Genomic DNA, 55,593 nt, shown 5'->3' with positions numbered 1-55,593 from the left:
ACACCGCCGACGAGTCCTTCCATCGCGCCATCACCGACTTCCTGCACGAGTGGCAGTTCTCCAGCGGGAGGCGCCGGCGGGGCTTCACGGTGATCGGCGACCACGCCCAGCCTCGCGCGCACGAGCTGCAGAGTCTGCTCGCGCGCGGCGGCGTGCACGCCGAGCGGATCGACCCGGAGTCGGCGGAGGCGATGGCGCTGCTCGCCGACTCCGGCGTCGACTACGAGGGCGTTCCGCTCGTGCGCACGGCAGACGGGCTCGTGCTGGTCGACCCCGACGATGCCGAACTCGCGCGCTCCTTCGGGCTGGACACGACCCTTCCCGAGCGCATGGTCGACGTGGCGATCGTCGGCGCCGGACCCGCGGGTCTGGCGGCCGCCGTGTATGCGGCATCCGAGGGCCTGGACACGCTCGTGCTCGAGGGAGAGGCGATCGGCGGCCAGGCCGCGTCCAGCTCGCTGATCCGCAACTACCTCGGCTTCTCGCGCGGTGTCTCCGGTGCGGAACTGGCACAGCGCGCCTATCAGCAGGCGTGGCTGTTCGGTGCGCGCTTCGCCCACACCCGCCGGGTGGCCGGCATGAAGCTCGTCGAGGGCGGCTTCGAGCTCGAAGTCCAGGGTGGCGAGGTGGTGCGGGCGCGTGCGGTCGTGCTCGCGTCGGGTGTCAGCTACCGGCGGCTCGCCGCGCCGGGCCTGCGGCGATTCGTCGGGGCATCGGTGTTCTACGGAGCCGCATCCGTCGAGGCGAGGGCCCAGACCGGCCGGGCCGTGCTCGTCGTGGGCGGCGGCAACTCCGCGGGCCAGGCGGCTCTGCACCTCGCCCGATACGCCCGGTCGGTCTCGCTCGTCGTGCGCGGCCCGTCGCTGGCCGACAGCATGTCGCAGTACCTGATCGACCAGCTCGACGCCGCCGGAGTGGGCCTGATGACCGGCACTCGCGTGGTGGACGCCGGAGCCCACGAATCGGATCGGCTCGACCACGTGGTGCTCGAGCACACGGCAACCGGCGAGCAGTTCGAGGTGCCCGCCGAGGCGGTGTTCATCACGATCGGCGCCCGCCCGCACACCGAATGGCTCCCGCCCGAGGTGCTCCGCGACAAGTGGGGGTCGGTGATCACCGGAGCGGATGTACTGAGCGAGGGCGGTCGCCGCGCGTGGCTCGGCGGCGAGGAGGAGCCCAGCCAGTTCGAGTCATCCGTGCCCGGATTCTTCGCGGTGGGCGACGTGCGGCGGGGCTCGGTCAAGCGCGTCGCCTCGGCAGTCGGCGAGGGATCGGTCGCGATCTCGGCCGTGCACACGCACCTCGGGATCTACGCGGGCGGCTGAGCGGCGGTCAGCGGATTCCCCGCGCCGCCCACGCGGTGGCGGTGGTCCCGATCGGGCCAGTGCCCAGCAGCTCGAGGCAGCGCTGCCGCACGAGCTCCTGCCGTTCCGCATCGAGCGCGACGAGCTGCGCGCCGGCCGGGCCCACTCCCAGCGTGTACGGCTCCCACCACTCCTCGAACGTGGCGGACGTGACAGTCACGGAGATCTCGGTCTCTTCGACGTCGCGGCATCCGGCCTTCTCCAGGAGCGATACGAGCTCGCCTCGATGGGCTCCTGCTCGCCCGACCTCGTCGTCCGCGTCGGGCACCACCGACAGCAGCGCGCCGAGGAACGTCGACTGCGGCGCCCGGCGACCCTCGAAATCCCACACGCTGACCGCCACGACCCCTCCGGTGCGCGTGACGCGGCGCAGCTCCCCGACGCCGCGCTGCGGATCGGACATGAAATGCACCACGAGCTGCGCGACCGCGAGGTCGAAGCTCTGATCGCCGAACGGCAGCTCCTCGGCCGATGCCTGAAACACGACGACCTCCGGCAGTCGCACGCGGATCGCGGCGACGAACGGCTCCGACGGATCGACCGCGATGACGGATGCCGCGCCCAGCCGGTCGGCGAGCACCTCGGTCAGGGCGCCGGGACCGCTGCCGACATCCAGCGCCGTGCTTCCGCCACGCACGTCCAGCCAGTCCGCGAAGCCGACGGAGAGCGGCCCGGAGAACCGGCCCATGAAGCGGTCGTAGGCCGTGGCCGCCACGTTGAACGACATGCCCGGATTCTAGTTACGCGACCGCCGCCGCGGCAGAGGACGTGAATCGAGACGACCGCCGACCGATAGCCTCGATCCATGGAGGAGTGGCAGGAACAGGCCGCGGAGACGCTCGATCGGCTGACCGGATCGCCGATGGCGGATGCGATCAACGGCACGATCCGGATCGTCGCCCTCTCCGCTCCGAAGGGCCGGCTCCGGTATCAGTCCTGCGAGATGGAGCTGATCCTGGAGGGGCCGGGGCTCGACCACGAGCCGCTGTCCACCGAAGTGATCCTCGATCGCCGCTACTGGCCGACGGCCGGAATGGTGCTGCGCGCCCGGATCTCGCGGAAGCAGCCGCGCATGATCGACGTCAACTGGGACGCACTCGCCCGCCAGTGACCGCACTGTGACCGCAACCTCGACGTCGGCGCCGCCATGGCGCGCATGGGTGATCTGGGGCGTCGGCGCCGCCGGCTACATCCTCGCGATCACCAACCGCACCTCGCTCGCCGCCGTCGGGGTCGACACGGCCGACCGGTTCCACGTCGACGCCTCGACGCTGTCGATGTTCGCGGTGCTCCAGCTCGGCGTATACGGATTCATGCAGATTCCGGTCGGCGTCTGGCTCGATCGCTACGGCGCGCGGCCGATCATCACGATCGGGATGCTGCTCATGGCGGTCGGGCAGCTCGTGATGGCGTTCTCGCCGAACGTCGGCGTCGCGATCGCCGCGCGCATGCTGCTCGGCGCGGGCGACGCCGCCGTCTTCCCGAGCGTGCTCCGGGTCATCGCCACCTGGTTCCCCGCACAGCGAGCGCCGGTCATGGTGCAGATGACCGGGATCTTCGGGCAGCTGGGGCAGATCATCGCGATCATCCCGCTCGCGGCGCTGCTGCACGCGACGTCGTGGTCGGTCGCCTTCGGCAGCGTCGCCGGGCTCGGACTGCTCTTCACCGTGCTGCTGTTCGCCGTCATCCGCAACCACCCGCCCGATCGCGAGACGGATGTCTCCGTCGACACCGACACGGGCTCTATCCGCGTGGTGACCTCCGCCATCGACACGCGCGTCGGCATCCGCGCCGCCTGGTCGCACCCGGGCACCCGGCTCGCGTTCTGGTCGCACTTCACGACCCCGTTCGCCGGCACCGCGTTCATCATGCTCTGGGGCATCCCGTTCCTGACCGCCGGGGAGGGCCGGACCCAGGCGGAGGCCGCGCTGATCACGACCGTGCTCGTGCTGTCCGGCATCGTCATCGGCCCGTTCATGGGGGCGCTGTCCAGTCGCCTGCCGCACATGCGCTCCCGCGCACTGGTGCTGCCGACCGTGGCGGTGCAGATGATCGCGTGGCTCGTCGTGATCGCCTGGCCGGAGCCGGCGCCGCTCTGGCTGCTGCTCGTGCTCGTGATCGCGCTCGCCACCGGCGGCCCGGCGTCCATGATCGCCTTCGACCATGCGCGCACGCACAACCCGAGCCATCGGCTCAGCACCGCGACGGGCATCACGAACTCGGGCGGCTTCCTCGCCGGACTCATCGCGATCTTCCTCATCGGCCTCGCTCTGGATCTCCAGGGCGCCGGAACCCCCGCGACCTTCACGCTCGAGGCGTTCCGCTTCGCCTTCCTGACCCAGGTGCCGCTCTGGCTCGTGGGCGGGTTCTTCATCGTGCTCGAGCGCAAGCGCACCCGCATCCGTCTCGGACTCGATCAGCCCAAGCGGCGCTGAAGGTCTCGCCCGGTCGCTCCCGCGCGGCCGCTCACTCCATCAGGGGTCGGAGCACCCGAGCGAGCTCGGCCACATCGTCGGGGCTGAGGATGCTGAGCGCCAGCGCCTCGCGACGGATGAGCTCGGTCATCGCGGCATCCACCCGAGTACGCCCATCCTCGGTGAGTCGCACGAGCACGCTGCGCCCGTCGCTCGGGTGAGACAGCCGCTCGACGCAGCCGCGATCCACCAGGTGCGTGATCCGATTCGTCATCGCGGCGCTGCCGATCATTGTCCGCTGGATCAGCTGCGCCGGGCTCAATTCGTGCGGCGGGTCCGCTCGTCGGAGCGCCGCCAGCACGTCGAACTCCCACGAGGCCAGGCCCGCGGTCGCGAATGCGCCGGCCCGGATGCGGCCGAGACGGATCGACACCCTGCGCAGGCGCGACATGACTTCGAGCGGCGTCACATCCACGTCGGGCAGCCGCCGGGCCCACGCCGCGATCAGGGCGTCGACGTCGTCGCGGTCATCCTTGGGCACACCTCGACGCTACCGATGCCCCCGTCGGCCGTCGACCATCGCCGCGATCGAGGTCGGCCGCGCCGCCATACTCGTACCCATGACCGTCATCATCGTCGAGGGCGAGAGCGACCGGGTGGCGGTCGAGACGCTCGGTGCCCGATCGGGGCTGCGCATGCCCGAGGTGCGAGCGGTCGGCGGATCGAAGGGTGCTCGCGGCGCGCGTGAATCGCTCCCCGGCGAACGGCTGGTCGGACTCGTGGACCGCGCCGAGCAGGGGGACTTCGAACGCTTCCTGGGGACCGTGTTCGTCTGCGACCCCGATCTGGAAGGAGAGCTGGTGCGCGCGCTCACGCCCGCGGGCGTGGAGTCCCTGATCGACGGACAGGGCGAGCTGGAGGCGTTCCGGCTCCTTCAGCAGCAGCCCGCCCAGCGCACGCGCAGCGTGGAGCAGCAGCTGTCGCGGTTCTTCGGAGGTCGCAGCGGCAACAAGCTCCGCTACGCCCGCATCATGGCGGAGGCGGTCCCGCTGGAGCGCATGCCTCCTCCGATCGCGGCACTGCTCGCCTCGCTCTAGCGACCGCAGACCACGGCGGCAAGCACGGACGAGAGGGGCTGAGCCCTACGCGCTGCCGACCAGCCGGGCGACCTCGCCCGCGCCCGCCATGAAGCTCGCGAGATCGGTCTCCTCCTCGCGCGGCTGCAGGATCACCGATGTGGCGCCCGCTGCGAAGAAGGGCTCGATCGCGTCGGCCACGCCCGCGGCGTCCCCGACGACCATCAAGGCGGGATCCACTGCGCCGTTCCAGCGCACCAGGTCCTCGGCGAGCTGAGCCCGCGCCGCCTCTCCCCCGAACGCCGCCGATACGAACACGATCAGCTCGTGCGAGTCGTCCCGCCCGGCATCCGCTCGTCCTTCCAGCGCGATCTCGAGCGTGCGTGCGACCCGCTCGGGATTGCTCCCGCCGGGCAGGACTGTGCCGTCGCCCACCTGGCCGGTCAGCAGGACCGTCTTGGGGCCTTCACCCGCCACGACGACCCGCGGTGCGGCAGCGGGTGGCCAGTCCAGCCGCACCTGGTCGAGCGTCACATACCGGCCGGCCGTGGTGACCTCGTCACCGGCGAGCAGCGACCGCAGCGCCGGCACGTACTCGCGCATCAGGGTGAGCGGCGAGGCGACGCGCGCACCGACCTGCGCCATCCACGGAAGCACGCCGTGCCCGACGCCCGGGATCAACCGCCCTGGGAAGAGCCGCTCGAGCGTGGCGATCTCCATCGCGGTGAGGGCGACATTGCGCAGCGGCATCGGCGCCACGCCGATGCCGACCCGCAGTCGTGTCGTCCAGGCGAGCACAGCGGATGCCGCCGCGAACGCCGATTCGCGGAAGCAGTCCTCCCAGAGCCAGAGTTCGGGGACTCCCGATTCCTCGGCTGCCTGCGCGGCGTCGCGCAGTGCCTCAGGCGGGGAGTAGGGCGTGAAGATCGCACCGACGCGTCGCATGGGTCCCAGCCTGGCATGCCCGGCCGACACCCGGTCGGCGCTCGGGTGTCACACGCCGGGGCCGGCCGGTGTCTCCATGTCGTAGGACATGACAGATCGACACATTGGAGCAGACGATGACCGCCCAGACCCGAGTTCCCGCGACCGAACTGACCGGCATGTACGGCACGGCCATCAAGCTGGCCGCCCGGAAGATGGTGGGCCGCGTGCCCGACTCGGTCGGTGTGCTGTGGCACAACAAGACCGTGATGAAGGACGCCATGGGCATCGGGCGGAAGATGGACCGCTGGCACGAGCTCGATCCGACCCTCGCCTCGTATGCCGCGATGGCTTCGGCTGCCGCGGTCGGCTGCAGCTTCTGCCTCGACCTCAACTACTTCACCGCGCACAACCGCGGACTCGACGACGCGAAGGTGCGAGAGGTGCCGCGGTGGCGCGATTCGACGGTCTTCACCCAACTCGAGCGGAGGGTGATGGAGTATGCCGACGCCGCCAGCCAGACGCCGCCCGCCGTGACCGATGAGCTGTCCGACGCACTCCTGGTCGAACTGGGTCCCGCTGCCCTCGTCGAGCTCGCCGCCCGGGTGGCTTTCATGAACATGTCGGCGCGCATGAACATCGCGCTCGGCATCCGCTCGGAAGGCTTCGCCGCGGAGTGCGGACTGCCGCCGCTCGCCGTCCCGACGGTCGTCTCGGGTGCCGCGTAGGCTCGCGGTCATGAGCAGCGTCGTGCGCATCGACGATGATCCGTTCGTCGTCCACCGCGGGCTGCTGTTCACGGTCGCGTACGAGATGCTCGGGTCGGCGGCCGACGCCGAGGACGTGCTGCAGGAGTCGTGGCTCCGCTGGGCGGCGGTCGATCAGGAGCAGGTCCGCGAGCCGCGAGGCTATCTGGTCCGGATCGTGACCCGGCAGGCGCTCAACCACCTGCGCACGGTCACGCGGCGCCGCGAGGAGTACGTGGGCGAGTGGCTGCCCGAGCCGCTGCTGACCAGCCCCGATGTCGCGGACGACGTCGAACTCGCAGACAACGTCTCGATCGCGATGCTGACGGTGCTCGAGACGCTCGGTCCGTCCGAGCGTGCCGTCTTCGTGCTTCGCGAGGTCTTCGACATGCCCTACGACGAGATCGCGGATGCCGTCGGCAAGACGCCTGCCGCCGTTCGGCAGATCGCGCATCGCGCGAAGGACCACGTCGCGGCCCGGCGCCCGAGGGTGCGGGTCGTGCGTGCTGAGCACGAGGAGGTGGTGGATCGCCTGATCACCGCACTGAACACCGGCGATCTGCAAGGACTCATGGACGTCCTCGCGCCCGACGTGGTCTCGGTCGCCGACAGCGGCGGCAAGGTCCGTGGGGCGGCGCGACGGCCGATCGTCGGTGCGCAGCGGCTGGCCCGGTATCTCGTCGGCGGGATCGCGAAGGTCGACGGAGTGCTGCTCGCAAGCGCGACGAGGGTCAACGGGCTCCCGGCCATCCGGATGGAACTGGACGGACAGCTCGTCGGCGTGGTCAGTGTCACGGTCGAGTCGGGACGGGTGACGCGGATCTACTCGATCGCGAACCCCGACAAGCTCGGGCGGCTCGACGATGAGGCGGCGCTGAGCCGCTGACCCCGGCCGAAGCGCGCGTGCACCCCCGGGCTGAACAGCACGGAGTCCGGCGCACGCGCGCTCAGTCCGCGCAGCCCGGCGGCAGCGCACAGCTCGTCCCTCAACGAGATCAGCCGCGCGGGATGCAGCATCCAGGGTTCGTGTTCGTTGGGCAGCCACCGGGTGCGCCCGAACCTGCGCTGGAACAGGCTCCACCGCGCCGTGAGGAACACGGACAGCTCGTCGTCGACCGTCCGCGTCCGGTCGATGGCGACGGCGAGCTGGAATCCCGGACCGCGCTTCGTCGGGGACTGTGAGATGCGCCGCGAGGCGTACTCCCACCCGTCCGGTCGGGGGCGCTGCTGGGTGCGCGCCCACATGTACGGAAGGGAGAACAGCGTGCGGGCCGCCAGGACCGCCGGCAGGCTGGAGGCCTCGAGCGAGCGGAACACGACGCCTCGCCGGCCGCGCGCATCGACTCCGTAGAGCCGCACGTTCACCTCCGTGAACGATCCCCACGCGACAGCCGGCGGCAGCGGGCCGATCCGTGCGGCTTCCAGGCGAAACGCGACCAGACCCACCCACGACGACCCGTCGAAGACGTCCGGCACGACACCTGCCGGCAGCAGGGGTGCCACGTCGGCCTGCGGCACCCGCCAGTGGACGAAGGCGACGTCGCGCCACTCCTGGGCTGCCACGACCGGGCCGCCCAACGGCGGTGCGGTCCTCGAGATCTCCATCCGACGCTCTCGAGCCCACTCGCCGCCGCTAGCCGTCGGCTCCCCCGGACTTCGCCGCATCCACCACTTCGCGGATCGAGTCGATCACGAGCTGCGGGTTGCCGAGGTGGATGTAGTGGTCGCTGTGCGTGTCGGTCACGTGCTTCGCATGGACGAACTTCGAGGTCAGCTTGCCCTGTGCGGCCAGCTGTGCCGCCCACAGGGCATCGGCCACCGACTGGTCGAGGCCTGCCGGCAGCTGACCCGATGCGATCAGCTCGGGTGTCAGTTGCGATGTGTCGGCGGTCAGGATGATGACCGGAACATCGGGCACCGGGTCGGAGTCGCGCAGCTGAGCGACGACGGTGGACAGGTCGAAGGACTCGGCATCCGGCTGAGTCGGCGCGTTGAGCTGCTCGATGAGGACCCGCTGCTCGGGGGTCAATTCCGCGTCGAGATCCTCCGAGAGCCCGTCGATCACCACCAGCCCTGCCACCTGGTCGGGGTGGTCGCTCGCGAACAGCCGGATGATCGGACCGCCGTAGGAGTGGCCCACGAGGACGAACGGCCCGGTCTCGCCCGAGGCGGCGAGCAGCTTCTCGAGGTCGTCCACGGAGGTCTGCGGGCTCGTGGGCTGGGCCACGGCGGTGGACCTGTCGCTCGTGCCCGGCCGGTCGTAGGCGCAGACCCGGGTGAATTCCGCGACCTCGCCGTAGACCGTCGGGGTGTCGGACCCCTCCGCGCCGGGCGTACTCCAGATCTCTGCGCTGTCGCCAACCCCCGACACGAGGATCACCGTCGGCGAGCCGCTGCCGTGGCACTCCAGATAGATCTCGCGCCCGTCGCCGATGTCCACCGCGCCCGCCCTGCCCGCGGGCGTCTCGCTCGCGGTGGCCGACGGCGCCGGCGTTCCCGCCGGTGAGCACGCCGTCAGCACTGCGGTCGCGCCGACGACCGCGGCCACGGCCAGTGCCCACCGCTTCGAACGTCGCGCATCCTCACGCATTCGCATAGCTCAGCATCCCACCGCGCGGGGCACCGCGTCACGGTCGCGCGACTCGGCGTCAGCCGCCGGTCTCAGGCGCGCTGTCATCGGGCTCGGTCTCGAGCGCGTCGCGGTTGAAGAACCACATCTTGGCGAAATAGACGCCGCCGGCGAGGATGAGCCCGACGTCGATCAGCACGGAGACGAGCGCGCCCGGCGGAGTGACGAGCACGAAGAGCGCGAGCGCGACCCACACGAGCGCGGCGACGGCGACCGGCATCTCGAATCGCCCCAGGCTGAACCCGCCCTCTTTTCGTTCCAGGCGCTTGCGCACGACGAGGTACAGCACGACGACGGCGCCGTAGATCAGCGCCGGCAGGATCGTCGATGCGATGATCAGCTGCAGCAGCGCGGCGCCCGGCAGCGCGAGCATCAGCACCACGCCGACGATGAGGATCAGGATCGTCGCCGGGATCGGCGTCCGCGTGCGGGGGCTGACCCGCCGCAGCACCGCGTGCGCGGGGAACCGCGAGTCGCGCGCCATCGCGAACACCTGGCGGGAGCATGCGGCCATGACCACCATGCCGGCACCGAACATCGCGAGCACCATGCCCGCGAGCAGGATCCGCTCCACCACCGGACCGAGCTGGTCGCCGATGATCGTCGCGACCGGCGAGCCGCTCTGGGTGACGGCGGTGACGTCCTTGATCGCGGTCGTCAGCGCGATGAGGAACACGAAGCCGAGCACGGCGGCCGCGATGACGGAGCCGACGATCGCCCGCGGCACGCTGCGGAACGGGTCCTTCGCCTCTTCGGCGAGGTTGGCTGCGGAATCGAAGCCGACGAGGGTGGTCAGCCCCATGATCATGCCCGCCATCAGTCCGCCGCCGACCGCGAAGTAGCTCGGGGAGTCGGCCGTCACACCCCGCGACACCAGGTTGCCCGGATCGCCGCTGCCCGTGAACACCATCACCGCGGCGAGCGCGATCACCAGCACGACGACGATCGCCAGCTCGATGCCGACGGCTCCCGCGGTGACGAGCCCGAGCAGCCGGGTCGAGGCGATCACCAGGAGCGCCTGCGCGATCATGATCGCGACCGTCAGCCACCGCGCGGTGCCCTCGTCGCTCGGGATGCCGAGCAGCGGCATCAGCGCCTGGCTCGCCAGCGCGTTGTCCATCGCGACCACCCCGATCGCCAGGTACCAGAAGCTCAGCCAGCCGAACAGCCACCCGACTTTGGGGTTCGCGAGCCGAGACGCCCATTGGTAGGACGATCCGCTCAGTGCGATCCGCGCCGCGAACTGCGCCACCACCAGTGCCACCAGCGTCTGCCCGACGGCGGCGAGGAGCCACAGCCAGATGCCGACCGGCCCTGCGCTCTGCAGCGTGTCGTCGTATGTCGCGAAGATGCCCACGGCGACCGAGATGAACGCGAATGAGATCGCGAAGACCTGGAAGGAACCGAGCGTCCTCTTGAGGCGTGGCTGTGAGCCGGCTGCCGCACGCGGCGCCACGTCTTCGACTGTCATCACGGGGTCCGATCTTCGAGGGTGGTGTTCGCGCCGAGCCAGTCGATGGTCGCTGTCAGGGCTTCCTGCGCCTCGGGCATGTCGAGGTGGAACTGATACTCGTGGGGCAGCTGCGGCTCGTGCGGAGCCGGCCAGAACAGCTCGGTGACCGGCACGCCCAGTTCGTCGAGCCGCTGAGCCATCGGGATGGACTGCAGCCAGGTCAGTCCGTCGCCGTTGCCGCCGCTGATGTAGGTCGGCGGGAAGTCCTCGGTGACGAACTCGATCGTCGACATCGTCGCGCCGGCGGGCTGCTCGGACCAGTCCTTCGTACCGGTGTAGGCCCAGAGGGCGACTTTGAATCCCCAGGCGGGCAGGCCGGTCAGCTCCGCCATTGCGCGGAGGTCGTACACCCCGCAGTTCAGGATCATGCCGACCACCTGCTCGGCATCCAGCGACGGCTCGATGCCGACGAGGTGCGCGTAGCGGGGGCTGGTGATGAGCGTGGCGAGCTGGCTCGCGAGCTGGGCTCCTGCGGAGTCGCCGGCGAGCACGATCTGCGACGTGTCGACGCTGAACTCCTCGGCGTTCTCCTGGATGAACGCGAGCGCCTCGTTGAGCTGCGTCACGGCGGTGGGGTACGTCGCCTCGGGGCCGACGCTGTAGTTCACGCCGATCGTGGTGTACCCCTCGGCCGCGAGGATGCGGAGGTAGGGGTCGATGTTCGCCGTGGAGCCCGAGATCCACGCGCCGCCGTGAATCCAGACGACCGTCGGCCGACGCTCACCCTCGTCCGCCGGTGTGAACACATCCAGCGTGGTCGCCTCGCCTCCGTCGGCGTACTGCACGGCATCCAGCTCGCGCAGGGGCTTCTCGGGCACGTAGGGCGTCATCTCGGCCGCGGCGGCGGCGCCGCCCTGCTGGAACACCGCACGGATCACCATCGCCGACGGCCACGGTGTGATGGAGGTCACCACCGCCACGATGAGCACGATCCCGATCACGACGCCCAGCGAGATCAACAGGCGTCGTCGCCGTCGCGTCCTGCCCGCGCCCGGCGAATCCCCCGCGTCGGCGCCTGCGCCGCTCTCGTCGTGCATGTGCTCAGTGTGTCAGTCCCCCGAGGTCGGGGTAGCCGGCGAACGGCACGGGTCCGTGGGCCTGCAGGTAGGCGCGGTGCACGCGCTCGCACGCCTCTCGCAGCGTCGTCGCCCAGCCGAGCACCTCGCCGCGCCAGACGGCCTTGTAACGGGTGTCGGTTCCGTGCATGATCCGGCGGATCTCGACACGGCCGTACTCCCGGCCCTGCGGGTCGATCAGGCGCCAGACTCCGGTGGGACCCTCGACGGCCGCGAGTATCGGATGCCAGTCGCCCACTTCGGCCGGTGCCCCCTTCTCCGGCCGAGAGCGCCAACGCTACTCGCGCACCTCCGACATTTCGAGGCGCGACCGTGGATCATCCCGCGCGGATGCATCTAGCGGCCAGGAATGCCGCGCGCCACAATGCACTCATGTGGCTCTACGAGGTGCCGATCGCGATCGCCATGCCGCTGTTCGTCGCGCTGTTCATCGGGATCTCGCTGCTGATCGTGATCGCGCTCCGCAAGTGGGTGCCCCGTACCGGAGACGGGGCGAACGAGTGGGATCGAGTGCTCGGCTACGCGATGGCTTCGTACGGAGTGCTGTACGGCGTCACGCTCGCCCTCATCGCCGCCGCGTCCTACGAGAACTACCGAGGCGTCGAGGAGATCGTGTTGCAGGAGACCTCCGCGATCTCCGTGCTGTATCGCGATGCGGCAGGGTTTCCGGAGCCGACGAGCACCGAGCTGAAGTCGCTGCTCGTGGAGTACACCGACCACGTGATCAGCGTCGACTGGGTCAGCCAGGCGGGCGGTGTGCTCCCCTCGCACACGTCGAAGCAGGCCACCGAGATCGCGGAGGTGCTGTTCTCCTTCGAACCCGCGAACGAGTCCGAGGCGAACCTGCACCTGGCCACGATCACGGCGTTCAACGACTTCATCGGCGACCGTGGAGCCCGGATCGGCGCCACAGCGCAGGAGATCCCGCCCATTCTCTGGCTCGTGCTCTACACCGGAGCGCTGATCAATGCGGTGCTCATCGGCCTCGTCGAAGTCGGCCGACTCCGCATCCACCTCACCATGGCGGGCCTGGTCGCGGCGTTCGTCGGCATCGTGATCTTCGCGATCGCGAGCTTCGATCACATCTACATGGGTGAGGTGGCGATCGACACCACGCTGTTCGAAGAGCTCAGGAACGCGCTGCTCATGAAGAACGGCTGACCCGTCGCGAAGCGCCGTCCCACCAGTCCAGCACGCGCGTGCCGATGAGCGTCAGCCAACGAGAGGGCTCTCCCGCGGGAACGTCGACGTCGAACCACGTGCGTCCCGCCAGTGGAGTCGTCTGCAGCCAGGTGCCGTCCGGCTCACGAGCGGCCCGGACGACCTCCACGGCCTCCGCGAGCCGCGGATCGGGCTCGGTCCCGTCGAACATGGCGACGTCTCGGAAGTGGTCGAGCGCGGCCAGAGCACTGTAGCGGTGGCGATTCGGATACACGAACTGCGCCACGAAGTCTCCGACCGGTTCACCCGTCGTCGCCCGGTTCAGCAGGTGACGCTCGAGCAGGTACTCCTCCCCGCCCTGACGGGCCTCGCGCAGGCTGCGATCGCCGGTGATCCTCTCGTACTCCAGCATGCCGCGGACGGCATTGAGCGTCGAATGGAACGACGAACGGACCGAATCCCCCTCCTCGGCCTCGCAGTTCCAGCCGCCGTCGGCGAGGCGGTGCGCGGGGAACCATGCGACGAGCCCCGACACGTCCGCGCCGAGCCACGCGCCGGTCGCGAGCGTGTACGAGTTGATGCAGACATCCACCTCGCCGTCCCAGTACGGCAGGTCGTTGTAATCCCAGCGGCTGTTCGCGTCCAGCTTCTCGGCGGTCCCCGCGAGGAGCGCCGCGTCGACGCCCCACTCGCGAAGATCCTTCAGCACCCACGTCGTCGCGACCCAGTGCTGCCCCGGCTGGTCCGCCTCCGCGCTGCCGAAGAAACCCGCCGGAAAGAACGACCCGCCGGCCCACTGGCCGTCGGGGTCCTGCTCGGCGAGCAGCCTCGCGCCGTATCCCTCGGTCGCGACGCGCGCACGGGTCGCCTCCCACACCTCGGGCGGGGCATCGGTGAGATCGCGCTCGACCTGCCACCGCACCGCGGGATCGGAATCGAGCAGCCATTCGAGAACGCGGGGGTCGGTCGTCATCCCAGCACGCTAGCGAGGGCCGCCGACGTCCGGTACCTCGGCGAGGTCGGCGCTGTCTCTGGCCATTGGCTCCCCGCCGACGCGGTGGCACACTCGGATCATGGCCGAACAGAAGACGCTGCCGACGCGTGCGAGCGTCGATGAATTCCTGGATGCCGCCACCCCTGCGCGCCGACGCGAGGACGGGGTGCAGCTCGCCGAGATCTTCCATGAGGTCACCGGCGCCGAGCCGGTGCTGTGGGGTCCGTCGATGGTCGGCTACGGCAGCTATCGCTACATCTCGCCGTCCAATCCGCGAACGCGCGGGGACTGGCCCAAGACCGGATTCTCGCCGCGCAAGGCGCAGTTGTCGCTCTACGGGCTGAAGGACCTGCCCGCGGGCGCGAAGCTGCTGCCGTCACTCGGGAAGTACACCGAGGGCGCCGGGTGCGTCTACGTCAAGACGCTCGACGACGTGGACCTGTCCGTGCTGCGCCGGCTCATCGCGATCGCCTGGGCGCGCGGGGACGATCCCGAGCCCTCGAAGTGAGCGTGCGCGGCCGGACGCGCTGACGGGCCGCTCCCTCGAGGGAACGGCCCGTCGTGCTGCCAGCAGCTGCGGTCAGCTGATCTTGCGGCGGTAGATCGACATCGCGACGAAGTACGCCACGACGAGGATGCCGACGCACCAGGCGAGTGCGATCCAGATGTCGTCGCCGACCGGCTGCTGCGCGAACAGGTCGCGGATCGTGTTGACGATCGGGGTCACGGGCTGGTTCTCCGCGAACCAGGCGACCGGGGCGGGCATCGTGTCGGTGGGCACGAACGCCGAGCTGATGAACGGCAGGAAGATCAGCGGGTACGAGAACGCGCTCGCACCGTCGACCGTCTTGGCCGAGAGGCCCGCGATCACCGCGAGCCAGGTCAGGGCCAGCGTGAACAGCAGCAGGATGCCGGCGACCGCGAGCCACGCGAGCACCCCTGCGCCGGAACGGAAGCCCATCAGGAATGCGACCCCGACGACGATCACGAGCGAGATCGTGTTCGCCACCAGCGAGGTCAGGACATGCGCCCAGAGCGCGCTGGAGCGTGCGATCGGCATCGACTGGAACCGCTCGAAGATCCCGCCCTGCAGGTCCATGAACAGCCGGTACGCGGTGTACGCGATGCCCGAGGCGATCGTGATGAGCAGGATGCCGGGAAGCATGTAGTCGATGTACGAGTACGACCCGGTGTCGATCGCGCCGCCGAACACGAACACGAACAGGATCATGATGGCCACCGGAGTGACCGCCGTGGTGATGATCGTGTCGGGGCTGCGCAGGATGTGACGCAGCGAGCGGCTGGTGAGGACGGCGGTGTCGCCGGCGAAGTGCGTGGTCATCGTCGTTCCTTACTTGTCTTGGGCGGCGGCGCGCTCGGTGTCGCCCGCGCCGCTCCCGGTGTCGTCGCCGACCAGTGCGAGGAAGACCTCCTCGAGGCTCGGCTGCTTCTCGACGTACTCGACCTTCGCTGCCGGAAGCAGCTGCTTGAGCTCCGCCAGCGTGCCGTTCACGATGATGCGTCCCTGGTGCAGGATCGCGATGCGGTCGGCCAACTGCTCGGCCTCGTCGAGGTACTGGGTGGTCAGCAGGACGGTGGTGCCTGCGGCGGCGAGCTGCTTGACCGTCTGCCAGACCTCGATGCGCGCCTGAGGGTCAAGGCCCGTGGTCGGCTCGTCGAGGAAGATGACCGGCGGGTTGCCGATGAGGCTCATCGCGATGTCGAGCCGGCGGCGCATCCCGCCCGAGTACGTGCCTGCCCGCCGCCCGCCCGCCTCGGTGAGCGAGAAGCGGGCGAGCAGGTCGTCCGCGATCCCGCCGGGATCCTTCAGATGGTGCAGCTGGGCGATGAGCATCAGGTTCTCGCGGCCGGTGAGGATCTCATCGACCGCCGCGAATTGACCGGTGAGACTGATCGACTCCCGCACCTGCTGCGCCTGCGTCGCGATGTCGAATCCGTGCACACCCGCCGTGCCGGCGTCGGGGCGCAGGAGGGTGGCCAGGATCCTCACGACCGTCGTCTTGCCCGCGCCGTTGGATCCGAGGAGGGCGAAGATGCTGCCCGGCGCCACGTCGAAGTCGACGCCGCGCAGGACGTGCACGTCCTTGAACGACTTCTCCAGGCCGGTGACCCGGATGGCGGCATCCGCGGTGGTCATGATCGCTCGTCCTTCCCCCTGAGGCCCAGAATGGTGTCGGTCAGGCGGGCGCGCTCCTTGTCGACCCAGCGCTTGCCCGCGTAGGCGGCGGCGAAGGCCTCGGCGAACTCGACCGGGTCATCGCCGACGATCTCGTCAACAGGGGTCCGATCGGCCGCCGCGCGCTCCCAGAGGTCGGCGAAGTCGTTCAGCATCGTGAGCATCATGGCGGGGTCGCCATCGGTGATGCCGCCGTTGTACATGAAATAACGCTCGAACGCCTTCGCGGCGGTGAGATAGGGCTCCGGCAGCGCCGCAATGCGGGCCTTGTACTGGCGGTAGGCCTTCTTATCGTCGAGCGATCCGGTGAGGAACTCGATCCACTTCGCAGCCATGGCTACTCTTTCCCTTCGTGATTGTGGAGCTGTTCGATCCGCCCTGCGAGGAAGCTCCACGTCCTCCAGAACTCTTCGAGCTGTTCGCGACCGCGCGCGTTGAGCGAGTAGACCTTGCGCGGCGGGCCCTTCTCGGACGGGACCTTCTCCACGTCGACGAAGCCCCGCTGCTCGATGCGCACGAGCAGCGCGTACACCGTTCCTTCGACGAGATCCGAGAATCCCTGGTCGCGCAGTCGTGCGGTGATCTCGTATCCGTACGCGGAACGCCCGGCCAGCACCGCGAGGACGATGCCCTCGAGCGTGCCCTTGAGCATCTCGGTCATCTGACTGCCCATCACTCACCTCCCATCTACTCTGTGTTGCTGACTACCAGTAGACGGTAACACTAAGTACCGGTAGATAGCAACACTGAATACCGATGGATGTTCCGAGATGCTCCGCGCACGCCGAGACCCCGGCGCGACGGATCGCACCGGGGTCGGGTGGAGCGTGTGGGCGGCCGGCTCAGGGAGGGGCGGTCACCCAGCGGAGGTCAGCTGATCGCGTCGACCGCCGCGTGGATCGCGGCGAGTGTCGCCTCCGGCTTGGAGATCATCGACACGTGGGATGCGTCGACTTCGGTGACGGTCGCGCCGGCGCGCTGCGCCATCCGGCGCTGGACGTCGATCGGGATGACCAGGTCGTCGGTGCCGAGCACCGCCCAGCTGGGGATGCCCTTCCACGCGGGGGCCGCCGAGGGCGTGACGTTCGCGACGAAGGATGCCGGCCGCTGCGTGGCGACGATCGTCCACCGGTCGGCCTCCGGCAGGTCCTGGGCGAAGAAGCGGTGCACGGTGTCGGGCTTGAGGAACGCCTCGGCGGCTCCCTCGGGAGCACCGGGATAGCCTGCGACGTCGAGGACGGTGGTGGGGTCGGCGACCGCGAGCGCGGACGTCGATCCGTCGAGGATTCCGACGACCGTCTCCCCCTCGTCGGGGATGAATGCATCGACGTAGACGAGGGCCTTCACGTCTCCGCCGTGTGCCCCGGCATTCGTGATGACGGCGCCGCCGTACGAGTGGCCGACCAGGACGACGGGTCCGCTCGTGCGCTGGGCGAGGAACGATGCGATGTACGCGGCATCGGAGGTGAGTCCGCGGAGCTCGTTCGGCGGCGCGAGGACTTCGAACCCCTCCGCCTGGAGGGGAACGCTGATGGCGTTCCAACTGGATGCGTCAGCCCACGCGCCGTGGACGAGGACGATGGTCGGCTTACTGGTTTCTGGCATTCGACTTCCCTTTGGTCATGCCGCGGATTCGCGGCTCGCTGTGGTGCGGTCGCGTCCCTGCTGTGCCAGACGCTCAGCGCCACGATAGGGCGCGCCCGGCCCGCGACGCTAGATCGATCGGGTGAACATCTGGCCATCGACCTCGCGGCTCCGTCACACTGGACCTGCCGCGACCGACGGCGCGCTCGGAGGACGCACGCTCATGAAGTATCTGATTCTGATCAACAGCAATCCCGCGGTGGTGGACATGTTCGCCGGGATGACCGAGGACGAGCGCAGGGCGCAGTTCCAGATCTACTGGGATGTCGAGAACGATCTCGAGGAATCGGGTGAGCTCGTCGACTCCACGGCGATCGATGAGGCCACCCAGCGCGCGGTGCGTCGCGGCGACGACGGCGTGGTCGTCACCGATGTGCCCCCACCCACGACGGGCTCGGTGGTCACGGGCTACTACCTCGTCGATGTGGATGACGAGGCGCGGGCCGTCGAGATCGCGGCGCGGTTCCCCGAGGCCGTCGTCGACGGCGGCATCCGCGTCGCACGCGCGCTGACGCAGGAGGACTTCGACGCGATCGGGATGTGACGCTCGCCGCTTCGCGATCTGCCCCGGTCAAAGAAGGTAGGCGTCGACCATGAGCGGTCCGCGGATGTCGCGGAACGCGTCGAGCAGGCGGTCCACACCGCGCTTGCCCACCGACGCCAGTTGCAGGTCGTGGGGCCCGAGTGGTTCGAGCTTGCCGGTGCGGACCCGAACGACCTCCCAGTGCGCCGCCCGGAGTGCGCGGTCTTTGCGCCGATCGGCATCCTCCCGCTTGCCGACGTGCTCGAGCCCGAACCGCCCGGTGCTGTCGTACTCGACCGCGATGCGCAGCTCCGGCAGCAGGATGTCGGGCCACACCTCGACGTGGTCGAAGAACGGCCGGCTCACCTTCACGGCGTTGCAGCCCGGAGTGACGCCGAGCCGGGCGAAGAGATCTGCCCGAAGCTGCGCCTCGACCGCGGATGCCGGTCGCGGAGCGCACTCGCTGACGAACGGCTCCCCCACCGGCAGCGCCGGGGTCTTCTCGCAGAGCGTCCGCGTCGGACGGGCCCGAGGTGGCCGGGTGGTCCCGGACGGGCGGATGCGCGGAGGCTTCGCGAGCTGGGCGCATTCGGGGCACCACGCTGAACGCCGCCGCTCGCGACCCGGGCGGTCGCGCTGCTCGGACGGGGTCGCCACGAACAGATGCCCCGACTCGCACTGCCACACCAGCAGCACGTCGGCTGCGGGCGGGATCTGCGTCAGGGTGATGCCGGCGTTGAGCTCGGGGTGGTACTGCCGGATGAGCATCGGGAACGGCGCCCACGCCTCCCGGTACGTGCCCACGGCGTACGGGACGTCGGCGCCCCGCGAGAACTGCCGGCGCGCCCACCACGCCTCCACCCGCTCTGCCATGGCGGCACGGTACGCCGGACCACCCACATCGCGGCCGGGCCGGGTGGGGCGACGGACGGGCTACCAGGTGGAGACGTACTCCGAGGTCTGCAGCTGCGCCGCCTGTTCGATCAGCGGCAGTCCGCGGCCGACGGCCTGCGCGATGCGCTGCTCGGCCGATGGGCTGCGCAGCTCGTACCCGTCGAAGTCGGCGGTGCTGGCGTAGACGCCGAGCGGGAGGGTGATCGCCTGGAAGAAGCCGAACAGTGGCCGAAGCTGGTGCTCGATGATCAGGGCGTGGCGCTCGCCGCCGCCGGTGGCGCCGAGGAGGACGGGCTGACCGACGAGGGCGTACTGGTCGACGAAGTCGAAGAGGTGCTTGAACAGGCCCGTGAACGAGGCTCGGTAGACGGGGCTCGCGACCACGAGCAGGTCGGCGTTCTCGATGGCGCGAAGAGCGTCCAGGACATCGGGGCCGAGCTCGTCGCGGCGGAGTGCGCCGGCCAGCGACGGGCCGATCTCGGCGATCTCGATCAGGCGCGATTCGATGCGGGCCTGGCGGCCGACCTCGTCGATGATCGCGGAGACCAGCGCCGTGGTCTTGCTCGGTGCGTGCAGCGACCCGGACACGCCGACGACCTTCAGCGGAGCGCGCAGGGTCGGCGGCGCGATCGGGGAATCGAGGTCGGAGGCGATCGTGGTCATGAGGCGACGCTACGTCGATCCGACCGCTTGGGCGCGTGCCGGCGAAACCGGGCGTCATATGGGCGTCACGGCGCGTAACGGTGGCCGCCGCCGGGATTCGGTCGGAGATAGCGTGACAGTCCGACGCGGTACCGCACCGCCGGTGCCGTGAAGGGACACAGTCATGAGCGACTTCTTCGATCGCGAGGGCGACCGCGCCTACACGCGTGTGTACAAGGCCGAGACCCCCGACATCCTGAAGGCGTGGGCCGAGTTCGACGGTGCGGTGTTCGCCTCGGAGGGTCGCGCGATCCCCCTGAAGTTCCGCGAGCTGATCGCGCTCGCGGTCGGGATCACGACGCAGTGCGCGTACTGCATCGACGGGCACACGCAGAAGGCGGTGCGCGCCGGCGCGACCGAGGCAGAGCTCGCCGAGACCGCGTGGGTCGCGACCGCGATCCGCGCGGGCGGCGGCTTCGCGCACGGGCGCCTCGCGTTCAAGTTCGCCGAGGACGCCCTGGCTCCGGCTCACCAGCACTGAGTCGCTCGGGCGCCGCTGTCGACCGCGCCCGGCTGGTCAGAGGCTGCTGCCGGGATTCAGGATTCCGCGCGGGTCGAACAGCTCCTTGAGGCGCAGCTGCAGCGCGTGCACGTCCGGCCCGAGCTCGCGCTGCGCCCACAGCCGCTTCAGCCGGCCGACGCCGTGCTCCGCCGTAATGGTCCCTCCGAGCTCGAGCGCGAGCGCGAAGATACGATCCGCCGCACGCAGCGCCGGTGCCGGCACCGGATCGTCTGGTGCGCCGCGCTCGGTCACGATGATCGGATGGAGGTTGCCGTCGCCGGCGTGACCGAAGACGAAGATGCGGACCTCCTCCTCTCGGGCGATGCCGGCGATCCGCTCGACCGCCTCCGCCAGGCGCCTTCTGGGCACGGCGATGTCCTCGATCAGCGGTCGCCCGATCGCCTCCAGCGCGGGCAGGGCACGTCGTCGCGCGAACAGCAGCGATGCGGATGCCGCTGCATCCGTCGCCGTCTCCAACAGCGAGACGAGCGGCGCAATCGCCGCGGTCACGACGTCGAGCTCCTCCTCGGCGCCGAACCCGTCGGTCTGGATCACCAGGAGCGCATCGCCGCGTTCGCGCAGGCTCGTCCCCTCCAGGTCGTCGATCGCCGCGAGGGTCGGCCCGTCGATGATCTCGAGCACGGCCGGTCGCGCGCCGGAGCGTGTGATCGCGGTCACCGCGCGGGCGGCCGCTCCGATGCCGGCGAAGTACGCCGCGGCCGTCGCGGTCCGCGCAGGGCGCGGGATCAGCCGCACGGTGGCGCCCACGATCACGCCAAGGGTTCCCTCGGAACCCGTGAACAGCCCGACCAGGTCGTACCCGGTAACGCCCTTGATCGTGTCCCGACCGACGCGGATGAGCGTCCCGTCGGCCAGCACGACATCGAGTGCCAGGACGTGGTCGCGGGTCACGCCGTACTTCGCGCCGCGCAGTCCGCCCGCGTTCGTGGCGATGTTGCCGCCGATCGTCGAGATGCCGACGCTGCCCGGATCGGGCGCGTACATCAGGCGATGAACGGATGCCGCGGCATCCAGGTCCGCGGTGATCACACCGGGCTCGACCCGCGCGAGCTGTTCGTCCTGATCGAGGTGGAGGATGCGGTCGAGTGAGGACAGATCGAGCACGATCGCGCCTTCGACCCCCACCGCACCGGCGGCCAGGCCGGACCCGGCGCCTCGCGCGATCACCGGCGTCGCGGTGCGGTGCGCCCAGGCGAGCAGGCTCTGGATGTCGGCGACGTCGCGCGGCCGGACCACCCCGCCGGGATCCGTCGCCGGCCACCCCGACCTGTCGGTGGATGCCGCGCGCAGCACGTCGGCACCGGTGAGCACCTCTGCGAGCGATGCGTGCGCGCTCATGCGCGCAACCGCTCGCGCGTGAGAGATCCCGACGCGAACTCCGGCGGCAGCGTCACCTCTCCCGGGCGCCCGCCGCGAGCCGCGAGCGCGCCGAGCTCTCGGGCGACGGCGGCGTTGAGCGGCGCATCCACGCCGTGCAGCCGCGCGATCAGTGCGATCTCTCCGCTGAGGAAGTCGACCTCGCTGGAGGCCCCGCGGGCGAAGCTCTGCCACGTCGACAGGTGCCCCGGCTCGTGCCCCGGGACGTCGGCGACCTCGATGCGGGGCGCATCCCATGGCGGGGGTGCGACCGGGAGTCGCGCCCCATCGAACACGCGACGCGCCTCCTCGGCGAGCGCCGCCTCGGCGTGCTCCTGCTGCTCTTCGGTCGCACGGAACACGTCGACGACGTTGCGGAGGTTGGCGATGAGCTTGCGCCGCTTGGCCGCCGCGATGTCGGGCTCGATCAGCGCGGCGAATCCGGCCCGCGCGAATGCGCCGCGGTGCCGCTCCTCCTCGCCGGGCAGCGACGACGGGTAGCCGCCGATCCAGGCCACCCCGACCACCGGCTTCGCGGGAGAGACCACGACCCCCGGTTCGAGGTGGCTCGCCGGGATGCCGATCGACACTCCGATCACCCGGTCGAATCGGCGCAGCGCCGCGTCCTCGCTCGCGAGGCCGTTCTGGAGGGTGAGGATCGGCAGGTCGGCCACGACGCCTGCGCCGTCGCCGAGCCGGACCCATGCGATCTGCGCGATGGCGGACTCAGCATCCTGCGATTTGACGGCCAGCACGACCGTGTCCGACCGAAGCGGATCGGCCTCGGCGATCGACTCGACGACATCCACGGGGATCACCTCATCGCCTTCGGGGCGACGCACGCGCACCCCTCGGCGGCGGATCGCCTCGTACGCGCGCCCACGCGCGACCAGCGTGACCGGGACCTTGGCGATGGTCCACTGTGCGGCCAGGAGTGCCCCGAGGGCTCCTGCGCCGACGACGATGTAGCGACTCATGCGACTGCCTCCCGAAGGGTGCGGCCCGGGACGGCATCCAGCAGCGCCCGGGTGTATTCGTGTTCCGGTGCGCTCAGCACTCGGGCGGCCGTGCCGCGCTCGAGCACCCGGCCGCCTCGGACGACCGCGACCTCGTGCGCGACCTGTGCGACGACGCCGAGGTCGTGGGAGACGAGCACGTAGCCCACCCCCAGATCGGCCTGGAGCCGCGCCAGGAGCCGCAGCACCTGATCCTGCACGGAGACGTCCAGGGCCGAGACCGGCTCGTCGAGGTACAGCAGCTCGGGCTCGACGGCGAGCGCCCGCGCGATCGCGGCGCGCTGCCGCTGCCCGCCCGACAGCTCCGACGGGCGCCGGTCGGCGGCATCCGCCGGCAGTGCGACGAGGTCGAGCAGCTCCGCGACGCGGGCTCGGCGGGTGCGCCGCGACCCGATGCCGAACGAGACGAGCGGCTCGGCGACACTGCGCCCGATCGTGAACCGCGGATCCAGCGAGGCGAACGGGTTCTGCTGCACGAGCTGGAACCGGCGCCGAAGCGGTCGCGCCTCACGCCACCCGAGACGCGTGATGTCGCTGCCGTCGAAGACGACCCGGCCCTCGGTGGGCTTCTCGAGTCCCAGGGCGATGCGCAGCAGGGTCGTCTTGCCGGAGCCGGACTCCCCCACGATCGCGAGCGTGCGACCCGAGTGCGCCTCGAGGCTCACCCTATCCACAGCGCGCAGGGCCGGGGATGCCGCGCCTCGCGGCAGCGGGAAGTCCTTGGTGACCGCCTCCCAGCGGAGGAGCACCGGGGTGGCAGCCTCCGGCTTTCGCGGCGGCACGACCGACACGAGGCCTGGCGCCGCGGTGACCAGGCGCTTCGTGTACGAGTGCTCGGGAGCGGCAAGCACCTCGACCGCCGGTCCGTGCTCGACGACCAGCCCGTCCTGCAGGACCACCACCCGATCCGCGCGATCGGCCGCGACGCCGAGATCGTGCGTGATGATCACGAGGGCGATGCCGCGCTCGCGGACCAGGGCGTCGAGGTGGTCGAGGATGCGACGCTGCACGGTGACATCCAGGGCGCTGGTCGGCTCGTCGGCAACGATCACGTCCGGGTCGCCGGCCAGCGCGATCGCGATGAGCACCCGCTGGCGGAGCCCCCCGGACAGCTCGTGCGGGTACTGCTGCGCGCGGGCGACGGGATCGTCGATGCCGGCCTGCTCGAGCGCCTCGACGACCGCGGCATCCACGTACGGCTTCGGGACGCCGCGCAGCCGCACGGCCTCGGCGACCTGGTGACCGATCCGGTGCGTGGGGTTGAGCGAGACCGTCGGATCCTGCGGGACGAGCCCCACGATCCGCCCGCGGATGCCGCGCGCGATCCGCTCCGAGGCGCCGGCGAGTTCGACACCCGCGACCTTCGCCGATCCGGCGACCACGTGGCCGGTGTGCGGAAGGAGGCCCAGCAGGGCCAGGGCGGCCGTGCTCTTGCCCGACCCGGACTCCCCCACGATCGCCACCCGCTCTCCGCGGGCGACCCGGAGGTCGATTCCGCGCAGTGCGTGCGACACGCGGCCGTCGCGGCGGTAGTCGACAGCGAGTCCGCGGATGTCGATGATGGGGTCCGTCTGACCGGCGCTCATCGCTGGACCTCTTCCAGGCTCTTGGCCAGATGGTTGAGGCTCAGCACGACCAACGCGACGAACAGGCCGGGCAGCAGCGACACCCACGGTGCGGTGATCAGGAAGTTCCGCCCGTTCGAGATCAGGGTCCCCCACTCCGCCGCGGGCGGAGCCGCGCCGAACCCGAGGAAGCTGAGGGCTGCGACCGCGAGGATCGCGGCGCCGAAGTCGAGCACCGCGAGCACCGCGACCGGACCCCACGAGTTCGGCAGCACGTGCGTGAGCAGGATGCGGCCCCACGATGCACCGCCGGATCGGGCGGCCTCGATGTACGGCAGGGTCTTCACGCGCAGCACCTCCGCCCGGGTCGTGCGGGCGAAGCCGGGCACGATCCCGATCCCCACCGCGACGGCCACGGGAATCGTGCCGAATCCGAGGGCCGTCACGATCGCGAGCGCGAGCAGCAGCCCAGGGATCGCGAGGAACACGTCGACGACGCGCATCGTGACCGAGTCGACCCCGCCGCCGACGAAGCCCGCGAGCACGCCGAGCGTGAGGCCGGCGACGAGCGCGATGCCGATCGCCAGCACGGTCGCCGCGATCGTGAGGGTCGAGCCGTGGACGACGCGCGAATACAGATCGCGGCCGAGGTCATCGGTGCCGAACCAGTGCGCGATGCTCGGCGGCTGCAGGCGGGATGCGGGGGCGGTCGCCGTGGGGTCGTAGGTGGCGAACAGCGACGGGGCGACCGCGCACGCGATGGCGAAGGCGACGATCGCAATCGCGACGATCACCCCAGGGCGCCGGAGCAGTCCCGCCGCCGGTCCGCGTTCGCGAGGCCGCGAGGTCGATTCGAGGAGAGGCAGCGCCGCCGCGCTCGCCTCCGGCACGGGTGGGGCAAGGATGGCGGGCTTCTCGAGCACATCGGTCATGCGCGGCTCACTCTCGGCGTTCGGGCGATCCGGGGATCGAGGAGCGGATAGAGCAGGTCGACGATCAGGTTGACGACGACGAACGCGGCGGCCGCGAGCACGACGATCGCCTGCACGACCGGGATGTCCTGGGCGAGCACGGACTCCTGGGCGAGCCGGCCCACGCCGTTGCGCGAGAACACGGTCTCGACCACGATCGACCCGGTGACGGTCGCGCCGACGAGCAGGCCCAGGATCGTCAGCGTCGGCAGCGCCGCGTTGCGGAAGGCATGGCGCACCTGCACGGCGAACCGGCTGAGACCCTTGGCGCGAGCGGTGGCGATGTACCCCTCCCCGAGCGTGTCGTCGAAGCTGCGGGTGAGCACCTGCGCGAGCACGGCCGCGGTCGGGATCGCCATCGTCACGGCGGGCAGCACCACGCTCTGCCAGCCTTCGCTGCCCATCGCCGGGAACCAGCCGAGCGTGAAGGCGAACACCTGGATCAGCAGCAGGCCGATCCAGAAGTTGGGGACGCTCACTCCGACCGCGGGCACGCGGCGGAGCAGATCGGCGAGGCGACCGCGCGGCAGCCAGGTGGCGATGAACGCCGTCGCCACTCCGAGGACCAGGGCGAGTGCGATCGCGATCACACTGAGCGCGAGTGTGCCGGGGAGGCGCTGCGCCAGCAGTTCGGTGACCGGGATGCCCTTGGCGAAGGACACTCCGAAGTCGCCGCGCAGCGCCGCCCCGAGCATGCCGAGGTACTGCTCCCAGAGGGGGCGGTCCAGCCCGAGTCGGGCTGCGGCCACCTCCCTCTCCTGCGGCGTGAGCGAGTCGACCTCGATGTTGTTGGCCGACAGCATCAGGGCGACGGGGTCACCCGGCAGCAGGTAGAGGATCGCGAAGGTCACCGTGTAGGCGGCCCACAGCACCAGGACGGCCTGGCCGATCCTCTGGAGCACATACCTCGTCATGGGTTACTCCGAGCTCTTCCAGATGTCGTAGTACGACAGGAACGACTCGCTCGTGAAGCGGAATCCGTTCACGCCCGGTGCCGTCGCGGCCAGCTGGACGCGCTCGAAGATCGGGAACGAGACTCCGTCGGCGATCAGCAGCTCCTGCAGGTCCGCGTAGATCGCACCTCTCGCCTCGGCATCCGACTCCTTCAGCCCCGCGTCGAAGAGCGCCTGGATCTCCGCGGCAGTCTCGGGGGTCTGGGCGTTCTTGGCGAACGCCTTCGATCCGGCGTACCGCTCGTCGAGGATCCACGCCAGCACACCGGGATCGGCGCGCGTGTAGTAGGTCGCGAGCAGGTCGTACTCACCGTTCGCCGTGATCGCGGCACGATCTGCGGGCTGGTAGACGCTGAGCTTCAGCTCGATGCCGACCTGCTTGAGCTGATCCTGCAGGAGCACGTCACCGGGGGTCTCCGCGGTGATCGGTGCCACCAGCGTCAGCGTCTGCCCGTCGCGGGTGCGGTAGGTCGCGCCGTCCTCGAGCACCCAGCCGGCCTCGTCGAGGATCTCCGCCGCCTTCTCGGGGTCGTAGGCGAGCGCATCCGCCTGGCTGGCGAAGAACGGCGTGGTCGTGTCGAACGGCCCCTCGACGACGGGATAGTCCGCGCCGTAGATCGTGGCGGCGTAGGTCTCGCGGTCGATGGAGACCTGCAGCGCGTCGCGCACGGCCTTCTCCGACAGCGGGTGCCCGTCGCTCACGTTGGGGTAGTACGCCGACGACGGTCCCGGCAGGGAGCGGCTCTCGATCGTGGCTCCGCTGCTCTCCAGCAGGGCGCGATCCTCGGGCGTGAACGGGTTGCGCGGCCACGCGATGTCGCTCGCCCCGCTGGCGAGATCACCCACGCGCACGCTGTCCTCCGCGACGTAGTTGATGTGCACCGCATCCAGGTACGCGTCGCCCTGGTGGGCGTTGAGCGAGCTTGCCCACGCGTACCCCTCGCGCTTGGAGAGGTCGATGCCCTCGGCCGGCGTGTACTGATCGAGGACGAACGGCCCGGAGCCGATGACGTTGCCGAGGCAGCGCTCTTCGGGTGTCGCCGCGTACGACGATGCCGACAGAATCGCCAGGTTCGTCGTCGAGGTCCCCTGCAGGAACGCGGCGTTCGGCGTCGAGAAGTTCACCTGCACGGTGTCGTCGTCGACGGCCTCGCTGGACGCGTAGCCCGAGACGTACACGCCGCCGTAGGCGCCTGGCACGGCGGCGAGCGTGGCCTTCGCGCTCTCCAGCGCGGTGACGACCGAGTCCGCGGTGAACGCGGTCCCGTCGCTGAAGGTGACGTCATCGCGGAGGTTGAAGGTGTACGTCAGCCCGTCGGGACTGACCTCCCAGTCGGTCGCGAGCCACGGCACGATCTCGCCGGTCTCGGGGTCCTGGTCGGTCAGCGAGTCGGCCACGTTGCGGATCACCTGGCGGTGCTCGATCCAGTAGGTCTGGAACGGGTCGACGCACGAGAACGCTGCGTTGTCGGGCCAGAACTCGATGGTCAGCTCGCCGCCGGCGACCGGGTCGCCCTCGGGCGCGGTGGTGGCGGCGCCTCCCGCGGTTCCGGCGCATCCCGCCATCATGAGGACGGATGCCGCGGCCAGCGCGGCAAGCGCAGGGGTTCGGTATCGGTGGATCGTGCTCATGGTGGGTGGTGCCTCTCTGTTGTGTGGTGCGGTTCTGTGGTGCGGACTAGAAGGCGGTCGTTGAGCGAGGGCGCGAAGCGACCCAGACGAAACGCGGCGAGCTGTGCTTCACGTCGATCGAGGCGTTTCGTCTCGCTGCGCTCGCTCAACGACCGGACTCAGCAGGAGCGAGCGTCCGGCGGCGACGAGCGCGGCGTCGTCCTGCGGCGGATGCGGCCGGGCGCAGAGCACGTCGCGGAGGTGCCGCTCGAACGGAAGGCTGCGGGTCAGGCCCGGGTTGCCGATCGCGGCGACCAGGCCCTGCACGACGGCGATCGCGCCGCGCGAGGTGAGCAGCTTGACCAGGCTGAGGGAGGCAGCATCCGCTCTTCCTTCGTCCGCCTGCGCCGCGACGGCGCTCAGGACGAGTTCGGCCTGCACGATCTGGGCCTGCGCCTCGCCGGCGACGGACTGGATGCGCTCCAGCGTCGCGATCGGCCGGCCGAGTGAGGTGGGGATGCGGTCGCGGGTGAACTCCGTGAACGCGGCGAGCGCGGCCTTGGCGACGCCCACGTACAGCGACGGCACCGCGAGGGCGATCGCGCCGGGGATGCTGCCGTTGTTCGGCACCGTCCCCACGGGCGCGCCGTTGAAGTTCTCGAACGGCACGCGCACGTCGTCGTAGATGACGTCGTGCGTGGAGCTCGCCCGCATGCCGAGGTGGTCCCACGTGCGTTCGATCCGGATGCCGGGGTCGTCGCCCGGCACGATCACGTGGCCGACGCGCTGATCGGTCTCGTCGGTCACAACCCACACGAGGTGGTACGCCAGACCTTCGGAGCCGGTCGCGAAGCCTTTGCGCCCCGAGACCGACCAGCCGTCCGCGGTGCGGCGGGCTGTCGTGGCCGGCAGTCCGCCCCGCGCGGGCGCGCCGAGCTCGGGCTCGGCCCGCACCGCGTTCAGCAGCGTCGGGCGCTCGGCCGACTCGCGGAGCACGTCGGCATAGAGGCTCGCGGGCCACGGCTGCGCGAGGGCCTGGAACGCGTGCTGGGCGACGGTCATCGCAGTGATGAGTGCGACCGAGGGGTCGCCCTGCCCGAGCGCCAGGAACACGTCGACGGTCTCCCTCGCCGAGAGCCCGCGCCCACCGTCGCGTTCGGCGACCGATGCGGTGAGCAGACCGGCTTCGTGCACCGCCTGGATGCCCGGCCACGGGAACGACGCGTCCGCGTCGTGCGCCGGCGCGTGCGCCGCGAGCGTCGCCGTCACGTTCTGCAGGGACTCCGCGTCGAGACGGACCTCCCTGAGGTCCGCGGCGGCGACGGCGCTCACGCGCGGACGCCTTCGACGATGGGAGGCTGCGCCACGATCGCGCCGCGCTCTCCCGTGCTCGCGCGGTGCGCGAGCTCCTCGCGCACGAGCGGGAGGACGTGGCGGCCGTAGTCGATCGCGTCGTTGAGGTTGTCGTACCCGCGGATCGAGATGAGCTCGGCACCGAGGTCGACGTAGTCGAGGATCGCCGCGGCAACGGTCTCGTAACTGCCGACGAGCGCCGTTGATGCGCCCTGCGCGTTCGTGACGGCTGCGGGCTTGGTCCAGAGGGCTCGGTCGTGCAGTTCGCCGCGGGCGGCGGCATCCAGCAGTCGCTGCGATCCGACGTTCTGCGGGGCGCCGGTCTGCCCGCGGAACGGCACCAGACCCGCGTTCGCGTAGTTCTCGGCGAGGGTGGCGATCTGGCTGTGCGCCTTCTCCCACGCGAGCTCGTCGGTCGCGGCGACGATCGGCCGGAAGGTCACCCAGATGCGCGGGGTGTCGCTGCGTCCGGCGATGGCCGCGTTCTCGGCGACGCGGGCGATCTGGTCGCGGGTGTCGGCGAGCGGCTCACCCCAGAGGCCGAAGATGTCGCCGAGCGCGCCGCCGACTCGGTATGCGGCATCCGATGAGCCACCGACCGAGATCGGGATCTCGCGGTACGGCTGGAAGCCGGGGCCGAAGTCCTCGAAGCGGTAGTACGTTCCCTCGTGGCTGAACGGCGCGCTCTCGTTCCAGGAGCGACGGACGATCTCGATCCACTCCGCCGACCGGTCGTACCGCTCGTCCTTGTTCAGGAAGTCGCCCTGGCGCGCCTGCTCGGCGTCGCTGCCGCCCGAGATGATGTGCACCACGGCGCGGCCGTTCGAGAACTGGTCCAGCGTGGCGAGCTGCTGTGCGGCGACCGTGGGGAACACGGTGTTGGGGCGCACGGCGACGATCGGCTTGATCGTCTCGGTGACGGCGGCGACCGCGGTGGCGACGACGAACGAGTCGGCTCCCGAGCTGCCGTACGGCACGAGGGTGTAGTCGAACCCGGCGTCCTCGAGGGTGCGGGCGTAGTGGCGCAGATAGTCGGGGTCCAGCCCCCGCCCGGGGAGCGGGTTGAGCTCGTCGCCGGGGCGGATGTTGACGGCGCTGATGAATTCGACGGTCATGACTGCTCCTTCTGGGTGGCGGACGCCAGGGCGCCCGCCGGGTCGGATCCGGTCGCGACCGGACGATCGAGGTGGTTCGACCACTGGCTCCAGGAGCCGGGGTAGAGGGTCGGGCGATAGCCCGCGATGGTGAGGGCGACGAACGCGTGGGATGCCGTGACCCCTGAGCCGCAGTAGACGCCGACCGGCTCGCCGTCGACGACGCCGAGGTCGGCGAACTCGCGGCGCAGCGTCTCGGGATCGAGGAAGCGGCCGTCGGCGCCGACGTTCGCCCCGGTGAAGCGGTTGAGGGCGCCGGGCACGTGGCCGGCGCGCGGGTCGATCGGCTCGACGTCGCCCCGGTAGCGCTCCGCCGCCCGGACGTCGATGAGCACCCCCGTGGTCGCGAGCTCCGCGGCCTCATCGATGTCGGCCTTCGCGAGGTGACCGCCGGCGAGGGTGACCGTCCCGGCGACCGGAGCGACATCGCCCGTCTGCAGCGGGTGTCCGGCATCCGTCCATGCCCTCAGCGAGCCGTCCAGGATGCGCACGTCGGCGATCCCTCCGTCGGCGAGCAGCCACCATGCGCGCGCGGCGGAGAGCGACTTGAGGTCGTCGTAGACCACCACGGTTTCGCCGTCGTTGAGTCCCCAGCGCCGTGCCGCTGCCTGCAGACGCTGCGTCGAGGGAAGCGGATGCCGCCCGTCGGTCGGCGCGCCGTGCTCGGCGAGCTCGGTGTCGAGGTCGACGTATACCGCTCCGGGGATATGGCCGTCGAGGAACTCCGGGCGCCCGTCGGGGCGATCCAGTCGCCAGCGCACGTCGAGGACGCGCACGGCGGGAACGGCAGAGAGGAGGCCGGCGAGTTCGTCGGCGGAGATGAGGATGCGGGACACGATGTTCCTTCTGGAGTCGGCGGACGTCGAGCACCGGGCACGAAGAGTGCCGGTGCGGGCAGATGCTGCGCGGTGCGCCCTCAGCGCATCGACGCGCTGGGGGCGGATGTCGTCCGACAGCCGCGCATTCGACAGGCGCCGGTGCCGGCGATGGCATCGGCCACGCACGACACAGCGGCGCCCAGGTGGGTCGCGGTGAAGGGTGCGGGTCGCATCGGAGTCCGATCTGTCGAGGTGGTCTGGCCAGACTATGGACACCCGAGGAGACTGCTCAGCCGGAATGCGCGCCATGTGACGCCGCGTGTCATCGTGGCGTCAGGTGCGCGTGACGGCACGCGCGGCGGTCTCGGTGCGGCCGGCCGGATCTGCCGTTGACCGGGCATTTATCGAAGGCGCTCGTTCGCGTGCCGCGCGCGACTGGGTCTCGGCGCGATCGCTGGATCGGCCGCTTACATTTCGCCGCGTGTCATTCCGCCGGGGCGGTCGACGCGATCAGTGCCGCTCCGAGACGGAACCGGTCCGCCCGCCCTCAGTCCTCGACCTTCCACAGGATCTGGCGGATCGGCCCGTCTTGGGACTTGGCTTTCACGTAGTCGTACGACTCGCGGACGATCTGCTCGAGGATCGTCGGGTCCACGTCGCTCAGCCGCTTGAGGTACACGCAGTACCCGGTTTCGGTGTGCGTGCCCAGCTTGGCCAGCAGCTCCGCATGGCGGGCGGTGCCGTCCATCAGGTAGATGGTCGTCTTGCCCTTGCGCGGATAGAACCCGATGACGTGACCGTCGCCTTCGCGGCCGCTGTCGTATCTGTAGTGGTAGGTGTCGAAGCCGATCGTGCCGACATTCCACAGTGTGGGCTCGTGCCCGCTCACCCGCCGCATCATCGCGATCAGCATCCGGCTGTCTTCCGCGGTCTGCTCATCGGCGATCGAGGCGACGTACTCGTCGACCGCGCTTGCGTCTGGGGCTGTCATGTCTCGATTCTCGCGCGCACCGCCTACATCGTGGCAAGCTGCGCGTTGGGCAGCTCGGAGCCGTAGTGCTCGCGGATCCCCGCCTTGCGTTCCAGGTCTTCGAGGACGGGCACGGTGAAGTCCAGGCCATAGAGGTCACCGCACGATCCGAGCCCGCCCGGGGAGAACACGTTGACCTCCATGAGCTTGTCGCCCACGATGTCCAGGCCGACCAGGAACATCCCGTCGGCGAGCAGCTTGGGCCGCACGGCTTCGACGAGCTGGAGCATCTCGTCGGTCACCGTGACCGCCTCCGCCGTGCCCCCGGCCGACATGTTGGAGCGCACGTCGGTCTCCCCGGGCCGGCGACGGAACGCGGCGTAGGCGCCGTCGATCTCGAGGGGGCGCCCGTTCATCACGAACATCCGCACATCGCCGTCCTTGGCCGCAGGGAGGTATTCCTGCGCCACCACATAGCCGTCGCGGGCGATCGCCTCCACGATCTGTGTGATGTTCGGCTCCTCCTTCATGTTCACCAGGAACACGCCGGAACCGCCGGACCCCTGGAGCGGCTTGAGCACGGCACGGCCGCCGAGCTCTGCGATGAACTCGCGCATCCGCTCTTCGTCGCGCGAGATCATCGTGCGCGGCCGGACCACCTCGGGGAAGTGCTGGAAGTACGCCTTCGACATCGCCTCCGTCAGCGAGTGGGGATCGTTGACCACGAGCACGCCGGAATCCGCGAGCAGGTTTCCGAAGGCCAGGCCGGCCGTGTTCGCCCACGAACGCTCCGCGGTCTCCGCGGCCGGGTCGGCGCGGAGCATCACGACGTCGAAGTCGTTCAGGGGCACGCGCTTGCGTGTCGCCGCCTGCACGTCCTCGAGGTATCGCTCGAGGGAGCGGTAGGCCTTGCCGGCATCGCCGGCCGCCACGCTCGCAGAGAGCGACTCGTCGGGCTCGTAGCCGAAGTCACCCTGCCCGATCAGGCAGGCCTCGTGCCCCTGCCGCGTGGCGCTCATGGCGAGGCGGGTCGTCGTGAACTGCGGCAGTTCGGTGGCGATGTCGTTGACGACGAAACCGATCTTCATGGTGCCTCCTGCATGTCGGTCGGCGCGTGGCCGGGTCCGTCGGGGTGGGTTACGCGGGTATTCGAGAGGACGCCGTCGTCGCGCAGGCGCCTACGCATTCACGAGCGTCACGAGGTCGCCCGCGTGCGCGGCGCTCTGGAGCCGGTCGGCGGCTTCGGGCTCGGCGAGGTAGCGGGGCATGATCCGGGCCGGCGCGAGCAGTCCGCGTGCGGCGAGGTCTTCCACGAGCGGCAGATCCTGGATCGAGAACTTGCCGAGGAAGAAGAGGTCGAGCACACCGCCCGCGGCCACGTGCTGGAGCAGCTCGAGCACGCCGCGCAGATAGATGGCGTCCTTCGTGAAGCCGCCGGCCCGGTGTACCCGCATGGCGATCCCGTAGGCGCTCCCGGCGGGCAGACCGTGGCCGGTCAGGACGCGATGCGTCTCCACGAAGGTCGCGCCGCTCACGAGGGAGTGCACCGCGACCACGCGCGCCGCGAGCTGCCGCAGCCGCGAGGCGGTCAGGCCGCCGCACGCGATCTCGGCGAGCACCGCCAGGCCCTCCTGCGTCTCGTCGTAATGGGCCAGCCCGGTTCCGAGCATGCGGATCGGTTGGGCGAGCCCGTTCACCTGGGTCACCAGGTGCGTGCCGACTTCGTGCTGCAGCAGCGCGTTCACCCGGGGGCCGGCGACGGCGGCGTTGCTGGAGATGAGGAGCGTGTTGCCGTCGACCAGGATGCCGGACACGTCGTCGCGGATCTCGGCGTGGATGCCGACGTCGGGGTCGATCGATCGGTAGTGCTCGATCTCGGCCTTCGCTGCCGCGAGGAATTCCACCGCGCCGACCGAGTCGTGCTCCAGGCGTCCGCTCGGGAGGCGGTCCAGCATGTCTTCCGCGCGAGTGACCAGCTCGGGCAGCACGGCGCCGTAGTGCGCGATCGAGAGCTGCAGGAAATCGGGGGTGTTCCGCGCGCGCAGCATCTCGACGCGCAGCGTCATCTCGCGCTGCCGGTTTCGCAGCAGGGCGGCGAGCGTGGCGTCGGCGACCTGGTCGAGGGGCAGCGCGGCCACCTGCGCATCGAGCACATCTGGGTCCACGTCGAGTTCCCGGTACTCGAACACCGGGTCGGCATCCGGGTGCGCGAGGAACGCGGCGCGAGCATCGTCGGCATTGACCGGGGTCATCTCGAGCAGGAACCGCACGCTCCCCGCAATGGATGCCATCGCGTGGTCTGCCGCAAGGTCGGCGGGCGAGAAGGCGCCCACCTCGATCGCGCTCGTCTCGGGCCCGATCGCATCGGGCGCATGAGCCGGATCGTCGGTGTCGTGGCTGGGCGCCGTGGCCGTCACGATCCGACCACCTGGCGCAGCGATTCCTCGACTGCGGGCATCGTGCTCGCCAGGGCGCGGGCGAGTTCGTCGACGCGGGCGTGGTCGGCCTCGCCGGTCCACTCATCCATGAAGGTCTTCTTGAACTCGATGGCGAGCACGATCGCGCGGCCGGGGTAGCGGGCGTGCGTCCACGCGGCGAGCTGCTGCCCGCGGAAGCGCACGTTCTCGCGGACATCGAGCGGGCCCGCACTCGTGCCCGCAGCCTCGAGTGCGTCCATGAAGGCATCGACGACGTGCCCGAATCGCGCGCGATCGAGCGATCCGGTGCCGACGTTGACTTCGGGGTTCTCTTCGGTCGGCGCCGGCGCGGCGTCGGCGCCGTCGCGGCGGTGATTGTAGGAGTGGACGTCGAACACCACGAACGGACCGCGTTCCGCCACCGGGTCGAGTTGCCGCGCGAGCTCGTCGTAGAACGCGTCGTACACTTCCAGCGAGCCGGCCACGATCGCCGCATCGAGCTCGGGATCGCGGAGGATGTCCAGGCCCCACGCCTCCTCCGCGTTGCGGTACACGGCGTGGTCTCGCTTGCGATTCATGTCGACCTCGAACCGAGAGCGGTGGACGATGACCCGCGCAGGGATGAGGGCGCCGATCGCGTCGGTGTTCGGGTCTTCCTCGCGCAGCCGATCCGCGTCGGAGATGATGAGCTCGGCCGCCACGTCGGGGCGCACGTCGTGCCCGTTGTGGATCGCGGTGGCGATGATCTGTCTGCCCCAATCGCCGACGAATTCGAAGGGAGCACGTTCCGTCATTGGCATCCGGCCATTGTCGCCGCACCGGAACGGACAGGGACAGGGGGTGACAGCGACGGCGCGAGAGGGTAACGGACCGTTGCGACGGAGTTCCTGATCCCTGCGAAAAGTCGTCGCAGTGCATGTGTTGGCGCGGAGCCAATCTTCGTGCACGTCAGACAGGGGTCTGCCTGCAGCGGGCCGTGCTGCAATACCCGCCTTCCAAGCAACTCGTGCCCGCTGATGACGACGCGTTGCGGAGACTGCGTGTTGCCTGTCGCCGGCTCCACCGTGCGCGTACCATCTGTGCAATCGGTCACCGTTGATCTATCCCAGGGAGCTCGCCATCGCTCTGATCAGGTCTGCCTCACGCGCACGCGACCACTTCTGCGCCGTGCTCATCGTCGCATCCATCGCGGTGGTGGCAAGCGGATGCGCTGCCTCCACCGCCGGCGGGTCCGAAGCCGAGAAGACGAGCAAGCCACCCAGTCCGTCAGCCACCCCAACGCCCTCGGCTTCACCTGGTCCCTTGGATTCACTGAGCTTCGAGGAAGGCGCCGAGCTCGATCCCCTCTCAGCCGTCGGCTTGAACCTGTCGTTCGATTCCGATGCGCCGTGGACGCCGAAGGTCGACGCCGGCGAGGGTGAGACGATCTTCGTCAATGCCGAGGGAACCTGCACGGCGCAGTATTGGCAGGAGGTCTTCGAGGCCACCGCTGACGACGACGAGACTGCCTCCGACGAATTCCTTGCGACGCTTTCGGGTGCGACGGAGGAGGAGATGGAAGAGTTCGCGTCGACGGGGCACTTCGCGCTCACCACCGGAGTCGACGGCGAGCCCGCCGACGGCGACGTCCAGAACCGGATCCTCCTGTGGACCACCGATGAAGATGCCGTCCTCCTCGCCGCCCGCGTGTTCGCGAACCTGGACTACAAGGCCTCGCAGATGAGCAATGCCTACTCAATGGAGCTGCTTTGCTCCACGGGCACCGTGCCGGAGGACGTCGTCGACTCTCTGGACGAGGTCGCCTCGATCATCGTCACCGAACCAGGCGACTGATGCGCGACGGCGACGACCGGAACGTGATCCGCGTCTGGCGCGGAGTCATCCGCACCGTCGACACCGACGAGTGGGTGGACTAGGTCGAGCGGACCGGCGTCGAGGGAGTACCGCTCTACGTGCAGCATCGGGATGGATGGACGGTGACCCGCGACCTGCCCGACGGCCTGACCGAGATCTTGACGATTTCTCGCTCGGACAGCTTCGACAGCATCCGCGGCTTCGCGGGAGACGACATCGAGAAGGCTTTCTACTACCCCGAGGACGACCGATTCTTGGTTGAACGGGACGACAGTGTGCGTCACTACGAGGAGAGAAGTTGAACCGCGAGCGGATGCCGGTGAGCTAGCGCTTGTGCGGCGATGCCCCTGGAGGGACTCGAATCCGAATCGGCGCTTTTTCGATAGCTACATCTAGCGCCAACTTCCGCGGAATTACGCGGGTTTTCGAGAGTTGGACCGCATCGTGGAACATGCAAAAACACCTAGCTGCAGATGGGATGCGGGCAAATTGCGGGCAAGAAAACCGCGGGTTTCCGGGGCTAGATCGGGCATTCTCGAGACCCGTTTTTGCCCGCATCCGTGAACGCCGCATATTCTGAGCACATTGATCAAGGCGTGGAGACTGAGGCGTCAGAAGTGCGCAAATGCCCGATAACGCGGTGCAGCAGCGCGGGCGCCTGTACGGCGCGGACGAATTGTCGAGAGTCGGTGCTCAGGGACCGACCGATGAACCTGATGACCCCGGTCCGGCGACGGGTCCCGTGGCCTGCTCGCGAAGCTGCTGTTCCCGGGCCTGGACATAGACCTCACGCCCGGCCTCCTCATCGACAAGGCCGGCCACGCGCGCGCGATTCATCATTCGCGTCGCCGTGCTGATGCTGACACCGAGCTCCTCGGAGACGAGCTTGAGCGGTCCGGCGTTGACCACAGACCCAAGCCGACACAGCCTGACCTGCCTCACGGCCGCGGGTCATGAGGCAGGTCGCGGTGCTCTGACTGATCTTGCGCGTGTCGGCGACCAGCTGGACAACAGGAGGCTCCAGGCTCACCCGCCGCCGCTGAGGTGCGAAGACGAGCGCACTGTTCCGAGGGTCATGTGGGCATCCCCTCACCGCATACCTGTGCACTGCTACCTAGGTTGGCAGGACCCGGGTTCGGGCAGTGAACGGTAACTCGGAGCCCTGAATCTGACACCGGCGACAAGAACCAGCCCTCCATATTCGTCAACCCAGGCTCATTCCTTCTATTCAGGAGGAGGTTTGAAATTTCCTGTTCAGACTGCGTTTCTGAAGCCAAAGATGCCTCCGCTTTCGCATCCATAGCGCCTCACGGTCCTTCGAATTCCCTATTGCGTCCCTCTGATAGTGCGCTAACATGACATCCACAACGAACTCAGTTGCCCGCGATGGGGACGCCCACCCGAAACAGGTGCCAATCGCGGACACTGCACAAAGGAGTGTTGAGATGAGTACAGCAACCATGCGCTCGAGAAGTCGCCGGATCCTGCTCGGGGTGACCGCAATCGCCACGGCCGCGATCGTGCTTTCGGGCTGTCGCGCAGCAGATGCCGGGGCCTCCGACGCTGATAAGGCGTCAGGTGATGGCCTGGTCATCGGCTGGAGCCAGCGCGGCATCAGCGGCAGTGACTGGTGGAAGACCCTGGTCGAAGGCGGGCAGTCGGAAGCTGATGAGATCGGCGCGACAATCGAGTTGCTCGACGCCAACGGCGATACGGTCCGGCAGAACGCAGACATTCAGACCCTGATCACGAAGGGTGTGGACGTCGTGATCATGAACGCCAACGATCCGATCGGAGTAGGGCCGTCGGTGCAGGCGCTGAAAGACGCCGGCATCCCTCTGATCACGGTGAACTCAAACCTGGACGCCACGCTCGTCCCCGACACGTTCTGCTATGTCGCGGAAGACCAGGAGGCAACGGGTGCACTGGCCGGTGAGGTCGCCGCGAACAAGGCCATCGAGAAGTTCGGCGACACCGGTGAGATCAAGCTCGTCGGTATCGGCGGGTTCCCCGGCGACGTCCTCAGCGACCTGCGTTTCAACGGGTTCATGGAGGGCTACGAGAAGGTGATGTCGGGGTACACCGGAATCACGACGAATGCGCTGGACATGAAGTTCGGCGAGTGGAAGCCCGATAAGGCTCTCGGGCCAATCCGTGACGTGGCCACCGCGAACCCGGACCTGAAGATCGTCTACAGCATGAGCGATGTCATGAACGGCGGCGTCGTGCAGGGACTCGAGCAGGCCGGACTCTGGGGGGACGGCGTCATCCTCGCGAGCTATGACGGCGGAATGGTCTCCGTGAAGGAGATGATGGACGACCCCACGGGTCCCCTGCAGGCGACCGCGTCGAACCAGCCGTGGGACCAGGGCGTCACGGCCGTGAAGATGGCCCTCGCGGCCTACAACGGCGACCAGTCGGCCTGCCCGGACAAGACCCTGTTCATCGACACGACGGTGGTCACGCCCGAGAACGCGGCCGACTACTACGTGGCCGAAGATACCTACGTCCGCGCCCAGGATTGATCGCTGAACCCGGTCGTCGCTGAATGAGCGGCGACCGGGTTCGACCCCCACGCTCTCAAGGATCCCGAGAAAGAAGACGTTCATGTCTGCAGGCTCAGTGACGGGGCCGGCCGCCGCCGGTGGTCGAGCGACCCCCGGCGCGCCGCTCGAACTGGAACTCGACGGCATCACTAAGGGATATCTCGGAGTGCAGGCCCTGAAAGGCGTGAGCTTCGCCGTCCGACGGGGCAGTATCCACGCGCTTGCCGGACAGAACGGTGCCGGCAAGTCGACGTTGGTCAAGATCCTCTCCGGTGCTGAGACCCCCGATGCTGGCACGATCCGCCTCGGCGGCGAGCTCCAGCGCTTCCGCCACCCGCTCGACGCCCAGCAGGCGGGTATTCACACGATCTATCAGGAGCTCTCGCTGGTTCCGAGCCTCTCGGTGGCCGAGAACATCTTCCTTGGCCGCCTGCCCAGAGCGGGGGGAGTCGCCGTGGACTGGAATCGAATGGCCTCCGAGGCGCGAGCCGCTCTTGACCGCGTCGGTTTCGACCTCGACGTCCGCCGGCCCGTCGGCAGCTTCTCCACGGCCGAGCAGCAGGCGGTGGAACTAGCGAAGGCCATTCATAAGGAGGCGCGGCTTCTCTTGCTCGATGAGCCTACTTCGACGCTCCCCCTGCCAGACGTCGACAAACTCTTCACGGTTTTGCGTTCGCTGTCGCAGCAAGGCGTCACGCTGCTCTATATCTCCCACCGCATGGACGAGCTCTACTCGCTCTGCGATGCCGTCACCGTGCTGCGCGACGGGGTCACATCCGCGGATCTAATCACCGCCGAGAGCAAGCCCGCCGATGTCGTCACGGCCATGGTCGGACGCTCCCTCGAGGGGTCGATCGCCGATGCGGCATTGCGGGGCGAGCGATCGCCACGCCTGGGAAGCGGCGCCAAAGAGAAGGTCGTGATCTCCGTCCGAGATCTATCGGAAGACGAACGCGTGAGGGACGTGTCGTTCGACCTCCGGGAGGGCGAGGTCCTCGGCATCGCCGGATTGATCGGCAGCGGGCAGTCAGAACTCGCCGGGCTCATCGCTGGTGCGCGAAAAAGAACTTCCGGCGCCATGAGCGTGCAGGGCAAGTCTGTGGAATTCACCGCCCCGAGGGATGCGATCCGCCGAGGAATTGGACTTCTCCCCCAGGACCGCAAGAGCGCCGGATTCATCCCGGACATGGGAGTCGCCGGCAATATCACTCTAGCCAGCCTGCCCATGTTCAGCCGCCTCAGCGTTATCGATGCGCGGCGCGAACGCAAGGCTGCCAGCGACCTCGTCACACGCCTGGGCATGAAGGTGTCGAGCGTGAACCAGCCCATGAAGACACTCAGCGGCGGCACGCAGCAGAAGGCGATCCTCGCGCGGTGGCTGGTGCGTAACTCTCGCGTGCTCGTGTGCGACGAGCCGACCCGCGGTGTCGATGTCGGCGCCAAGGAAGACATGTACGAGCTGCTGCGCGAGTTCGCCCGCGAAGGCGGGACGGTCGTGATCGCGAGCTCGGAGATCACCGAAGCGATGATGTGCGACCGCGTCCTCGTCATGGCCCGGGGGCGCGTCATCGCCGAGCTCGACCATGACGAGATCGACCCGCACGGACAAACCATCCTCCAGAAGTTCTCGTGATCGACACGTAGACCAACCCACTGCCAGAAGGAAAGAAATGTCACACAACACCGTGCAGACACCGCCCACGAACAGCTCACCGGCTGCTCCGACACAGCCCTCGCGTCTGCAGGGTGCGAAAACGCTGTGGAAGCGGATCCTGCCGAAGAGCTATCTGATCCTGGTGCTCGTCGTCATCATCATCATCGGCTACTACGTCTCCGGCGACTTCCTCACGATCCGCAATGCCGAGAATGTCATCGCCGCCGCCTCCATCGTCGCGGTCCTCGCTATCGGCCAGTTCTTCGTGATCCTCACAGGGGGAATCGACCTCTCGGTCGGGTCAATCCTGGCGATGTCCACGGTCATCGTCGCCCTCACGCTTCAGACAGGCATGTCCGCTGGTCTATCGGTCGCCTTCACGCTGTTTTGCTGCGCGCTGGCCGGGTTGATCAACGGACTTCTGGTCGTGGGGCTGCGCATCCCGCCGTTCATCGCAACCCTCGCGATGCTGAGTGCGGTCAAGGGATTCAGCTACATCATCCAATCGACGAGCCTGATCCAGATCACCGACCAGGCATTCATCGAGACATTCGCCACCGGCACGTTCCTCGGCGTACGAAACCCCGTTGCGATCTTCCTCATCGTCACTATCGTCGCCGCGCTGATCGCCAAGTTCACCACGTTCGGCCGCTCCCTGTACGCGATCGGCGGAAACCCCGAGGCGGCGCGCCTGTCGGGCCTGCCTGTGGCGCGCAATCTCATCATCACGTACACGATGTCCGGATTCCTCGCCGGTCTCGCCGGCCTCATCGCTGCTGCGCAGCTGCGTCAGGGGAGCTCGCTCATCGGCGTCGGCTACGAACTCGACGCGATCGCCGCGGTCGTGGTGGGTGGCGCGTCGCTGATGGGTGGCAAGGGCGATCCAATTAGCTCCGTGATCGGCGTGTTCGTCTTGGCCACGATCATCAACATCATGAACCTGGTCGGCATCTCCTCCGAACCTCAGTTGGTCATCAAGGGCGCGGTGATCGTCATCGCGGTATTCCTCTCCAGCGCAGGAGGGGTGGAGCGCATCTCCGGCTTCTTCTCCAAGAGATTCGGCCGGGCGCGACCGGTCACCACCTGACGCCCACCTCAGCCGGCATCCGTCGGCGCACTCGACGATCGATCATCGACACCGGAAAGGGGGTGTTCGTCTTGCCTCGAGACAGCAATGGAAGCGGCCGGGGGCCGCGGATGGTGGACGTCGCGGTCCTCGCGGGGGTATCCCACCAGACCGTGTCGCGTGTCATCAACGGAACGGGCAACGTCGCTCCCGACATGCGCGCTCGCGTCGAGGCCGCAATCGAGCGCCTCCGGTATCGGCGCAACCCTGCGGCTCGCGCGCTCGCCACGAGCCGCAGCATGAACATCGGGGTCGTCAGCTACGGCCTCGCTCAGTACGGTCCGTCGCTCGCCCTCAAGGGCATCGCCGACGAGGCACGCGCCGCCGGCTACGCGACCAGCCTGGTAAGTCTGGTCGATGTCGACCGCGTCAACATGCGAAAGGCCCTCGACCACCTCGTCGCCGACTCGGTGGACGGCATCATCATCCTCGCGCCGATCGATGCGGCACTGACCGCGATCGACGGATTGGATGCCGGAGGCGCGCCGCTGGTGATCTGGCAGCCCGGGGCCGACGAAGGAGAGCACCGCGTCGTCACCGACGAGATCTCCGGCGCGCGGATTGCGACATCCCACCTGTTGAGCTTGGGGCACGCCACGGTCCACCACGTGAGCGGGCCGGAAGGCTGGCTGGGCACCACCGCGCGACTGCGCGGCTGGTCCAGCGCGCTATCCGAGCACGGGGTCGTCGCACACCCCGCCATCGACGGTGACTGGACCACCCCTTCGGGCTATGAAGCGGGTCTCCGGCTCGCACGAGACGCGCGCGTGACGGCGGTATTCGCCGCGAACGACCAGATGGCGCTCGGCGTCATCAAGGCGATGACGGATGCCGGACGGGCCGTTCCGCAAGAGGTCAGCGTCGTGGGGTTTGACGGGGTTCCGGAATCGGCGTTCTTCCGCCCGAGCCTTACCACCGTGCGCTTCGACTTCGCCGATGTCGGCCGCCGGGCGGTCGATCACGTGCTCGACCTCATGCGCGGGGCCGACCCGGCGGCGCCCCTTCGGGTCGCACCTGAACTCATCGTCCGCGAAAGCAGCACCGCCGTCTCCCCGCCCTCGACAACGTCCCACAACACCAACAGAAAGACACGAACATGACCATCCGCGAACTGGGCCGAACTGGACTCTCCGTATCCGATGTGTGCGTCGGAACCTCCGCGCTCGGCAACTTCCCCGCGCAATACGGCTACGAGGTGGATGAGGAGACAGCAGTCGCCGCGATCCGGCGGGTTTTCGAAGGCCCATTTACGTTCATCGACACGTCGAACGAATACGGCGGCGGTGCCAGCGAGGAGCGAATCGGACGCGCGATCGCCGAGCATGGCGGCATCCCCGAGGGGTTCGTCGTCGCAACGAAGGTCGACCCGCTGCCCGGGTCGACCGATTTCTCAGGCGATCGCGTTCGCCGCTCGGTTGAGGAAAGCCTCACCCGACTGGGTCTCGACACCCTCCAGCTCGTCTATCTCCACGACCCGGAGAAGATCACCTTCGAGGAAGGTGTGGCGCGTGGTGGTCCGCTGGAGGCCCTGATCGAACTTCGCGACCAGGGCGTCATCAAGCACCTCGGGGTGGCCGGCGGACCCATCGACCTCGAGCTGCGGTATCTCGCGACCGACGCGTTCGACGCGGTGATCAGCCACAACCGCTACACCCTCATCGACCAGACCGCCGAGCCGCTCCTCGAGGATGCTCAGCGTCGCGGCGTCGCGTTCGTCAACGCCGCCCCGTTCGGCGGCGGAATGCTGGTGCGCGGAGCCCGCGCCGTCCCGACATACTGCTACGCGCCCGTGTCGGACGCGACGGTGACGCGCGCTCTCGCGATGGAAGCGCTGTGCGAACGACATGGCGTCCCGCTCGCCGCGGCCGCACTTCAGTTCTCCACCCGCGATCCGCGCGTCGCATCGACGATCGTCGGCATGTCCCGGCCCGACCGGGTCGATCAGACGGTCGGGCTTCTCGACCATCTCATTCCGGACGAACTGTGGGCGGACCTGCTCCCCCTCGCCGCAATCGGCCGACATGGTCACCAGACAGCCGCCTGATCGCTTCACGGAAGGAATCGAAATGACAATCAAGCGCAACCCCGAAGATGTCGACGTGGTCATCGTCGGCGCCGGGGCAGGCGGTGCGACGGCCGCCAAGGTGTTGACGGGGGCAGGACTGCGAGTGGTCGGCCTTGAGCGGGGCCCGTGGCTCAAGCCCGCTCATGCGTCGGGAGATGAACTGAAGTTCCTCAATCGCAACTTCATCTGGCAGGACCCGAAGATCAAGCCGCGGACCTTTCGCGCGAGCGACTCCGAAGAAGCGGTGATCACGAACTTCTCCGCCACACCGCAGGTGGTCGGCGGCGGAACGACGCATTGGGGCGGCATGGTCCCCCGGATGGCCGAAAGCGACTTCAAGCTCCGGAGCCTGCACGGCGACGTTCCGGGTGCCAGCATCGTCGACTGGCCCATCACCTACGCCGAGCTCGAGCCGTATTACACCCGCGTGGAGTGGGAGTTCGGCACCTCGGGACTCGCCGGGGCGAACAAGTGGGAAGCATGGCGCAGCCGCGGGTACCCAACCAAGCCCTCCCCCCTCAGCCAGATCGGCCGTACGTTCGCCACCGCGATGGCAAAGATGGGCCACAGCACGTTCCCGATGCCGCAGGGCATGGTGACCGAGCCATACCGCGGCCGCGAGCCGTTCAGCGAGAACGGCTTCTGGCAGCAGTATCCGGATCCCGGGACGGGCAAGTCCTCGACGCTCATCTCCTTCATCCCGGATGCCGTCGCCACGGGTCTCTACGATCTCCGCTCGGACTGCTACGTCAGCGAGATCCTCGTCGGCAAGGACGGCAAGGCGACCGGTGTCCGATATCAGGACGAGGACGGCGACGAGTTCGTGCAGAACGCGAAGGCCGTCATCGTGTGCGGCGGCGGCATCGAGACGCCCCGCCTGATGCTGATGTCCACGTCGGCTCTCTTCCCCGACGGGATCGGCAACAGCAGCGGCATGGTCGGGAAGAACGCAACCTTCCACCAGTACTCGTTCTCGGTGGGACTCTTCGACCGCGAGGTGACCGACCCGCTGTACGGATGGGCCGGTCACTACATGAGCCTGTGCTCATTCGACTTCTACGAGACCGATACGAATCGTGGACACATCCTCGGCTCGCTGATCTTCCCGTCCATGATCGGGCATCCCGTCAACTGGAGCTTCCCGGGGCGTCCGACGTGGGGGCAGTCGGCGAAGGACGCCGATCGTGAGTTCTTCAACCACAGTATGAAGATCGGCATCCTGCTGCATGACCTTCCGGTCGAGTCGAACAGGGTGGATCTCGATCCGAACGTGAAGGACGCCTGGGGTCTGCCGGTCGCCCGGATCACCCACACGCCGCACGCGAACGACTATGCGCACGAGAAGTGGCAGGTCGCCAAGAACGGCGAGATCCTGGAGGCGGCAGGGGCGAAGAAGGTCATCCCCGTCAACATGGAGCGAATCACCGGCAACACTTCGCACGAGCTCGGCACGGTGCGCATGGGCGATGATCCCGCCACATCGGTCGTCGACCGTTGGTGCCGCTCGCACGACGTGCCGAACCTCTACGTCTTCGACGCGAGCTTCTTCCCCACGGCGACGGGCATCAACCCCGCCCTCACCATCATGGCCAACGCCTGGCGCTGCTCGGACCGGATCATCCAGGTGGACCGGCACGGCTGGACCGACGACTGAGCACGGGTCAGCGACACAAAGGAGAGATCAGAATGGGACAGGCTGAGTGGGTCACAGTGCCGATTTCCACGCGCGACGTCGAAGGGCCGATGTTCTTCACGCCTCATGAGTGGGACACGATCGAGGCGGCGAGCGCTCGCATCATCCCGACCGATCACCACCCCGGTGCGCGCGAGGCGCGAGTGGTGCGGTTCATCGATCGGATGCTGGCGGGGACGCAGTTCATCTTCGCCGCGGCGGACGGCCACGGGTTCCTCCGCATGGAGGGTCATGAGGAGCAAGCGTGGGCAGAGAGGATCGAGCAGCGCCGCGCGTTCTACCGCGACGGCGTCGTTCAGATGGATGCGCTGGCTCAAGAACGCGCGGGCGTGGACTTCGTCGAGCTCGACCCTGAGGCGCAGGATGCCGTGCTCGAGCATCTCTCAGGCGTCGAGCGTCCGCGCCCCTTCCTCGTGGCCGAGAAGGACGAGGCAGGGCTGGGTGGCGCGCCGGCGGGCAATCAGCCGGTCAACGAGGACTTTCTGGAGTTCTTCCCCCTGCTCGTCCTGAACACGCGACAGGGGTTCTACGGCGACCCGGTGTACGGCGGCAATGAGAATCGCGTGGGTTGGGGCGTGATCGGATTCGATGGGCCGCCTTCGCTGGCCTCGACAATGGATGGCAGCTACACGACGCGCAAGTACATGGTCGAGGGGGCCGAATGGCCATACGATCAGCACCCCGAAGTGCTCCGGTACCGACGGAGCTGAACCCGCTCGAGCGGCCTGGCCTCGCGGAGGTTATGCCGCTCGAGCGGCATAATGAGGGAATGTCTGCGAGTTCGTTGCCACCGACCCCGCAGAGCGCGGTCCGTGAGCGTACGGCGTCCCGCGGCAAAGGTCCGCGCATGGTCGACGTCGCCAAGCTCGCCGGCGTGTCACAGCAGACCGTCTCTCGCGTCGTGGGCGGGGCGACAAACGTCGCACCGGATATTCGGGAACGCGTGGAGAAGGCGATCGCCCAGCTCCGGTACCGGCGCAATCCCGCCGCTTCTGCGCTGGCCAGCAGCAGGACCATGACGATCGGCGTCGTGAGTTTCGAACTGTCGGTGCTCGGTCCGTCTGTCGCCCTCTACGGCATCTCGGAGGAGGCACGCAAGCACGGTTACTCGACGCGACTGGTAACCCTCGGATCCCTCGATCGGGAGACGATCCGTGCCGCGCTGGATTCGATCGGCCCGGACGCCGTCGATGGGATCGTCGTGCTCGCGCCGCTCTACGAGGCGCTCGCAGTGCTGCGGGGTCTTGACACCGACACCCCGGTCATCACGTTCGAGCAGGGGACGCCCCCGAGCCCCACAAGCATCTCCATCGATGAGGTTCGCGGTGCGCGCATGGCCGTGCGTCATCTGCTCGACCTCGGCCACGAGACGGTATGGCACGTACAGGGCCCGCCGGGATGGATGGCGTCGACGGCACGTGCCCGCGGATGGGCGGAGGAACTCTCGGCCGCGGGCCGCGCGGCTCCTCCCCCGATCGTGACATCGGACTGGTCTGCCGCCGAAGGCTATCGTGTCGGAAAGCAGCTCTCGCTCGATCGGAACGTGACGGCTGTCTTCGCCGCTAACGATCCCTTCGCGCTCGGCCTCACGAAGGCGTTCGACGAGAGGGGCCTCAGGGTACCGGAAGACATCAGCGTCGTCGGTTTCGACGATGTCAAGGAGTCGCCGTTCTTCCGGCCGGCGCTGACAACCGTCACACTCGACTTCGAGGCGATCGGGCACATCGCGGTGACGCGCATTTTGGCGATGATCAAGGGCGAGGCCGAGGGCGACATCCCGCTCATCGAGCCGGCGCTGGTTATTCGCGACACCACCGCACCGCCGCGCCGCTGATCAGGATCCGGCGGCAGAGATTCGTCTCCGGTCAGCGCAGCAATCTGGTCTGCCTGCCGCGACGATAAGTGCGCTTCGGCGACGATCTGACTCGCAACAGCAATAGTGCGTTATCTCCTCGCGTTCACTCTTCATTCTAGCGGCTAAACCGCCCAGAAACCGGCCTTCTCGAGGCAGGGGTCTTGCGCTTTCGCTCATCCTATGGTCGGATGAGTTAGCGCTAACTCAGCGTCTCCTGGCGACGAGGCCCTTCTAGTGTTTCGGTCAGCCTGATTCAAAGAAGAGAGAGAACGAGATGATCGATCCGTACGTCGTCGCGGCGGTATCGCCTCGGACGTTCGCCGTGAAGAACCCCGGCGACGCTGTGGCCAACGTCAAGCGAATCAATGAGTTCATCGACACTGCCGCCATGGTCGGCGCGTGGGAGGGCTCCCCCGTCCGCCTAATCGTCATTCCCGAGATGGCGATCCAGGGCATGATCGCGAACACGCCGGGCAACCGCGCCCGGGAAGCGCATTTCGCCGTCACGATCCCCGGGCCCGAGACAGATGAGCTCGGCAAGAAGGCCAGGCAGCTGAACGCCTTCATCGCCGCCGAGCTGTACATGGTCAAGGACGAGGACTTCCCCGACCGCTACTTCAACGTGGCCTTCATCATCGACCCGCAGGGCGAGGTCATCTACAAGCGCTACAAGGCGACCAGCGATGCGTACGAGGGCGGGATGTTGGGCAACATGAACCCGCACGACATCTTCGACGAGTTCGTCGAGAAGAAGGCCGGCGGCGATGTCATGAACGCGATCTTCCCAGTCGCGCGCACCGAGATCGGCAACATCGGCATCGCCATCTGCCACGAGGGCGTCTACCCCGAGGTTGCACGCGGCCTGGCGATGAACGGAGCGGAGATCATCATCCGCCCCACACTCATCGAACCGGCTGTCCAGAACGGAATGTGGGAGCTGCAGAACCGCGCCCACGCCATGTTCAACTCGGCGTACGTGGTCGCGCCGAACCTCGGCCCCGAGTACCGGGATGACGGGGGCATGCAGGACCTCTTCGGCGGCCAGTCAATGATCGTCGGGCCCCGCGGGCAGATCCTCACGCAGCAGCGCGGCTGGACGAGCGGCGACTCCTTCGTGGTGACCACGCTCGACATCGAGGCGCTCCGCCGCGCCCGTGTCGCCAACGGCCTTTACAACCAGTTCAAGGATCTTCGAACCGAGCAGTATCGCGCGATCTACGACAAGCCGATCTACCCGAAGAACCAGTACGCCGATGCAGCGCCGACCGAAGGATGGCTGGCGCGCGAGCACCAGACCCGAGCGAAGAACATCGAGACGCTGATCGAGCGCGGCGTGCTCGTTCCGCCGACCGGCTACCAGAGCCCGGCGCTGTAGGAGTTCGAGCGTGACGAAGCGTGTGGCGATCCTCGGCATGGGCCGTTGGGGTCTCACATGGAAGGGCGTGCTCGATGCCATTCCGGGTGTCGAGGTGGTCGGTACCGATCACCTCGACACCGGGGACCGAAGGCCCGACTATGCCGACGTCATCGTCGGAACGGATCTCGACGCCGTCATCATCACCCTGCCGGTGGGCCTGCACCTCGCAGCCATAACGGACGCTGTCGAACGCCGGATTCCCGTGCTGTGTGAGAAGCCGCTGGTTTCGAGTCGCGCCGAGCTGCAGGACCTCGTGTCTCTCGCGAGTGGGACCGATGTCGTTGTTCGCGTCGATCAGAACTATCGCGCGCGCGGGTGGGTCGGCGCGACCCGAGCCGCCATACGAGAGCTCGGCGCGGTGAGACATGTGCGTATCGTGTTCGCGCAACCTGAATTCACGGACGGTGGGCGAGGCGAACTCACGCACCCGCTGCTCAACGACATGGCGATTCATCATATGGATCTTCTCCGCCATCTGACCGACTCTGAGGCGGCCGTGCTGGGGGCGTGGGCAGCGAGGCCCGAGCCCACGTCATACTCAGGCCGAACTGACCTTGACGCGGTCTTGCGTCTCTCTCAGGGCGCGCTGGTGTCGTACTCGGGCACCTGGGCCGCTCGCGGTGCCACTACGCCGTGGGACGGCGACTGGGAGATCATCTGCGACGGAGGAACCGTTCATGTGACGAAACTGCAGGTCTTCGTCGAGCGGTCGACTGGAGTTCTCGAGCCTTGCAACGTTGCGCCAGACGAAGGTCTGCACACCGATCTTGCGGCGGTCTGGGCCGAATTCGCGTCCGCGCTCGACGGCGATGCGAACGCCGGTGTATCGGTGGCCGACAACGCACGGAGCCTCTCGCTCGTGCTGGACCTCGAAGATCTCGCGCTGAACAATTGGCCCGGCTCCCCCGGTACCGGCCGCGACGAACAGAAGTAGTCGAGGCCTTGGCGGAGGCGTTCCCGCCGAGGCGGGTGAGAGGGATCAAACCCTCTCACCCGCCTTCGTTCCAGCGAAAACAACCGCATTTGCCGATTGACAGCGAGCAAAGCGAAGTCGAATTGGCCGCCGTCCAGCATGTACGCCGCGCATGCCCCTCGCTGGCGATGAATGTGGGTGCATCCTGGTTGCCAACTGTCCTCGAATGTAGCGAAATGTACCTGGAGGCACTCGAATCCGAATCGGCGCTTTTCGATAGCTGCATCTACCGGCAAAATCCGCGGAATTACGCGGGTTTTCGAGAGTTCGACCGCATCGCGGAACACGTAAAAACACCTAACTTCAGATGGGATGCGGGCAAATTGCGGGCAAAAAATCCGCGCGATTCCGGGGCTACATCGGGCATTCTCGAGGCGCGTTTTTGCCCGCATCCGTAAACGCTGCAAATTCTGAGCAAATTGATCAGCACTGGATGCTGATGCCGCCAGAAGTGCCCAAATGCCCGAAAACGCGATCAGGCAGCTCCGACGCCAGCAAGGCGCGGGCGGACTGGCGAGACTCGGTTGTCAGCGCCCGATCGACGGACCGGATGACGCCGGACCAACGACAGGCCCCGTCGCCTGCTCGCGAAGCTGCTGTTCACGAGCTTGGACGTAGACCTCGCGACCGGTCTCCTCGTCCACAAGGCCGGCGACGCGGGCACGATTCATCATTCGCGTTGCCGTGCTGATACTGACACCCAGCTCCTCGGAGACGAGCTTGAGCGGTCCGTCATTGATCACCGACCCGAGTCGATACAGCCTGACCGCCTCACGAAGGTTCTGCTCCTCGGAGCGCCCTTCCTCCGCACGCAGGCGAGTGATGTACTCGCCGTACAACTCGGGGTCACCGCCGTCACGGTCGATGCGAACGACGCGAGCTGCCGCCCATTGCACGATCGCCTGCACACGGACATCGCGCAGCAGCGTCGTGGTCACCTCATCCCCCAGCCCGTCGCGGTCGACCCGAACTGACTCAGCCACAGCGCGCCGCAATACCGGGTCGTACACGATGCGCGCACGGACCGCGCCTGGAATGTCAGGAAGGCCCGTCACGACCGCTCGCCAGGAGCGTGGAATGTGGACGCCGTCCCCCGCATCGATGATCTCCGCGTCAACCTGGTCGATGGCGAGTTCGGGCATGCTGCGAGTGTGCCAGTTCGTCCGAGGCTGAGCAAGCGATGACATCGGGCATTCATGGGTGTACAGTCCCTGAGCAAGTGATGTCATTAGTTGCCCACCGAAGGAGAATGTCATGAGCACGTCATCCACCTCGCTCGCACTGACCATGAAGGACGCCGCGAAACTGGTCGGCGTCGACTACCGCACGATCAAGCTCGGCATCGAGAACGGCACCATTCCCACGGTGCAACTTGGCCCGCGCCGCATGATCCCTCGCGTCCCGCTGCTGCGCGCATTCGGCGTCGACGTGTGAATGCATCGACGCGCGCGCGTGAACGAGTCCCTCACCTTTTGACGAGCTGACTCAGGTCGCGCGCCTCGCGCTATTTGCTCTTCGGGGTACTTCGCGCTCGTACGGCGCGATTGCTGCCCGACGGATATCGGAGATTCCGGAGTCTGAGGCCTATGTTCGCGATCTCGCGCTCGCCTTCGACATCCCTCCCCCGACTAGTCAAACCCCACTCTGGCGCATAGCGCGAGGTACGAATCGGACAATGCCATAGCGGGGGCGAAGAAGAGCTCGATTGCCCGTGCCTCCGGCGCACGGGGCACCGCTACACCCTCCGGCGAGTTGTCCGACCAGCGTCGCGGGCGCGCCACGCCGCACTGACGAAAGAACCATTGTCCACCGGGGTTGTCTCGATCGTTGACCCTCCACCATGGACTGATCGGCTGGGTGGAAAATCACCCGACCGAACCCGCTCACGGTGCCACGGTTGCCCGCGCATCGCGCTTCGCCGAGCGCCACTTCTGCCAGCGAACGCTGAGTGCAGCCCGCCAGCCGGCACCCCAAGGGAAGAGGCCTGCCTCCCTCTTGGCCCTTTGCCACTCGAGTTTCAGCATGGCCTGGAAGTGCGCGACGAGGGGCCCGGCGAGTTCAGCCGATGGGGTTGTTGCGTACTCTCCAAGTAGATCCAAGGCCGACTGGTCCTTGTACGGATTCAGCCGCAGCACGATCGCGTTCCGAATCTCGTTCCTTGCGGCTTCGTCCTCTTCATTCACAAACTTCGGGATCAGTTCGCGGATCGCTTGCCGCCAGTTCTGGCGCTCCTCGATCACAGCCTTGTGCTTGATGGGGCGAGAGACGCCCCAGACGGTCACTATCGCGCTGGTGAGAGCTGCGATCACCGCCACAGCGCCGACCGTGAGCCAGTAATCGGGCACGCTGGCTCCTCCTTGCTCGTGTGTGGCGCGGACACGCGCGAGCCTACTCGACGTCGACTCAAGCGGACCCACGCCTATCGATCCGCAAGCCGGGCAGCCAGCTATCGGCGAGAGCAACCGTTGTCAGTGACCTTCCGGCACGTCTCCAGACCGATCAGATTTGATCGGTTCGTGGCATGCTGAACATGTGAGTGCGACGGAATGGACCGGGACCGATCAACATCCCAATGCTCGTGATCTCTCGCCGTATCTTGTCCACCTGACTCGATCGAGAGCTGATCTTGAATCTATCTTGACCTCGGGCGTGATTGAAGCCCGCAATCCGTTCGGAATTGCACGAACTCGGGTTATCGCAGGTGGCACCCAAAACGCCGTCTGCCTGACTGAGACGCCAATCCCCGAGCTTAAAAGGATGACAAGCCGAGGTCGTGTCTACGGCATCGTGTTTGCCAAAGAGCGTCTCCGAGTAGACTTCGGCGCTACGCCTGTATGGTACGTAACCGATGACTCCGCGCAGCATCTCGCGATTCGATCGCTCATGGACTCCAGTGCCAACCCGACGGATCCAATCTGGCGTCTGACTCCGCTGATCGACGTCGTCATTGACAGTCCTAGACTTCGATACGACTTTCGCTGGGAGCGAGAGTGGCGTGTGAATGGGGACCTAGTATTCCCGAATGGTGCAGTGGCCGCGCTTCTCATCCCGGACGCATCGGGGGAGCTTGAAGCCGTTCGCGCGACGGTCGGCAACTATCTGTTCGTCACGCCTGATGAGGACTTCTTCTGGGCCGGCAATGCCGATGAGTTGCAGGAGGACGCGTTTAAGCTACTGATAGACGAATTCCTCGAGAAGTTCATCACGGTTGACGAAGCGGGTCTCCCGCTGGACCGAGAAGCGGAGTATGGACTAGCGGCAGTTGTTCCCATCATCGAAGCCACGGATGCGGTGTACGAATTGTTCGAGGAACTCCCCGAGCCGATCCGTGACTCATTGGCGGATCAGATTCAGGACACCAGTCAACTGTGGTGCCGAAGGGACGACGTGGACCACGCCCACGAGTAGGGATGTGCCAAGCGGCTCCAGGAACGTTCGCATGTGGGTCCCTCTCCGGGTGGCATCGTTGGCTCAGCTGCTTGAACGCCCGTTGAGGGTGTCTCTGAGGTGAGGTTTCTTGGAGTGCGAGGTTGCTGATTCAGTTACAGTCAGGCGGGCGGGAATGCTGCTGCAAGGCGGGCGCGCATGCTGTCGACGTCGATGGTCTCATCTGCTGAGTCGGTCAGGCGTTTGAGGAGCAGTTTCGGCCACAGCACGTCGATGTCGTTGACAGTGAACGCCCCGCCTATGAGGGGCCAGTCGGCTTCGACGAAGCAGAGCGCGCCCTTGACTTTGGTGTTGGTGTCGGCGAGTGCGTCGGAGACCCTTTCGACCTGTGACCGGACTCCGTCGACGAGTTTGGTCTTGTCGCGTCCACCGACGCGGAGTGTCTCGACGCGTGGTCGGATCAGCCCGCCCTCGACGTGAAGGGAGGGTCGCTGGCCCTTGTATCTCTTGGCGTCAATCACCCATATCCCGGCGGAGGTCACGGCGATGTGGTCGATGTTCGCGCGCGTGCCGGGGATGCGCCGATCGTGGAGCACGCGAGCGGAGTCGGGCAATTCTTTCAGTCTCTGGGCGAGGATCTCTTCTCCGATCGCGCCCCCTTGCCACGCCCGTGTGCTCTGCGGATCGTCGGAGAGCGCAAGGATGAGTCCGCCGAGCTTGGGGTGGTCGGTGCGGATCCGTTGCTCGCGGGCTTCCTTCCGGCGTTCGTGCTCCCGACGAGCTGACGCGCCAGCAACTCCATCTGCCGCCGCCGTGGGTTCTGCGTCGCAGGTCACGCAGCGGACCGTCTTTGAGCGACGCTCGTATATGGCGTCGGTCCCCGTCGGCAGGGCCGCGCCGCAGAGTCGGCATGTTCCGGCGTACCTCAACCGCATCCGCTTCTCGTCTTGCCCCGGCTCGAGCGTCACGGCACGACGCTAGCAGCGCTTGCGATCGACCTCAGGTAGTGCCTCACGTCAGTGGTGTCGGACGGCGGCTAACCTTCGCTCATGGACTCTGACGCGACGGATGTCTCCGCTCTCGAGGGCGATCCCACGCAGATGCATGCGGACTCACTCGCACGGTACTTCGTGACGATGAGGGATATCGCCGTCGACCTCGATCGTCTTGCCAGAGCTGAGGTCCCGCCCACGTGTCGGCTTGCGGCTGACGAGCGCACGGCCCGTGAAGCGGGTGGCAGTCTGATGCTGACTCAGTACATCCAGGAGCGAGCCGCGACCGCGGCACGATTCTTGTTCGAGCTGCACCGGTCGACACTGGAGGTCGATCCGGGGCAACTGACCCTGGACTTCGTGCTGCTTTATCCCACGATGCGCGCGGCGGTCGAAAACAGCGCTGCCCTGACCTGGCTGCTCAGCCCGGCAGACCGTCCCGAACGGCTCGAACGTCTAATCCGGGTGCTCCGCCGGGACGTCGGTCAATTCGTCGCCAACAACAAGCGCCTCGCCGCGTCACGCAATGACAGCATGCCGATACCCGCCGAGATGTTCGATCAACTCGCGACGGCCATGGAAACCCAAGGACCCCTCGCCACGAACTACCTCGACAGCGCCGCCAGCGCCATAGGACTCGACGTTCGCGCGACACAAGGGCAATTGCAGACCGCCACTCCCATCGCCGGCGTCTACGGCGACAACAGCCTTGTGCACGTCGTCTGGCGCTTCCTCAGCGACCTCACCCACTTCTCCTACTCCATCATGAAGAATCAAGAAATCGCTGAGGCCGAAGGCGGAGGACCAGTCAGGATCGCATCGCTCCAACTATTCACAACGACGACCACCCTCACCGCGCGAGACGCCCTACAAGCACTCCAGCATGCCACACGCCCCGAGTCTCACCCGTAAAGCATGGGGCGGCCCGACGGGATCCCTTAACGCGGGGGTTCCGCCGCCATCAGCTGGGACATGCGGGCGCGCTCGCTCTGCCCAGGTGGGTGAGGCGAAAGCCGCATAACAGAGACGCTACTGGGGCCAAGGAGCACCCGATGGGGCGACGACGTCAGTCGCATACGAAGCTGAGGACGAGGACGGATCGTGCCTACCGGGCATGCTCACATCTCCCCACGCCTCGCGCATCAGACGCGTTCAGGACTCTCATTCTTAACGTAAACGGGCTTCGCGTTGACTTCGTAGTAGTCGAGCCACCGGTTACGCACTGACTCATCCTCTACATCTCGCCCCACGAACACGTATCCGTCACCACTGTGGGTCTCGATCGCGCTCCAGCCGCCGCTGGCGTCAGCGAACCCCTGTGTCAGTTCACTCCACGTGGGGCTGAGGTGTCGCGTGTCCGCTTGGTGCTTTTGCTTGATCAGCTCGCCAGTCAGTGCGCAGTGCACAGCGGGCATCCCCGCGGAGAAGTCCGCGTCTCTGCGACGGAGGCGCCCCTCTTCGAGCGCG

The 55,593-nt window shown here is 68.0% G+C and carries 59 protein-coding genes (2 of these 59 only partly in view); 26 read left to right on the top strand and 33 right to left on the bottom strand.

Annotated features, from left to right (window positions below; all coding sequences use genetic code 11):
• Positions 1 to 1,325, top strand: partial view of an NAD(P)/FAD-dependent oxidoreductase gene (locus BM349_RS18035; protein WP_091709041.1) — the 3' portion only. It extends 385 nt beyond the left edge of the window; only the last 1,325 of its 1,710 coding nucleotides appear in the window; its start codon lies off the left edge, out of view; the stop codon is at positions 1,323 to 1,325.
• 7 nt (positions 1,326 to 1,332) lie between these two features.
• Here BM349_RS18035 and BM349_RS18030 read toward each other — a convergent pair whose 3' ends face one another.
• Positions 1,333 to 2,091, bottom strand: coding sequence for a class I SAM-dependent methyltransferase (locus BM349_RS18030; RefSeq protein WP_091709038.1), 759 nt, complete (start codon positions 2,089 to 2,091; stop codon positions 1,333 to 1,335).
• Between the two features lie 78 nt (positions 2,092 to 2,169).
• Here BM349_RS18030 and BM349_RS18025 point away from each other — a divergent pair, with 78 nt between their 5' ends.
• Both BM349_RS18025 and BM349_RS18020 read left to right on the top strand, forming a co-directional pair.
• A complete protein-coding gene (locus BM349_RS18025) occupies positions 2,170 to 2,475 on the top strand; it encodes a hypothetical protein (RefSeq protein ID WP_091709036.1) in 306 nt (101 codons plus the stop codon).
• Positions 2,476 to 2,482: 7 nt separating this feature from the next.
• Positions 2,483 to 3,799 (top strand): MFS transporter, encoded by a 1,317-nt coding sequence (locus BM349_RS18020; protein WP_254773998.1) that lies wholly within the window; start codon positions 2,483 to 2,485, stop codon positions 3,797 to 3,799.
• 31 nt (positions 3,800 to 3,830) lie between these two features.
• Here the strand turns inward: BM349_RS18020 and BM349_RS18015 are convergent, their stop codons facing one another.
• The gene (locus BM349_RS18015) at positions 3,831 to 4,319 is read right to left on the bottom strand and encodes a MarR family winged helix-turn-helix transcriptional regulator (RefSeq protein ID WP_254773997.1); all 489 of its coding nucleotides are present in this window, start codon (positions 4,317 to 4,319) and stop codon (positions 3,831 to 3,833) included.
• A gap of 79 nt (positions 4,320 to 4,398) precedes the next feature.
• Here BM349_RS18015 and BM349_RS18010 point away from each other — a divergent pair, with 79 nt between their 5' ends.
• The gene (locus BM349_RS18010) at positions 4,399 to 4,875 is read left to right on the top strand and encodes a hypothetical protein (protein WP_091709031.1); all 477 of its coding nucleotides are present in this window, start codon (positions 4,399 to 4,401) and stop codon (positions 4,873 to 4,875) included.
• Positions 4,876 to 4,920: 45 nt separating this feature from the next.
• Here the strand turns inward: BM349_RS18010 and BM349_RS18005 are convergent, their stop codons facing one another.
• Positions 4,921 to 5,799 carry an LLM class flavin-dependent oxidoreductase gene (locus BM349_RS18005; RefSeq protein ID WP_091709029.1) on the bottom strand — a complete coding sequence of 293 codons (879 nt, stop codon included), beginning with the start codon at positions 5,797 to 5,799 and terminating at the stop codon, positions 4,921 to 4,923.
• Positions 5,800 to 5,915: 116 nt separating this feature from the next.
• Between BM349_RS18005 and BM349_RS18000 the strand changes: the two genes are divergently transcribed.
• Positions 5,916 to 6,506 (top strand): carboxymuconolactone decarboxylase family protein, encoded by a 591-nt coding sequence (locus BM349_RS18000; protein ID WP_091709026.1) that lies wholly within the window; start codon positions 5,916 to 5,918, stop codon positions 6,504 to 6,506.
• 10 nt (positions 6,507 to 6,516) lie between these two features.
• Positions 6,517 to 7,410, top strand: coding sequence for an RNA polymerase sigma-70 factor (locus tag BM349_RS17995; RefSeq protein WP_091709024.1), 894 nt, complete (start codon positions 6,517 to 6,519; stop codon positions 7,408 to 7,410).
• On the opposite strand, the gene BM349_RS17990 is transcribed toward BM349_RS17995, so the two are convergent.
• Genes BM349_RS17990 through BM349_RS17970 form a run of 5 tightly spaced genes read right to left on the bottom strand, consistent with a single transcriptional unit; the run spans position 7,347 to position 11,980 of the window.
• Entirely contained in the window at positions 7,347 to 8,129 is a 783-nt protein-coding gene (locus tag BM349_RS17990; RefSeq protein ID WP_254773996.1) for a YqjF family protein, read from the bottom strand. The two genes, BM349_RS17995 and BM349_RS17990, sit on opposite strands and share 64 nt — an antisense overlap.
• Positions 8,130 to 8,157: 28 nt before the next feature.
• Positions 8,158 to 9,120: an alpha/beta fold hydrolase gene (locus tag BM349_RS17985; RefSeq protein WP_091709018.1), complete on the bottom strand. Its 963-nt coding sequence runs from the start codon at positions 9,118 to 9,120 to the stop codon at positions 8,158 to 8,160.
• Positions 9,121 to 9,172: 52 nt separating this feature from the next.
• Positions 9,173 to 10,624: an APC family permease gene (locus tag BM349_RS17980; protein ID WP_091709016.1), complete on the bottom strand. Its 1,452-nt coding sequence runs from the start codon at positions 10,622 to 10,624 to the stop codon at positions 9,173 to 9,175.
• Entirely contained in the window at positions 10,624 to 11,703 is a 1,080-nt protein-coding gene (locus BM349_RS17975; protein ID WP_091709014.1) for an alpha/beta hydrolase, read from the bottom strand. Before BM349_RS17975 ends, BM349_RS17980 begins: the two co-directional genes overlap by 1 nt.
• Positions 11,704 to 11,707: 4 nt before the next feature.
• Positions 11,708 to 11,980 (bottom strand): hypothetical protein, encoded by a 273-nt coding sequence (locus tag BM349_RS17970; protein WP_091709011.1) that lies wholly within the window; start codon positions 11,978 to 11,980, stop codon positions 11,708 to 11,710.
• 134 nt (positions 11,981 to 12,114) lie between these two features.
• Between BM349_RS17970 and BM349_RS17965 the strand changes: the two genes are divergently transcribed.
• Entirely contained in the window at positions 12,115 to 12,903 is a 789-nt protein-coding gene (locus BM349_RS17965; RefSeq protein ID WP_091709009.1) for a bestrophin-like domain, read from the top strand.
• On the opposite strand, the gene BM349_RS17960 is transcribed toward BM349_RS17965, so the two are convergent.
• A complete protein-coding gene (locus tag BM349_RS17960) occupies positions 12,887 to 13,876 on the bottom strand; it encodes a squalene cyclase (RefSeq protein WP_091709007.1) in 990 nt (329 codons plus the stop codon). The two genes, BM349_RS17965 and BM349_RS17960, sit on opposite strands and share 17 nt — an antisense overlap.
• 100 nt (positions 13,877 to 13,976) lie before the next feature.
• Between BM349_RS17960 and BM349_RS17955 the strand changes: the two genes are divergently transcribed.
• The gene (locus tag BM349_RS17955) at positions 13,977 to 14,405 is read left to right on the top strand and encodes a DUF1801 domain-containing protein (protein WP_091709005.1); all 429 of its coding nucleotides are present in this window, start codon (positions 13,977 to 13,979) and stop codon (positions 14,403 to 14,405) included.
• 72 nt (positions 14,406 to 14,477) lie between these two features.
• Here BM349_RS17955 and BM349_RS17950 read toward each other — a convergent pair whose 3' ends face one another.
• The 5 genes from BM349_RS17950 to BM349_RS17930 all read right to left on the bottom strand — a co-directional run bounded on the left by BM349_RS17950 (position 14,478) and on the right by BM349_RS17930 (position 17,699).
• Positions 14,478 to 15,239: an ABC transporter permease gene (locus tag BM349_RS17950; protein WP_091709003.1), complete on the bottom strand. Its 762-nt coding sequence runs from the start codon at positions 15,237 to 15,239 to the stop codon at positions 14,478 to 14,480.
• Between the two features lie 9 nt (positions 15,240 to 15,248).
• On the bottom strand, positions 15,249 to 16,055 hold the full coding sequence (locus tag BM349_RS17945) for an ABC transporter ATP-binding protein (protein WP_091709001.1): 807 nt from the start codon (positions 16,053 to 16,055) through the stop codon (positions 15,249 to 15,251).
• Complete coding sequence (locus BM349_RS17940; RefSeq protein WP_091708999.1) at positions 16,052 to 16,429, bottom strand: DUF1048 domain-containing protein; 378 nt, start codon at positions 16,427 to 16,429, stop codon at positions 16,052 to 16,054. The genes BM349_RS17945 and BM349_RS17940 overlap by 4 nt, the downstream gene beginning before the upstream one ends.
• 2 nt (positions 16,430 to 16,431) lie before the next feature.
• Positions 16,432 to 16,767, bottom strand: coding sequence for a PadR family transcriptional regulator (locus tag BM349_RS17935; RefSeq protein ID WP_091708998.1), 336 nt, complete (start codon positions 16,765 to 16,767; stop codon positions 16,432 to 16,434).
• 197 nt (positions 16,768 to 16,964) lie between these two features.
• On the bottom strand, positions 16,965 to 17,699 hold the full coding sequence (locus BM349_RS17930) for an alpha/beta fold hydrolase (RefSeq protein WP_091708995.1): 735 nt from the start codon (positions 17,697 to 17,699) through the stop codon (positions 16,965 to 16,967).
• A gap of 202 nt (positions 17,700 to 17,901) precedes the next feature.
• Here BM349_RS17930 and BM349_RS17925 point away from each other — a divergent pair, with 202 nt between their 5' ends.
• Positions 17,902 to 18,282, top strand: coding sequence for a YciI family protein (locus BM349_RS17925; protein WP_139230984.1), 381 nt, complete (start codon positions 17,902 to 17,904; stop codon positions 18,280 to 18,282).
• Positions 18,283 to 18,309: 27 nt separating this feature from the next.
• Here BM349_RS17925 and BM349_RS17920 read toward each other — a convergent pair whose 3' ends face one another.
• Together BM349_RS17920 and msuE are read right to left on the bottom strand one after the other, a co-directional pair.
• Positions 18,310 to 19,134, bottom strand: a complete 825-nt coding sequence (locus tag BM349_RS17920) for a zinc-ribbon domain-containing protein (RefSeq protein WP_091708990.1) — start codon at positions 19,132 to 19,134, stop codon at positions 18,310 to 18,312.
• Between the two features lie 60 nt (positions 19,135 to 19,194).
• Entirely contained in the window at positions 19,195 to 19,818 is a 624-nt protein-coding gene (gene msuE, locus BM349_RS17915; RefSeq protein WP_217645697.1) for an FMN reductase, read from the bottom strand.
• A gap of 163 nt (positions 19,819 to 19,981) precedes the next feature.
• Between msuE and BM349_RS17910 the strand changes: the two genes are divergently transcribed.
• Positions 19,982 to 20,338, top strand: a complete 357-nt coding sequence (locus BM349_RS17910; RefSeq protein ID WP_091708988.1) for a carboxymuconolactone decarboxylase family protein — start codon at positions 19,982 to 19,984, stop codon at positions 20,336 to 20,338.
• Between the two features lie 36 nt (positions 20,339 to 20,374).
• Here the strand turns inward: BM349_RS17910 and BM349_RS17905 are convergent, their stop codons facing one another.
• The 13 genes from BM349_RS17905 to BM349_RS17845 all read right to left on the bottom strand — a co-directional run bounded on the left by BM349_RS17905 (position 20,375) and on the right by BM349_RS17845 (position 35,364).
• Positions 20,375 to 21,718, bottom strand: a complete 1,344-nt coding sequence (locus BM349_RS17905) for an FAD-binding oxidoreductase (protein ID WP_091708986.1) — start codon at positions 21,716 to 21,718, stop codon at positions 20,375 to 20,377.
• Positions 21,715 to 22,713, bottom strand: a complete 999-nt coding sequence (locus BM349_RS17900; protein ID WP_091708984.1) for a ketopantoate reductase family protein — start codon at positions 22,711 to 22,713, stop codon at positions 21,715 to 21,717. The genes BM349_RS17905 and BM349_RS17900 overlap by 4 nt, the downstream gene beginning before the upstream one ends.
• Positions 22,710 to 24,338, bottom strand: coding sequence for a dipeptide ABC transporter ATP-binding protein (locus BM349_RS17895; RefSeq protein ID WP_091708981.1), 1,629 nt, complete (start codon positions 24,336 to 24,338; stop codon positions 22,710 to 22,712). The genes BM349_RS17900 and BM349_RS17895 overlap by 4 nt, the downstream gene beginning before the upstream one ends.
• Positions 24,335 to 25,249: an ABC transporter permease gene (locus BM349_RS17890; RefSeq protein ID WP_091708978.1), complete on the bottom strand. Its 915-nt coding sequence runs from the start codon at positions 25,247 to 25,249 to the stop codon at positions 24,335 to 24,337. The genes BM349_RS17895 and BM349_RS17890 overlap by 4 nt, the downstream gene beginning before the upstream one ends.
• Positions 25,246 to 26,202 (bottom strand): ABC transporter permease, encoded by a 957-nt coding sequence (locus tag BM349_RS17885; protein WP_091708975.1) that lies wholly within the window; start codon positions 26,200 to 26,202, stop codon positions 25,246 to 25,248. The genes BM349_RS17890 and BM349_RS17885 overlap by 4 nt, the downstream gene beginning before the upstream one ends.
• A 3-nt stretch (positions 26,203 to 26,205) precedes the next feature.
• A complete protein-coding gene (locus BM349_RS17880; protein ID WP_091708973.1) occupies positions 26,206 to 27,873 on the bottom strand; it encodes an ABC transporter substrate-binding protein in 1,668 nt (555 codons plus the stop codon).
• A gap of 108 nt (positions 27,874 to 27,981) precedes the next feature.
• Positions 27,982 to 29,184, bottom strand: a complete 1,203-nt coding sequence (locus BM349_RS17875) for an acyl-CoA dehydrogenase family protein (RefSeq protein WP_091708970.1) — start codon at positions 29,182 to 29,184, stop codon at positions 27,982 to 27,984.
• Positions 29,181 to 30,320 (bottom strand): LLM class flavin-dependent oxidoreductase, encoded by a 1,140-nt coding sequence (locus BM349_RS17870; RefSeq protein ID WP_091708967.1) that lies wholly within the window; start codon positions 30,318 to 30,320, stop codon positions 29,181 to 29,183. The genes BM349_RS17875 and BM349_RS17870 overlap by 4 nt, the downstream gene beginning before the upstream one ends.
• Positions 30,317 to 31,195, bottom strand: a complete 879-nt coding sequence (locus tag BM349_RS17865) for a sulfurtransferase (RefSeq protein WP_254773994.1) — start codon at positions 31,193 to 31,195, stop codon at positions 30,317 to 30,319. Before BM349_RS17865 ends, BM349_RS17870 begins: the two co-directional genes overlap by 4 nt.
• A gap of 529 nt (positions 31,196 to 31,724) precedes the next feature.
• On the bottom strand, positions 31,725 to 32,168 hold the full coding sequence (locus BM349_RS17860; RefSeq protein WP_139230983.1) for a DUF1801 domain-containing protein: 444 nt from the start codon (positions 32,166 to 32,168) through the stop codon (positions 31,725 to 31,727).
• A 23-nt stretch (positions 32,169 to 32,191) separates the two neighbouring features.
• Positions 32,192 to 33,235, bottom strand: a complete 1,044-nt coding sequence (locus tag BM349_RS17855) for a glutathione synthetase (protein ID WP_091708963.1) — start codon at positions 33,233 to 33,235, stop codon at positions 32,192 to 32,194.
• A gap of 90 nt (positions 33,236 to 33,325) precedes the next feature.
• On the bottom strand, positions 33,326 to 34,564 hold the full coding sequence (locus tag BM349_RS17850) for a peptidase MATCAP family protein (protein ID WP_254773993.1): 1,239 nt from the start codon (positions 34,562 to 34,564) through the stop codon (positions 33,326 to 33,328).
• Positions 34,561 to 35,364 carry an N-formylglutamate amidohydrolase gene (locus BM349_RS17845; RefSeq protein WP_091708960.1) on the bottom strand — a complete coding sequence of 268 codons (804 nt, stop codon included), beginning with the start codon at positions 35,362 to 35,364 and terminating at the stop codon, positions 34,561 to 34,563. The genes BM349_RS17850 and BM349_RS17845 overlap by 4 nt, the downstream gene beginning before the upstream one ends.
• 502 nt (positions 35,365 to 35,866) lie before the next feature.
• On the opposite strand from BM349_RS17845, the gene BM349_RS17840 reads away from it, so the two are divergent.
• From BM349_RS17840 to BM349_RS18655, 13 genes are all read left to right on the top strand, one after another.
• Complete coding sequence (locus BM349_RS17840; protein WP_091708957.1) at positions 35,867 to 36,397, top strand: hypothetical protein; 531 nt, start codon at positions 35,867 to 35,869, stop codon at positions 36,395 to 36,397.
• Positions 36,398 to 36,540: 143 nt separating this feature from the next.
• Entirely contained in the window at positions 36,541 to 36,720 is a 180-nt protein-coding gene (locus BM349_RS19000) for a hypothetical protein (protein ID WP_254773991.1), read from the top strand.
• 1,143 nt (positions 36,721 to 37,863) lie between these two features.
• Positions 37,864 to 38,943, top strand: a complete 1,080-nt coding sequence (locus BM349_RS17825) for a sugar ABC transporter substrate-binding protein (RefSeq protein ID WP_254773989.1) — start codon at positions 37,864 to 37,866, stop codon at positions 38,941 to 38,943.
• Between the two features lie 82 nt (positions 38,944 to 39,025).
• Positions 39,026 to 40,597 (top strand): sugar ABC transporter ATP-binding protein, encoded by a 1,572-nt coding sequence (locus BM349_RS17820; RefSeq protein WP_091708950.1) that lies wholly within the window; start codon positions 39,026 to 39,028, stop codon positions 40,595 to 40,597.
• Between the two features lie 37 nt (positions 40,598 to 40,634).
• A complete protein-coding gene (locus BM349_RS17815; protein WP_091708947.1) occupies positions 40,635 to 41,705 on the top strand; it encodes an ABC transporter permease in 1,071 nt (356 codons plus the stop codon).
• 110 nt (positions 41,706 to 41,815) lie between these two features.
• Positions 41,816 to 42,844: a LacI family DNA-binding transcriptional regulator gene (locus BM349_RS17810; protein ID WP_091708945.1), complete on the top strand. Its 1,029-nt coding sequence runs from the start codon at positions 41,816 to 41,818 to the stop codon at positions 42,842 to 42,844.
• A complete protein-coding gene (locus BM349_RS17805) occupies positions 42,841 to 43,788 on the top strand; it encodes an aldo/keto reductase (protein ID WP_091708942.1) in 948 nt (315 codons plus the stop codon). Before BM349_RS17810 ends, BM349_RS17805 begins: the two co-directional genes overlap by 4 nt.
• 22 nt (positions 43,789 to 43,810) lie before the next feature.
• Positions 43,811 to 45,463 (top strand): GMC family oxidoreductase, encoded by a 1,653-nt coding sequence (locus tag BM349_RS17800; RefSeq protein ID WP_091708939.1) that lies wholly within the window; start codon positions 43,811 to 43,813, stop codon positions 45,461 to 45,463.
• Positions 45,464 to 45,495: 32 nt separating this feature from the next.
• Positions 45,496 to 46,212, top strand: coding sequence for a gluconate 2-dehydrogenase subunit 3 family protein (locus tag BM349_RS17795; RefSeq protein WP_091708937.1), 717 nt, complete (start codon positions 45,496 to 45,498; stop codon positions 46,210 to 46,212).
• Positions 46,213 to 46,349: 137 nt separating this feature from the next.
• A complete protein-coding gene (locus tag BM349_RS17790; protein WP_091708934.1) occupies positions 46,350 to 47,336 on the top strand; it encodes a LacI family DNA-binding transcriptional regulator in 987 nt (328 codons plus the stop codon).
• Positions 47,337 to 47,631: 295 nt separating this feature from the next.
• Complete coding sequence (locus tag BM349_RS17785) at positions 47,632 to 48,732, top strand: nitrilase-related carbon-nitrogen hydrolase (protein WP_091708932.1); 1,101 nt, start codon at positions 47,632 to 47,634, stop codon at positions 48,730 to 48,732.
• 10 nt (positions 48,733 to 48,742) lie between these two features.
• Entirely contained in the window at positions 48,743 to 49,708 is a 966-nt protein-coding gene (locus tag BM349_RS17780; protein ID WP_091708930.1) for a Gfo/Idh/MocA family protein, read from the top strand.
• Between the two features lie 89 nt (positions 49,709 to 49,797).
• Complete coding sequence (locus BM349_RS18655; protein WP_217645696.1) at positions 49,798 to 50,145, top strand: hypothetical protein; 348 nt, start codon at positions 49,798 to 49,800, stop codon at positions 50,143 to 50,145.
• Between the two features lie 129 nt (positions 50,146 to 50,274).
• On the opposite strand, the gene BM349_RS17775 is transcribed toward BM349_RS18655, so the two are convergent.
• A complete protein-coding gene (locus BM349_RS17775; protein ID WP_139230981.1) occupies positions 50,275 to 51,018 on the bottom strand; it encodes a hypothetical protein in 744 nt (247 codons plus the stop codon).
• Here BM349_RS17775 and BM349_RS17770 point away from each other — a divergent pair.
• A complete protein-coding gene (locus tag BM349_RS17770; RefSeq protein WP_254773987.1) occupies positions 51,002 to 51,181 on the top strand; it encodes a MerR family transcriptional regulator in 180 nt (59 codons plus the stop codon). The two genes, BM349_RS17775 and BM349_RS17770, sit on opposite strands and share 17 nt — an antisense overlap.
• 449 nt (positions 51,182 to 51,630) lie before the next feature.
• On the opposite strand, the gene BM349_RS17765 is transcribed toward BM349_RS17770, so the two are convergent.
• Positions 51,631 to 52,092 (bottom strand): hypothetical protein, encoded by a 462-nt coding sequence (locus BM349_RS17765; protein ID WP_091708925.1) that lies wholly within the window; start codon positions 52,090 to 52,092, stop codon positions 51,631 to 51,633.
• 187 nt (positions 52,093 to 52,279) lie between these two features.
• Between BM349_RS17765 and BM349_RS18650 the strand changes: the two genes are divergently transcribed.
• Positions 52,280 to 53,155, top strand: a complete 876-nt coding sequence (locus BM349_RS18650) for a hypothetical protein (RefSeq protein WP_139230980.1) — start codon at positions 52,280 to 52,282, stop codon at positions 53,153 to 53,155.
• Between the two features lie 140 nt (positions 53,156 to 53,295).
• On the opposite strand, the gene BM349_RS17755 is transcribed toward BM349_RS18650, so the two are convergent.
• Complete coding sequence (locus BM349_RS17755) at positions 53,296 to 54,102, bottom strand: nuclease-related domain-containing protein (protein WP_254773986.1); 807 nt, start codon at positions 54,100 to 54,102, stop codon at positions 53,296 to 53,298.
• An 81-nt stretch (positions 54,103 to 54,183) separates the two neighbouring features.
• Between BM349_RS17755 and BM349_RS17750 the strand changes: the two genes are divergently transcribed.
• Complete coding sequence (locus BM349_RS17750; RefSeq protein WP_091708921.1) at positions 54,184 to 55,038, top strand: hypothetical protein; 855 nt, start codon at positions 54,184 to 54,186, stop codon at positions 55,036 to 55,038.
• Positions 55,039 to 55,268: 230 nt separating this feature from the next.
• Here the strand turns inward: BM349_RS17750 and BM349_RS17745 are convergent, their stop codons facing one another.
• Positions 55,269 to 55,593, bottom strand: the final stretch of a protein-coding gene (locus BM349_RS17745; protein WP_091708919.1) for a DUF3223 domain-containing protein. 359 nt of this gene lie beyond the right edge of the window; 325 of the gene's 684 nt are visible here — the last part of the coding sequence; its start codon lies beyond the right edge, outside the window; the stop codon is at positions 55,269 to 55,271.

This window comes from Microbacterium sp. cf046 (genome assembly GCF_900114345.1).
Lineage (GTDB): Bacteria > Actinomycetota > Actinomycetes > Actinomycetales > Microbacteriaceae > Microbacterium.
The sequence above is the reverse complement of the archived record's forward strand: the minus strand, read 5'-3'. Positions and strand labels throughout refer to the sequence as shown.

Bases quoted from the DNA above. Each gene is read 5' to 3' on its own strand.
- BM349_RS17805 (WP_091708942.1), top strand. From the start codon at position 42,841: ATGACCATCCGCGAACTGGGCCGAACTGGACTCTCCGTATCCGATGTG.
- BM349_RS17950 (WP_091709003.1), bottom strand. From the start codon at position 15,239: ATGACCACGCACTTCGCCGGCGACACCGCCGTCCTCACCAGCCGCTCG.
- BM349_RS17940 (WP_091708999.1), bottom strand. From the start codon at position 16,429: ATGGCTGCGAAGTGGATCGAGTTCCTCACCGGATCGCTCGACGATAAG.
- BM349_RS17885 (WP_091708975.1), bottom strand. From the start codon at position 26,202: ATGACGAGGTATGTGCTCCAGAGGATCGGCCAGGCCGTCCTGGTGCTG.
- BM349_RS17960 (WP_091709007.1), bottom strand. From the start codon at position 13,876: ATGACGACCGACCCCCGCGTTCTCGAATGGCTGCTCGATTCCGATCCC.
- BM349_RS18005 (WP_091709029.1), bottom strand. From the start codon at position 5,799: ATGCGACGCGTCGGTGCGATCTTCACGCCCTACTCCCCGCCTGAGGCA.
- BM349_RS17880 (WP_091708973.1), bottom strand. From the start codon at position 27,873: ATGAGCACGATCCACCGATACCGAACCCCTGCGCTTGCCGCGCTGGCC.
- BM349_RS17985 (WP_091709018.1), bottom strand. From the start codon at position 9,120: ATGCGAATGCGTGAGGATGCGCGACGTTCGAAGCGGTGGGCACTGGCC.
- BM349_RS17890 (WP_091708978.1), bottom strand. From the start codon at position 25,249: ATGACCGATGTGCTCGAGAAGCCCGCCATCCTTGCCCCACCCGTGCCG.
- BM349_RS17750 (WP_091708921.1), top strand. From the start codon at position 54,184: ATGGACTCTGACGCGACGGATGTCTCCGCTCTCGAGGGCGATCCCACG.
- BM349_RS17935 (WP_091708998.1), bottom strand. From the start codon at position 16,767: ATGGGCAGTCAGATGACCGAGATGCTCAAGGGCACGCTCGAGGGCATC.
- BM349_RS17795 (WP_091708937.1), top strand. From the start codon at position 45,496: ATGGGACAGGCTGAGTGGGTCACAGTGCCGATTTCCACGCGCGACGTC.
- BM349_RS17910 (WP_091708988.1), top strand. From the start codon at position 19,982: ATGAGCGACTTCTTCGATCGCGAGGGCGACCGCGCCTACACGCGTGTG.
- BM349_RS18030 (WP_091709038.1), bottom strand. From the start codon at position 2,091: ATGTCGTTCAACGTGGCGGCCACGGCCTACGACCGCTTCATGGGCCGG.
- BM349_RS17785 (WP_091708932.1), top strand. From the start codon at position 47,632: ATGATCGATCCGTACGTCGTCGCGGCGGTATCGCCTCGGACGTTCGCC.
- BM349_RS17855 (WP_091708963.1), bottom strand. From the start codon at position 33,235: ATGAAGATCGGTTTCGTCGTCAACGACATCGCCACCGAACTGCCGCAG.
- BM349_RS18000 (WP_091709026.1), top strand. From the start codon at position 5,916: ATGACCGCCCAGACCCGAGTTCCCGCGACCGAACTGACCGGCATGTAC.
- BM349_RS17870 (WP_091708967.1), bottom strand. From the start codon at position 30,320: ATGACCGTCGAATTCATCAGCGCCGTCAACATCCGCCCCGGCGACGAG.
- BM349_RS17995 (WP_091709024.1), top strand. From the start codon at position 6,517: ATGAGCAGCGTCGTGCGCATCGACGATGATCCGTTCGTCGTCCACCGC.
- BM349_RS17790 (WP_091708934.1), top strand. From the start codon at position 46,350: ATGGTCGACGTCGCCAAGCTCGCCGGCGTGTCACAGCAGACCGTCTCT.
- BM349_RS17925 (WP_139230984.1), top strand. From the start codon at position 17,902: ATGAAGTATCTGATTCTGATCAACAGCAATCCCGCGGTGGTGGACATG.
- BM349_RS17800 (WP_091708939.1), top strand. From the start codon at position 43,811: ATGACAATCAAGCGCAACCCCGAAGATGTCGACGTGGTCATCGTCGGC.
- BM349_RS17820 (WP_091708950.1), top strand. From the start codon at position 39,026: ATGTCTGCAGGCTCAGTGACGGGGCCGGCCGCCGCCGGTGGTCGAGCG.
- BM349_RS17825 (WP_254773989.1), top strand. From the start codon at position 37,864: ATGAGTACAGCAACCATGCGCTCGAGAAGTCGCCGGATCCTGCTCGGG.
- BM349_RS17905 (WP_091708986.1), bottom strand. From the start codon at position 21,718: ATGAGCGCGCACGCATCGCTCGCAGAGGTGCTCACCGGTGCCGACGTG.
- BM349_RS17965 (WP_091709009.1), top strand. From the start codon at position 12,115: ATGTGGCTCTACGAGGTGCCGATCGCGATCGCCATGCCGCTGTTCGTC.
- BM349_RS17845 (WP_091708960.1), bottom strand. From the start codon at position 35,364: ATGCCAATGACGGAACGTGCTCCCTTCGAATTCGTCGGCGATTGGGGC.
- BM349_RS17810 (WP_091708945.1), top strand. From the start codon at position 41,816: ATGGTGGACGTCGCGGTCCTCGCGGGGGTATCCCACCAGACCGTGTCG.
- BM349_RS17990 (WP_254773996.1), bottom strand. From the start codon at position 8,129: ATGGAGATCTCGAGGACCGCACCGCCGTTGGGCGGCCCGGTCGTGGCA.
- BM349_RS17930 (WP_091708995.1), bottom strand. From the start codon at position 17,699: ATGCCAGAAACCAGTAAGCCGACCATCGTCCTCGTCCACGGCGCGTGG.
- msuE (WP_217645697.1), bottom strand. From the start codon at position 19,818: ATGACCACGATCGCCTCCGACCTCGATTCCCCGATCGCGCCGCCGACC.
- BM349_RS17920 (WP_091708990.1), bottom strand. From the start codon at position 19,134: ATGGCAGAGCGGGTGGAGGCGTGGTGGGCGCGCCGGCAGTTCTCGCGG.
- BM349_RS17975 (WP_091709014.1), bottom strand. From the start codon at position 11,703: ATGCACGACGAGAGCGGCGCAGGCGCCGACGCGGGGGATTCGCCGGGC.
- BM349_RS18025 (WP_091709036.1), top strand. From the start codon at position 2,170: ATGGAGGAGTGGCAGGAACAGGCCGCGGAGACGCTCGATCGGCTGACC.
- BM349_RS17860 (WP_139230983.1), bottom strand. From the start codon at position 32,168: ATGACAGCCCCAGACGCAAGCGCGGTCGACGAGTACGTCGCCTCGATC.
- BM349_RS17770 (WP_254773987.1), top strand. From the start codon at position 51,002: ATGAGCACGTCATCCACCTCGCTCGCACTGACCATGAAGGACGCCGCG.
- BM349_RS17945 (WP_091709001.1), bottom strand. From the start codon at position 16,055: ATGACCACCGCGGATGCCGCCATCCGGGTCACCGGCCTGGAGAAGTCG.
- BM349_RS18010 (WP_091709031.1), top strand. From the start codon at position 4,399: ATGACCGTCATCATCGTCGAGGGCGAGAGCGACCGGGTGGCGGTCGAG.
- BM349_RS17895 (WP_091708981.1), bottom strand. From the start codon at position 24,338: ATGAGCGCCGGTCAGACGGACCCCATCATCGACATCCGCGGACTCGCT.
- BM349_RS17980 (WP_091709016.1), bottom strand. From the start codon at position 10,624: ATGACAGTCGAAGACGTGGCGCCGCGTGCGGCAGCCGGCTCACAGCCA.
- BM349_RS17900 (WP_091708984.1), bottom strand. From the start codon at position 22,713: ATGAGTCGCTACATCGTCGTCGGCGCAGGAGCCCTCGGGGCACTCCTG.
- BM349_RS17815 (WP_091708947.1), top strand. From the start codon at position 40,635: ATGTCACACAACACCGTGCAGACACCGCCCACGAACAGCTCACCGGCT.
- BM349_RS17955 (WP_091709005.1), top strand. From the start codon at position 13,977: ATGGCCGAACAGAAGACGCTGCCGACGCGTGCGAGCGTCGATGAATTC.